This window comes from Kribbella sp. CA-247076 (assembly GCF_050942445.1).
Lineage (GTDB): Bacteria > Actinomycetota > Actinomycetes > Propionibacteriales > Kribbellaceae > Kribbella.
Map to the genome: position 1 here is coordinate 7,076,686 of NZ_CP192051.1, position 54,717 is coordinate 7,131,402.

At 70.1% G+C, this 54,717-nt stretch carries 56 protein-coding genes and 1 pseudogene (2 of these 57 cut by a window edge); 22 read left to right on the forward strand and 35 right to left on the reverse strand.

The window, feature by feature from the left end; genetic code table 11:
* A protein-coding gene (locus tag ACQPYZ_RS33750) for a hypothetical protein (protein WP_433163155.1) crosses the window boundary here: on the forward strand, window positions 1-140 show its 3' end. Its footprint begins 508 nt before the window's first position; the window shows 140 of its 648 coding nt (coding positions 509-648); the start codon falls outside the window, past its left edge; it ends in the stop codon at window positions 138-140.
* A 122-nt stretch (window positions 141-262) separates the two neighbouring features.
* Here the strand turns inward: ACQPYZ_RS33750 and ACQPYZ_RS33755 are convergent, their stop codons facing one another.
* Complete coding sequence (locus ACQPYZ_RS33755) at window positions 263-607, reverse strand: VOC family protein (RefSeq protein WP_433163157.1); 345 nt, start codon at window positions 605-607, stop codon at window positions 263-265.
* A gap of 90 nt (window positions 608-697) precedes the next feature.
* Between ACQPYZ_RS33755 and htpX the strand changes: the two genes are divergently transcribed.
* A complete protein-coding gene (gene htpX, locus ACQPYZ_RS33760; protein WP_433163159.1) occupies window positions 698-1,576 on the forward strand; it encodes a zinc metalloprotease HtpX in 879 nt (292 codons plus the stop codon).
* A gap of 164 nt (window positions 1,577-1,740) precedes the next feature.
* On the opposite strand, the gene ACQPYZ_RS33765 is transcribed toward htpX, so the two are convergent.
* The 10 genes from ACQPYZ_RS33765 to ACQPYZ_RS33810 all read right to left on the reverse strand — a co-directional run bounded on the left by ACQPYZ_RS33765 (window position 1,741) and on the right by ACQPYZ_RS33810 (window position 13,218).
* Window positions 1,741-2,937 carry a Gfo/Idh/MocA family protein gene (locus tag ACQPYZ_RS33765; protein WP_433163161.1) on the reverse strand — a complete coding sequence of 399 codons (1,197 nt, stop codon included), beginning with the start codon at window positions 2,935-2,937 and terminating at the stop codon, window positions 1,741-1,743.
* Between the two features lie 199 nt (window positions 2,938-3,136).
* On the reverse strand, window positions 3,137-3,814 hold the full coding sequence (locus ACQPYZ_RS33770; RefSeq protein ID WP_433163163.1) for a glycerophosphodiester phosphodiesterase: 678 nt from the start codon (window positions 3,812-3,814) through the stop codon (window positions 3,137-3,139).
* Between the two features lie 22 nt (window positions 3,815-3,836).
* A complete protein-coding gene (locus ACQPYZ_RS33775; RefSeq protein WP_433163165.1) occupies window positions 3,837-4,856 on the reverse strand; it encodes a 2-hydroxyacid dehydrogenase in 1,020 nt (339 codons plus the stop codon).
* Window positions 4,853-6,316 carry an FGGY family carbohydrate kinase gene (locus ACQPYZ_RS33780; protein ID WP_433163166.1) on the reverse strand — a complete coding sequence of 488 codons (1,464 nt, stop codon included), beginning with the start codon at window positions 6,314-6,316 and terminating at the stop codon, window positions 4,853-4,855. Before ACQPYZ_RS33780 ends, ACQPYZ_RS33775 begins: the two co-directional genes overlap by 4 nt.
* A gap of 10 nt (window positions 6,317-6,326) precedes the next feature.
* The gene (locus ACQPYZ_RS33785) at window positions 6,327-7,127 is read right to left on the reverse strand and encodes a DeoR/GlpR family DNA-binding transcription regulator (protein WP_433163168.1); all 801 of its coding nucleotides are present in this window, start codon (window positions 7,125-7,127) and stop codon (window positions 6,327-6,329) included.
* Complete coding sequence (locus tag ACQPYZ_RS33790) at window positions 7,124-7,741, reverse strand: histidine phosphatase family protein (RefSeq protein ID WP_433163170.1); 618 nt, start codon at window positions 7,739-7,741, stop codon at window positions 7,124-7,126. Before ACQPYZ_RS33790 ends, ACQPYZ_RS33785 begins: the two co-directional genes overlap by 4 nt.
* On the reverse strand, window positions 7,738-9,087 hold the full coding sequence (locus ACQPYZ_RS33795) for an FGGY-family carbohydrate kinase (RefSeq protein WP_433163172.1): 1,350 nt from the start codon (window positions 9,085-9,087) through the stop codon (window positions 7,738-7,740). Before ACQPYZ_RS33795 ends, ACQPYZ_RS33790 begins: the two co-directional genes overlap by 4 nt.
* A 244-nt stretch (window positions 9,088-9,331) precedes the next feature.
* Window positions 9,332-9,565 carry a hypothetical protein gene (locus ACQPYZ_RS33800; RefSeq protein ID WP_433163174.1) on the reverse strand — a complete coding sequence of 78 codons (234 nt, stop codon included), beginning with the start codon at window positions 9,563-9,565 and terminating at the stop codon, window positions 9,332-9,334.
* A 321-nt stretch (window positions 9,566-9,886) separates the two neighbouring features.
* On the reverse strand, window positions 9,887-10,339 hold the full coding sequence (locus ACQPYZ_RS33805) for an excalibur calcium-binding domain-containing protein (RefSeq protein WP_433163175.1): 453 nt from the start codon (window positions 10,337-10,339) through the stop codon (window positions 9,887-9,889).
* Between the two features lie 227 nt (window positions 10,340-10,566).
* A complete protein-coding gene (locus ACQPYZ_RS33810; RefSeq protein WP_433163177.1) occupies window positions 10,567-13,218 on the reverse strand; it encodes a hypothetical protein in 2,652 nt (883 codons plus the stop codon).
* Between the two features lie 116 nt (window positions 13,219-13,334).
* On the opposite strand from ACQPYZ_RS33810, the gene ACQPYZ_RS33815 reads away from it, so the two are divergent.
* Window positions 13,335-14,147 carry a hypothetical protein gene (locus ACQPYZ_RS33815; protein ID WP_433163178.1) on the forward strand — a complete coding sequence of 271 codons (813 nt, stop codon included), beginning with the start codon at window positions 13,335-13,337 and terminating at the stop codon, window positions 14,145-14,147.
* Here ACQPYZ_RS33815 and ACQPYZ_RS33820 read toward each other — a convergent pair.
* Entirely contained in the window at window positions 14,085-14,405 is a 321-nt protein-coding gene (locus ACQPYZ_RS33820; protein WP_433163180.1) for a hypothetical protein, read from the reverse strand. The two genes, ACQPYZ_RS33815 and ACQPYZ_RS33820, sit on opposite strands and share 63 nt — an antisense overlap.
* A 130-nt stretch (window positions 14,406-14,535) precedes the next feature.
* Here ACQPYZ_RS33820 and ACQPYZ_RS33825 point away from each other — a divergent pair, with 130 nt between their 5' ends.
* Entirely contained in the window at window positions 14,536-15,948 is a 1,413-nt protein-coding gene (locus tag ACQPYZ_RS33825; protein WP_433163181.1) for a family 43 glycosylhydrolase, read from the forward strand.
* A 5-nt stretch (window positions 15,949-15,953) separates the two neighbouring features.
* Here the strand turns inward: ACQPYZ_RS33825 and ACQPYZ_RS33830 are convergent, their stop codons facing one another.
* The 5 genes from ACQPYZ_RS33830 to ACQPYZ_RS33850 all read right to left on the reverse strand — a co-directional run bounded on the left by ACQPYZ_RS33830 (window position 15,954) and on the right by ACQPYZ_RS33850 (window position 22,041).
* Complete coding sequence (locus ACQPYZ_RS33830) at window positions 15,954-16,625, reverse strand: hypothetical protein (RefSeq protein ID WP_433163183.1); 672 nt, start codon at window positions 16,623-16,625, stop codon at window positions 15,954-15,956.
* Between the two features lie 177 nt (window positions 16,626-16,802).
* Entirely contained in the window at window positions 16,803-18,911 is a 2,109-nt protein-coding gene (locus ACQPYZ_RS33835) for a hypothetical protein (protein ID WP_433163184.1), read from the reverse strand.
* 96 nt (window positions 18,912-19,007) lie between these two features.
* Window positions 19,008-19,835, reverse strand: a complete 828-nt coding sequence (locus tag ACQPYZ_RS33840; RefSeq protein ID WP_433163186.1) for a carbohydrate ABC transporter permease — start codon at window positions 19,833-19,835, stop codon at window positions 19,008-19,010.
* A complete protein-coding gene (locus ACQPYZ_RS33845; protein ID WP_433163188.1) occupies window positions 19,832-20,764 on the reverse strand; it encodes a carbohydrate ABC transporter permease in 933 nt (310 codons plus the stop codon). The genes ACQPYZ_RS33840 and ACQPYZ_RS33845 overlap by 4 nt, the downstream gene beginning before the upstream one ends.
* Window positions 20,761-22,041, reverse strand: coding sequence for an ABC transporter substrate-binding protein (locus tag ACQPYZ_RS33850; protein WP_433163190.1), 1,281 nt, complete (start codon window positions 22,039-22,041; stop codon window positions 20,761-20,763). The genes ACQPYZ_RS33845 and ACQPYZ_RS33850 overlap by 4 nt, the downstream gene beginning before the upstream one ends.
* 301 nt (window positions 22,042-22,342) lie before the next feature.
* Here ACQPYZ_RS33850 and ACQPYZ_RS33855 point away from each other — a divergent pair, with 301 nt between their 5' ends.
* The 3 genes from ACQPYZ_RS33855 (at window position 22,343) to ACQPYZ_RS33865 (ending at window position 24,706) form a co-directional block, all read left to right on the forward strand.
* Window positions 22,343-23,035, forward strand: a complete 693-nt coding sequence (locus ACQPYZ_RS33855) for a hypothetical protein (RefSeq protein ID WP_433163191.1) — start codon at window positions 22,343-22,345, stop codon at window positions 23,033-23,035.
* A gap of 94 nt (window positions 23,036-23,129) precedes the next feature.
* Window positions 23,130-23,870 (forward strand): hypothetical protein, encoded by a 741-nt coding sequence (locus ACQPYZ_RS33860; RefSeq protein WP_433163193.1) that lies wholly within the window; start codon window positions 23,130-23,132, stop codon window positions 23,868-23,870.
* A gap of 62 nt (window positions 23,871-23,932) precedes the next feature.
* The gene (locus ACQPYZ_RS33865; RefSeq protein ID WP_433163194.1) at window positions 23,933-24,706 is read left to right on the forward strand and encodes an endonuclease/exonuclease/phosphatase family protein; all 774 of its coding nucleotides are present in this window, start codon (window positions 23,933-23,935) and stop codon (window positions 24,704-24,706) included.
* A gap of 183 nt (window positions 24,707-24,889) precedes the next feature.
* On the opposite strand, the gene ACQPYZ_RS33870 is transcribed toward ACQPYZ_RS33865, so the two are convergent.
* Window positions 24,890-26,503 (reverse strand): protein kinase domain-containing protein, encoded by a 1,614-nt coding sequence (locus ACQPYZ_RS33870; protein WP_433163196.1) that lies wholly within the window; start codon window positions 26,501-26,503, stop codon window positions 24,890-24,892.
* 93 nt (window positions 26,504-26,596) lie between these two features.
* On the opposite strand from ACQPYZ_RS33870, the gene ACQPYZ_RS33875 reads away from it, so the two are divergent.
* The 5 genes and pseudogenes from ACQPYZ_RS33875 (at window position 26,597) to ACQPYZ_RS33895 (ending at window position 31,207) form a co-directional block, all read left to right on the forward strand.
* Window positions 26,597-27,157 (forward strand): RNA polymerase sigma factor, encoded by a 561-nt coding sequence (locus ACQPYZ_RS33875; protein ID WP_433163198.1) that lies wholly within the window; start codon window positions 26,597-26,599, stop codon window positions 27,155-27,157.
* Window positions 27,158-27,203: 46 nt separating this feature from the next.
* A complete protein-coding gene (gene dhaK / locus ACQPYZ_RS33880; RefSeq protein WP_433163199.1) occupies window positions 27,204-28,208 on the forward strand; it encodes a dihydroxyacetone kinase subunit DhaK in 1,005 nt (334 codons plus the stop codon).
* Window positions 28,209-28,210: 2 nt separating this feature from the next.
* Window positions 28,211-28,834 (forward strand): dihydroxyacetone kinase subunit DhaL, encoded by a 624-nt coding sequence (gene dhaL / locus ACQPYZ_RS33885; protein ID WP_433169822.1) that lies wholly within the window; start codon window positions 28,211-28,213, stop codon window positions 28,832-28,834.
* 57 nt (window positions 28,835-28,891) lie between these two features.
* Window positions 28,892-29,302: pseudogene (dhaM, locus tag ACQPYZ_RS33890) on the forward strand (dihydroxyacetone kinase phosphoryl donor subunit DhaM); the annotation flags it as partial.
* Window positions 29,303-29,401: 99 nt separating this feature from the next.
* On the forward strand, window positions 29,402-31,207 hold the full coding sequence (locus ACQPYZ_RS33895; protein WP_433169824.1) for a putative PEP-binding protein: 1,806 nt from the start codon (window positions 29,402-29,404) through the stop codon (window positions 31,205-31,207).
* Here ACQPYZ_RS33895 and ACQPYZ_RS33900 read toward each other — a convergent pair.
* A complete protein-coding gene (locus tag ACQPYZ_RS33900) occupies window positions 31,189-31,842 on the reverse strand; it encodes a hypothetical protein (protein WP_433163200.1) in 654 nt (217 codons plus the stop codon). The two genes, ACQPYZ_RS33895 and ACQPYZ_RS33900, sit on opposite strands and share 19 nt — an antisense overlap.
* Window positions 31,839-32,396, reverse strand: coding sequence for a GNAT family N-acetyltransferase (locus ACQPYZ_RS33905; protein ID WP_433163201.1), 558 nt, complete (start codon window positions 32,394-32,396; stop codon window positions 31,839-31,841). The genes ACQPYZ_RS33900 and ACQPYZ_RS33905 overlap by 4 nt, the downstream gene beginning before the upstream one ends.
* Window positions 32,397-32,455: 59 nt before the next feature.
* Between ACQPYZ_RS33905 and ACQPYZ_RS33910 the strand changes: the two genes are divergently transcribed.
* Together ACQPYZ_RS33910 and ACQPYZ_RS33915 are read left to right on the forward strand one after the other, a co-directional pair.
* A complete protein-coding gene (locus ACQPYZ_RS33910) occupies window positions 32,456-33,067 on the forward strand; it encodes an RNA polymerase sigma factor (protein ID WP_433163203.1) in 612 nt (203 codons plus the stop codon).
* Window positions 33,054-33,905 carry a hypothetical protein gene (locus ACQPYZ_RS33915; RefSeq protein WP_433163204.1) on the forward strand — a complete coding sequence of 284 codons (852 nt, stop codon included), beginning with the start codon at window positions 33,054-33,056 and terminating at the stop codon, window positions 33,903-33,905. The genes ACQPYZ_RS33910 and ACQPYZ_RS33915 overlap by 14 nt, the downstream gene beginning before the upstream one ends.
* A 25-nt stretch (window positions 33,906-33,930) precedes the next feature.
* Here the strand turns inward: ACQPYZ_RS33915 and ACQPYZ_RS33920 are convergent, their stop codons facing one another.
* Genes ACQPYZ_RS33920 through purS form a run of 5 tightly spaced genes read right to left on the reverse strand, consistent with a single transcriptional unit; the run spans window position 33,931 to window position 39,731 of the window.
* Window positions 33,931-34,416 (reverse strand): DUF1707 SHOCT-like domain-containing protein, encoded by a 486-nt coding sequence (locus tag ACQPYZ_RS33920; protein ID WP_433163205.1) that lies wholly within the window; start codon window positions 34,414-34,416, stop codon window positions 33,931-33,933.
* 57 nt (window positions 34,417-34,473) lie between these two features.
* Window positions 34,474-36,735 carry a phosphoribosylformylglycinamidine synthase subunit PurL gene (purL, locus tag ACQPYZ_RS33925; protein ID WP_433163207.1) on the reverse strand — a complete coding sequence of 754 codons (2,262 nt, stop codon included), beginning with the start codon at window positions 36,733-36,735 and terminating at the stop codon, window positions 34,474-34,476.
* A gap of 1 nt (window position 36,736) precedes the next feature.
* A complete protein-coding gene (locus ACQPYZ_RS33930) occupies window positions 36,737-38,794 on the reverse strand; it encodes a hypothetical protein (protein ID WP_433163209.1) in 2,058 nt (685 codons plus the stop codon).
* Window positions 38,794-39,465, reverse strand: coding sequence for a phosphoribosylformylglycinamidine synthase subunit PurQ (gene purQ, locus ACQPYZ_RS33935; RefSeq protein ID WP_433163211.1), 672 nt, complete (start codon window positions 39,463-39,465; stop codon window positions 38,794-38,796). The genes ACQPYZ_RS33930 and purQ overlap by 1 nt, the downstream gene beginning before the upstream one ends.
* Window positions 39,462-39,731 carry a phosphoribosylformylglycinamidine synthase subunit PurS gene (purS, locus tag ACQPYZ_RS33940; RefSeq protein ID WP_433163213.1) on the reverse strand — a complete coding sequence of 90 codons (270 nt, stop codon included), beginning with the start codon at window positions 39,729-39,731 and terminating at the stop codon, window positions 39,462-39,464. Before purS ends, purQ begins: the two co-directional genes overlap by 4 nt.
* A 113-nt stretch (window positions 39,732-39,844) precedes the next feature.
* Between purS and ACQPYZ_RS33945 the strand changes: the two genes are divergently transcribed.
* From ACQPYZ_RS33945 to ACQPYZ_RS33965, 5 genes are all read left to right on the forward strand, one after another.
* Window positions 39,845-40,363, forward strand: coding sequence for a helix-turn-helix transcriptional regulator (locus tag ACQPYZ_RS33945; RefSeq protein ID WP_433163214.1), 519 nt, complete (start codon window positions 39,845-39,847; stop codon window positions 40,361-40,363).
* The gene (locus ACQPYZ_RS33950) at window positions 40,360-41,031 is read left to right on the forward strand and encodes an ABC transporter ATP-binding protein (protein WP_433163216.1); all 672 of its coding nucleotides are present in this window, start codon (window positions 40,360-40,362) and stop codon (window positions 41,029-41,031) included. The genes ACQPYZ_RS33945 and ACQPYZ_RS33950 overlap by 4 nt, the downstream gene beginning before the upstream one ends.
* Window positions 41,031-42,356, forward strand: coding sequence for an FtsX-like permease family protein (locus tag ACQPYZ_RS33955; RefSeq protein WP_433163217.1), 1,326 nt, complete (start codon window positions 41,031-41,033; stop codon window positions 42,354-42,356). Before ACQPYZ_RS33950 ends, ACQPYZ_RS33955 begins: the two co-directional genes overlap by 1 nt.
* Window positions 42,353-42,964 carry a CDP-alcohol phosphatidyltransferase family protein gene (locus ACQPYZ_RS33960; protein ID WP_433163219.1) on the forward strand — a complete coding sequence of 204 codons (612 nt, stop codon included), beginning with the start codon at window positions 42,353-42,355 and terminating at the stop codon, window positions 42,962-42,964. Before ACQPYZ_RS33955 ends, ACQPYZ_RS33960 begins: the two co-directional genes overlap by 4 nt.
* Before the next feature lie 109 nt (window positions 42,965-43,073).
* A complete protein-coding gene (locus ACQPYZ_RS33965; RefSeq protein WP_433163221.1) occupies window positions 43,074-43,562 on the forward strand; it encodes a hypothetical protein in 489 nt (162 codons plus the stop codon).
* Here ACQPYZ_RS33965 and ACQPYZ_RS33970 read toward each other — a convergent pair.
* A complete protein-coding gene (locus ACQPYZ_RS33970; RefSeq protein WP_433163222.1) occupies window positions 43,559-44,425 on the reverse strand; it encodes a phosphoribosylaminoimidazolesuccinocarboxamide synthase in 867 nt (288 codons plus the stop codon). The genes ACQPYZ_RS33965 and ACQPYZ_RS33970 overlap by 4 nt on opposite strands.
* Window positions 44,426-44,444: 19 nt before the next feature.
* Complete coding sequence (locus ACQPYZ_RS33975) at window positions 44,445-45,524, reverse strand: FAD-dependent monooxygenase (RefSeq protein ID WP_433163224.1); 1,080 nt, start codon at window positions 45,522-45,524, stop codon at window positions 44,445-44,447.
* Between the two features lie 53 nt (window positions 45,525-45,577).
* Here ACQPYZ_RS33975 and ACQPYZ_RS33980 point away from each other — a divergent pair, with 53 nt between their 5' ends.
* Complete coding sequence (locus tag ACQPYZ_RS33980; protein ID WP_433163226.1) at window positions 45,578-46,162, forward strand: TetR/AcrR family transcriptional regulator; 585 nt, start codon at window positions 45,578-45,580, stop codon at window positions 46,160-46,162.
* Here ACQPYZ_RS33980 and ACQPYZ_RS33985 read toward each other — a convergent pair.
* The 7 genes from ACQPYZ_RS33985 to ACQPYZ_RS34015 all read right to left on the reverse strand — a co-directional run bounded on the left by ACQPYZ_RS33985 (window position 46,146) and on the right by ACQPYZ_RS34015 (window position 52,060).
* Window positions 46,146-46,568 (reverse strand): hypothetical protein, encoded by a 423-nt coding sequence (locus tag ACQPYZ_RS33985; protein ID WP_433163228.1) that lies wholly within the window; start codon window positions 46,566-46,568, stop codon window positions 46,146-46,148. The genes ACQPYZ_RS33980 and ACQPYZ_RS33985 overlap by 17 nt on opposite strands.
* Before the next feature lie 74 nt (window positions 46,569-46,642).
* Window positions 46,643-47,029 carry a hypothetical protein gene (locus ACQPYZ_RS33990; RefSeq protein ID WP_433163230.1) on the reverse strand — a complete coding sequence of 129 codons (387 nt, stop codon included), beginning with the start codon at window positions 47,027-47,029 and terminating at the stop codon, window positions 46,643-46,645.
* 21 nt (window positions 47,030-47,050) lie between these two features.
* Window positions 47,051-49,108, reverse strand: coding sequence for an ArnT family glycosyltransferase (locus ACQPYZ_RS33995; protein WP_433163232.1), 2,058 nt, complete (start codon window positions 49,106-49,108; stop codon window positions 47,051-47,053).
* A 1-nt stretch (window position 49,109) separates the two neighbouring features.
* A complete protein-coding gene (locus tag ACQPYZ_RS34000; RefSeq protein ID WP_433163233.1) occupies window positions 49,110-50,342 on the reverse strand; it encodes a glycosyltransferase in 1,233 nt (410 codons plus the stop codon).
* A gap of 82 nt (window positions 50,343-50,424) precedes the next feature.
* Window positions 50,425-50,817, reverse strand: a complete 393-nt coding sequence (locus ACQPYZ_RS34005; protein WP_433163234.1) for a hypothetical protein — start codon at window positions 50,815-50,817, stop codon at window positions 50,425-50,427.
* Between the two features lies 1 nt (window position 50,818).
* Window positions 50,819-51,175, reverse strand: coding sequence for a hypothetical protein (locus ACQPYZ_RS34010; RefSeq protein WP_433163236.1), 357 nt, complete (start codon window positions 51,173-51,175; stop codon window positions 50,819-50,821).
* Window positions 51,176-51,178: 3 nt separating this feature from the next.
* On the reverse strand, window positions 51,179-52,060 hold the full coding sequence (locus ACQPYZ_RS34015; RefSeq protein WP_433163238.1) for an AraC family transcriptional regulator: 882 nt from the start codon (window positions 52,058-52,060) through the stop codon (window positions 51,179-51,181).
* Window positions 52,061-52,142: 82 nt separating this feature from the next.
* Here ACQPYZ_RS34015 and ACQPYZ_RS34020 point away from each other — a divergent pair, with 82 nt between their 5' ends.
* Together ACQPYZ_RS34020 and ACQPYZ_RS34025 are read left to right on the forward strand one after the other, a co-directional pair.
* On the forward strand, window positions 52,143-52,991 hold the full coding sequence (locus tag ACQPYZ_RS34020; protein WP_433163240.1) for an NAD(P)-binding domain-containing protein: 849 nt from the start codon (window positions 52,143-52,145) through the stop codon (window positions 52,989-52,991).
* The gene (locus tag ACQPYZ_RS34025) at window positions 52,988-53,515 is read left to right on the forward strand and encodes a pyridoxamine 5'-phosphate oxidase family protein (protein WP_433163242.1); all 528 of its coding nucleotides are present in this window, start codon (window positions 52,988-52,990) and stop codon (window positions 53,513-53,515) included. Before ACQPYZ_RS34020 ends, ACQPYZ_RS34025 begins: the two co-directional genes overlap by 4 nt.
* Here ACQPYZ_RS34025 and purB read toward each other — a convergent pair.
* Window positions 53,491-54,717: the 3' portion of an adenylosuccinate lyase gene (purB, locus tag ACQPYZ_RS34030; RefSeq protein ID WP_433163244.1), read on the reverse strand. Its footprint extends 210 nt past the window's final position; the window shows 1,227 of its 1,437 coding nt (coding positions 211-1,437); its start codon lies beyond the right edge, outside the window — the gene reads right to left on this strand; the stop codon is at window positions 53,491-53,493. The two genes, ACQPYZ_RS34025 and purB, sit on opposite strands and share 25 nt — an antisense overlap.

Genomic DNA, 54,717 nt, shown 5'->3' on the forward strand with positions numbered 1-54,717 from the left:
TCCTCAACCGCCTCGCCCACACGAAGGCCTTCCCACCGGCCAAGCTGACCGCCTGGATCCGCCACCACATAGAAGAAGTCGGCAACCTGGAGAACTTCCTCCCCGACCTCTTCCGCTACCGCGCCGACCACGAACCGTAAGCGCACGGAGGAAGAGTCGGCCCACGCGCGCTGACGCCCGCGGGTGGGGCCGGTGGACTTGGGTTGGAGTGAGGGGACCGACGTGGTGGTGGACGCCTTAGAGGTTGGGTCCCCGGCAAGCGCTACTCCGCGGGGGCGCCGCCGAAGCCTATTTCGTTGCCGTCGGGGTCTCGGTAGATGACCTTGCGTACGCCGTTGTCGTACGTCTCGCGCTCCGACGCCTCGACCCCGCGTCCGGTGATCGCTTCGATGCGTTCGTCGAAGTCCTCGGCGAAGATCGTCACCTGCCCGTGGCCGGCGTGGTCGGGGCGGTGCTCGACGACCAGGTACCGGTGTTCGGCCAGCTCGAAGACGGCTTCGATGTCGTTCGGGTACATCACCGGCGGCCCGCCGAGCAGCCGCTCGTACCAGGCCAGCACTCCCGGGTAGTCACTGACGGACAGTTCCGCAAACAGATCAAGCGCCATACCGCATCCTAAGAACCCACGCCCAGGAATACCGCCCTCCCGAACGATGTTGTCGCGAACAAAAGCTTTCTCGATGGAGAGTGATGAACGATGACCGGTCTTCGGCGCGCGGGTAACGCGGTCAGGACCGCTGCACTACTGGGTCTGCTGACCGCTCTGATCATCGTCGTCGGCGGCTACCTCGCCGGTACGACGGGTGTCCTGATCGCGGCCGCGCTGTCCCTGGGCCTCAACGCCTACCTGTACTTCAACTCCGACAAGCTCGCCCTGCGCTCCATGGCCGCGCGTCAGGTGACGCCGCAGCAGGCGCCCGAGCTGTACGCCGTGGTGGCCGAGCTCGCGCAGCGTGCGGGCCAGCCGATGCCACGGATCTACGTCAGCCCGGTCGCCCAGCCGAACGCGTTCGCCACCGGCCGCAACCCGGAGCACGCGGCGGTCGCGGTGACCGAAGGGATCCTGCGGATCCTCAGTCGTCGTGAGCTCCGCGCCGTACTCGGTCATGAGCTCGCGCACGTCTACAACCGCGACATCCTGACGTCCAGCATCGCGGCCGGCCTGGCTGGGATCGTGACCACGCTCGCCAACCTGGCGATCTTCCTCCCGCTCGGCTCGTCCGACGACGAGGACGCCCCGAACCCGCTGGTGACCCTGCTGACCGTGCTGCTCGCCCCGTTCGCGGCCGGCGTGATCCAGCTGGCGATCAGCCGTCGCCGGGAGTACGCCGCCGACGATGACGGAGCCGAACTGACGGGCGACCCGCTGGCCCTGGCGAGCGCGCTGTCCAAGATCAGCCGCGGCGCGGAAGCCATGCCGCTCCCCGCGGAGTCCGGCGTGGCCACCAAGAGCCACCTGATGATCGCCAACCCGCTGAGCGGCCGCGGCGTCTCCGCCCTGTTCTCCACCCATCCCCCGATGGAGGCCCGCATCAACCGCCTCCACCAGAAGGCCCGCGAACTCACCGCCGCCTGACCAGCGGCGCTCGTCACCGTCGGCCAAGTCTCGGGGCCTGACACCCCACGGTGGGCTTGCACAGGAAATAACCTGTGCAAGCCCACCATTTGTTGTGCAATCCCCCGGCATCTGGCCGGCTTCCGCTGCCCGGGATAGCTGGCCGCAGCCGTCGGCCGGGAGACTCAGGCGGGGGCGTCTCCGTGGTCGGGGATTTCCAGTTGTACGCCGCCCTGCAGAGCGGACTGGTGTGCGTAAATGCCGGGCAGCGTGTAGCGCGCGGCGACCCAGGCGTTGATCGGCGGGAGGGTCTTGTCGGCGACCGCGCGGACGAAGTCGTCGGCGAGGAAGTGGTGCGAGCCCTCGTGCCCGTTGTGCAGTCCGGCGAACTCGGCCGGCAGCCGGTCGCGGTCGTGCACCGGGGACAGGCCCGACATGAACGCGTCCCGCAGCGCCGGGTCGACGTTCGCCAGGTCCTCGTCCTCGAGCGAGCCGCTCGGCTTGGTCTCCATCAGCTGACTGATGTCCTGCACGCCTTCCTTGGTCTGCCAGACCGTGGTCGTCGCGAGCTGCTCGAAGCTGCCCTCGGTGCCGAACACGCGCAGCCGGGACTCGCGGATGTGCGACGGGTACCCGACCCGGCGCATCTCGTTGGTCCGCATCGCGCCGCCGTCGGCCAGCTTGAACAGCGCGGTCGCGTTGCTGAAGTCGTTGTCGAACTGGCTGATCTCCTTGTCGAAGACGCCGTCGCCGCGGTCGTCCTGGACGCCGATGCAGGACACGTGGGTGGCGTGCTGCCCGGTCACCGAGAGCACGTTGCCGACGGCATGCGTCGGGTACAGCATGGGCGGGAACGAGGCGGTCTTCTTCCAGTCGTCGCCACCGCTGTACTGGTACGCCGCGTAGAACCCGAGGTCCATGTCGTGGACGTAGTCGCCCTCGGCGTAGAACACCCGGCCGAACTCGCCGTCGGCCAGCTTCTGCCGGCAGTACACCGAGGACGGGTAGTAGTAGCTGGTCTCGCCCATCATGTACGTCAGGCCGGTCTCCTTGACCAGCTCGATGATCCGGGCGATCTGGTCGGCCTCGATCGCCATCGGCACGGTCGAGTACACGTGCTTGCCGGCCTCCAGCGCGCGGATCGCCATCTCGCCGTGCAGCCACCGCTGGGTGAAGATCGCGACCGCGTCCACGTCGGACGCGAGCATCTCCTCGAACGACGAGTGCGTGACCGTGATGCCCTGCTTCTCGGCCATCGCGGCCGCCCGCTCGGGCAGCACGTCCGTGAGCCGGACTTGCGAGACGTCAGGATGCGCGGACCACAACCGCAGGAACGACGGGGCGAACTGTCCCGCGCCGACTACACCGATGCTGATTCCCATGCGGACAAGGCAATCACACATTTTTCTTCCGCGAAAGAACAAATTCGCACGTCGGATCGTGTGACCTAAGCCACTGCGACCGCGGACCCGGCGCACCTTGTGCACCACGTGTGCATCCAGGCGCCGCCGTACTCAAACGCAGCACAAAGTCGCTCTCCAGGACACCGGGACCGGGCCGCGGGGAGGGGCGTGGGTGGGGCTAGGGGCGGGGGTGGAGGAGGTGGGGGTTGTCGGTGGTTATGCCGTCTACGTTGAGGGTGGTGGCGTGGTGGAGGGTGGGGGCGTCGGGGACGGGCCAGGCGGTGACGTCGAGGCCGGCGGCTTGGAGTTCTTTCACGCCGTCCGGGTCCAGGCCGGCGATGCCGCAGAGCGCCGTACCTGCCTCGGCGGCTCGGGTCAGGGACAGTACGTCGGCGATCGCCGGCGTACGGCCGAAGATCAGGCCGGTGGTGGCGGACGGCATCGCGCGGCGTACGGCGAGCAGGACGGAAGCGTCGGACGACGTGACCATCGTGCGGGCGGCCAGCGACGGATCCGCCTGCAGCGACTCCACCAGCAGGGGTACGGCGCGCGCCGCCTTCACCTCGGCCTGAATTCGTACGTCGATCGCCACCACCGTCTCCGCCCACGTCGGCACGAACTCACCCAGCCCCGCGTCCAGCGACCGCAGCTCGTCGTAGGACAGCGACGCGACCGCCCCCGTCCCGGACGTGGTCCGGTCGACGGTCGCGTCGTGCATCACCACCAGGACGTCGTCGGCGGTGACCCGGAGATCGAGCTCGATCTCGTCGCAGCCGTCGGCGACGGCACGGCGGAAGGAGCGCAACGTGTTCTCCGGTTCGGTCCCGAGCGCACCGCGGTGCCCGGTGATGATCACAGGACGTCTCCTCGCAGAGACGTCACGCGGAGACCAGCCCGACCGGGTCGCGTCCGGCCAGGTAGGCGGCGACCGCCTCTGCGGCTAGTAAGCCGGCGCGCAGTGCGGTCTGCTTGGTCGCGCCGGCCAGGTGTGGCGTCATCACCACATTAGGGGCCGTCAGCAACCGTGATCCCTCCGGCAGCGGCTCGGACGGGAACACGTCGAAGGCGGCCGCACCGAGCTGACCGGACTCGAGCGCGTCCACGGTCGCGTCGTAGTCGAGCAGCCCCCCGCGAGCCGTGTTCACGAGTACGGCGCCTCGTGGCATCAGCGCGAGCTGGTCGGTGCCGATCATGCCGCGGGTCTGATCGGTCAGGCGGGCGTGCAGGCTGACCACATCCGACCGCCGCAGCAGGTCGTCCAGCTCGACCAGCTCGATCCCGTCAGAAGCCTTGTCGACAAAGGGATCCGCGACGAGTACGTGAGCACCGAAGGCGAGCAGGACGCGGGCGACCCGTTGCCCGATCGCGCCGTACCCGACGAGTCCGACCGTCGACCCGTCCAGCTCCAGGCCGCACTCGTCGTACGCGTAGAGGTCGCTGCGCCACTCCCCCTGCTCGAGCGTGCGTTGCAGCCGCGGAAGGTTGCGCAGGGCCCCCATCATCAGAGCGACCGCATGCTCGGCGGCAGCGACCGCGTTGCGTCCCGGGGTCGAGGCGACGACAACTCCGCGCTTGACGGCGGCGGGCACGTTGACGTTCACCGGGCCGCCGCGGCAGACGACCAGGAGCTTCAGGTCGGGCGCGGCGTCCAGCACGCGCTCGGTGAACGGACCCATCTGGGTCACCGCGATCTCGATCCCGGACAGCGCCTCGATCAGCTGACCCTCAGCGTCACTCGCCTCGTCCACTTCCGCCACCCGGCCGTACGGTGTCAGCGGCCACGGCAAGGTGACTTCGCGGAAGTCGAAGCTGACGTCGTCGACGGCGGACAAAGCCGCGGCGAGCAGTTCGTTGCGCACGAAGTGGTCACCAGCGAGCAATGTCTTGACGGTTCTCATCGAACTCCTGAGCTAGGAAGCGGTGCTGGGTCGGCCCAGCGCGGGCGGGCTGCCTCGATCCGGCGCAGGTAGTGGTCGTAGCCCTCGGCGTAGAAGGCGGCGCGATCCGGATCGGGGTCGACCTGGCGGGTTTCCGCGATCCACTCCGGACCGGCGCTCTCCGGGTCGGCGGCCCGCCGCGCGCAGATGACCGCACCGCGGGCAGCCACCTGTTCGGCCTCGGCCGTGTGCAGCGGTGCGTTGAGCACGTCCGCGAGGATCTGGGTCCACTCGGTACTGCGGGCTCCACCGCCGCAGACCGTGACGCGTCCGGACCAGCCGGCCGCCTCCAGGCAGTGGCGCGCGGCGTACGCGATCCCTTCACACGTCGCCTTGACGAGGTCGGCGGTCGTGGTCGACAGCGAGATCCCGTCGATCGTCCCGCGGGCTCGGGTGTCCACGAACGGCGCGCGCTCACCGGCCTCGGACAGATAAGGAAGGACAGTCACGCCCTGCGCACCTGGTGGGCTCTCCGCAAGCAACGACGGCAGTTGATCCGTGCCGACGCCGACCAGTGCCAGCACCCGGTCGAGCGCGGCCGTGCCGACCATCGCGGGCATCGCCCGGAGCCAGACACCCGGAGTCCACGTGCCGAGGAACAACCCGGCCGGCTCGCCGTCGACCGGCAGTTCCCGGGTGACGACTTGGCAGGCGAGCGTCGTACCGACAGTAAGTAAGGCATCGCCGACGTCTTCCACGCCGGCTCCGGCGGCTGCGGCCGGGAGGTCGTACGGCCCGGAGGAGACCCTGGTCCCGCGGGCCATCCCGGTCGAGTCGTCGCGGAGCTCACCCACCGGACCGGTCGGCTCCACCGGAGCCAGCAGGTGCTCGAGCTCCGCGAGACCGGTCGCCTTCAGCGCCTCGTCGTCGTACTGGTTCGTCCGCGGATCGAGGAACGGCGCGGACGCGTCCGACACGTCCGTCGCCCGGACCCCGGTGAGCGCCTGCATCACCACGTCCTTGCAGTACGCCGCCGTCCCCGCCCGAGCGATCACGTCCGGCTCCACCGCGAGTACGGCGGCCAGCAACGGACCGGAGGCGCCGGGGAACATGCGGTTGCCGGATCGGCGGAAGACACGGTCGGCGACACCGTCGGTCGTCCAGCGCTCCAGGATCGCGCTGCTGCGGGCGTCCAGCCAGGAGATCGCCGGGCGTACCGCCGTACCGTCGGCATCGAGGAGCCACAGACCGTCGCCCTGTGCGGTGATCGCCAGCACGCCGGGGCGGTCACCCACCGTCCCGGCCAGCTCGCCGACCACCTCGTTGACCGAAGCAACGATCTCGGCGGTGTCGTGCTCGAACCGCCCGGGTCCGGGCCGGACCAGTCTGGTCGGCCGGGACGCCTCGGCCACCGGCCGGCCGCCGTCGTCGAACGCGACCGCCTTGGTCACAGTGGTGCCGACGTCAACCCCGACGTCCATGCAGTCCCCCTCAGAGTGTGGCGACCTCCACGGTCGCGCCGTGGTCGCGAAGCGGTTGGATCAGGTCCTTCGGGGTCTTCTCGTCGACCACCACGACGTCGAAGTCGGTCAGCGGCGCGAGCCGGTGCAGGGCGGTGCGCTGCAGCTTGGCGTGGTCGACCAGCAGCACCTTGGTCTTCGCCGCCCGCAGCATCGCCCGCTTCACCAGCACGATCTCCTCCTCCTGGTGGAAGGCGTGCGTCGGCGACACCGCGGACACCGAACAGAACAACAGGTCGGTGTGCAGCGCCTCGACCGCCTCCGCGCACGGCATCCCGCCGAACGAGTCGTGGGTCGGGGAGTAGATCCCGCCGAGCGCGAGCAGGGTGACCCCGCGCAGCGACGTCAGCCGGGTGATCGCGGGCAGGAAGTTGGTTGCCACCGTCAACGGCGTGATGTCCTCGAACAGGTCGACCAGGGCGAGCGCGCTGGTCGAGTCGTCGAGCATCACCGACATCCCCGGCTCGATCATCGCGCGGGCGTGCCGGGCGAGCGCGGCCTTCTCGATCTGCGCGGTGTTCAGCCGGTACGCCACGTTGCTCTCGAACACGCTGGTCGGCTGCGCACTGACCCCGCCGCGGTACTTGCGCACCACGCCCTGCCGCTCGAGCTCGTCCAGGTCGCGGTGCACCGTCATCACGCTCACGCCGAACGCCTCGACCAGTTCGTTGGCCGAGACCGAGCCGTGCTCGACGACGTACGCCGCGATCTCGGCCTGCCGGCGGGCGGGACGACTCAGTTCGGTGGTGTCACCGTCGACGTCGGATGTCATGCCAGGGTCTCCATTCGGACTGCGGGAACGTTGTACGCCTCGAGACCAACTGTGCCGTCCTGCAGGCGGAAACGCACCAACGCCGCGGGGCCGAGCGCAGGGAGCAGTCTGCGGTAGTCGTTCAGAGGCAGTCCGAGCACCCGGCAGGTGAGCAGCCGGATGAGCGTGTTGTGGGCGACCACGAGCACCTTCTGCCCGGCGTGCGCCCGGCCGATCTCGTCGAAGACCTCGTGCACGCGATCCGCTGCCGCGGCCGGATCCTCACCCCCTGGGAAGTGGTCGCGAACGGGGTCCAACTGGAAGGCCTTCGCCACGGCCGGCGGGAGCTCGCCGAGCATCTTGCCCTCCGCCGACCCGAAGTCGAGCTCGCGCAGCCGGGCGTCGAGCGTCGGCTCCAGCCCGAGCGCGGCCGCGGCCGGCTCGATCGTCTGCCGAGCCCGCAGCATCGGCGAGCACCACAACGCGTCGGGCGCGTATCCGGCCGCCCACTCCGCGAGCCGCTGCGCCTGCTGTACACCGACCTCGTCGATCGGCAGGTCCGTCGAGCCGGTGTAGCGGTTGCCGTGGTGCCACTCGGTCCGGCCGTGGCGGGCGAGCACGATCGTCGTCCTCATCCGCGGTACCCCCGGCGATCCAGCTCGGCCACGAACTCGCCGTACAACTCCTCCAGGTCGTGCGGGCGCGGCTCGATCACGCGGTCCGTCCGGACCATCCGACCGGCCGTCTCGGTCAACGAGCCGCCGGACGACGCCGCCAGCACGGCCATCCCGTACGCCGGGTCCGGCGAAGCCGGCAGCTCGACGGGTACGCCGAGGACGTCGGCACGCAACTGGTTCCAGTAGCCGCTGCGGACCGCGCCACCGGTGAGCGAGACGGATCGGACCGGGTCGGCGCCCAGGCCGACCAGGTGCTCGAAGGCGAGTCGCTCGATGAAGGCCACACCTTGTAGTACCGCGACGTACGTCGCCACGTCATCGCCCGCGTTGCCGAGGGTGAAACGCTCTGCCTGCGGCGCGACGAACGGGAACCGCTCACCGGTTTTCGTCAGCGGGTAGACCACGGCGTCGACCGGCGCGGCCGCCTTGTCCAGCGCGTCCAGGTCGGCGTTGGGCAGCAACTCGGTGAGTACGCCGGCACCGGTGCTCGACGCGCCGCCGGGAAGCCAGCCGCCGTCCGGGTGCCGATGGCTGTAGACCGCGCCGGTCGGATCGTGCAGGAGGTCCTCGCTCACGCCCTTGAGCACAAGCGTCGTACCGAGGACCGAGTTCCAGGAGCCTGGCGTGAGTGCGCCGGCGGCGATCTGGGCGGCGCAGCCGTCGGTCATGCCGGCGTGGACCGGGACGCCGTCCGGAGTCCGGCCTAGCTGGGTGCCGGGAAGGACGACGTCCGGGAAGATGCTTGCGGGCAGGCCGAGCTTGTCGAATGCGGCCTGCGGCCAACTGTCGGCGACCAGGTCGTAGCCGGTCTTGAGGGCGTGGCTGGTGTCGGTCGCGACCGGATGGCCGACGAGGTGGGCGGCGACGAAGTCGGCGCTGTGGACGAGCCGGTGCCGGGCCGTCGGTTGCAGCCAGTGAAGTTTGGGCAGTGCCCAGGTGGGTTGCATCGCGGTCGCCCAGCGCTCAGGGTCCGCGTCCACGATGTGGTCACGCCGGTCGGCTGCACGGGCGTCGTCGTACATCAGGGCCGGGGTGACCGGGCGTCCGTGCTCGTCGGTCAGCAGGAAGGTGCCGGACGTGGAGCAGATCGCGAGGCCCTCGACGTCTGGGCCTTCGCCAGGGCCGGCGACTTCCGCGAGGACGGCGTCGACCGCGTCGAGCCAGCTCTGCGGGTCCTGCTCGTGGCGGGGGCCGTCGCGGTGGCTGACGAGCGGCCGGGACGCGCGAGCCAGCACGTGGCCGTCGGCGTCGACGAGGACGGCACGGACGCTCTGCGTGCCGAGGTCTACGCCGATCCAGCCCACGCCCCGCCTCCCGACGCTGGTGTTATCTATCTATGGTGAGAACATAACACCTCAGGACGGTAAGAGGACGTGACACGGCTCCCGCAGCTCGGAAGCATGCGGGAGCCGGGCAGTCCGGCCGGTTGCGCCTGTACCGGCGGGACGGTCAAAGTCGGCTGGTCAGCAGTCGGCCGGTCAAAGCCGACCGACCAGGAGTCGGCTGGTCAGTCGGCCGGTCGGAGCCGGCTAACCAGGAGTCGGGTGGTCAGGAGTGCATGAGCACGAGCGCCGGGTCGACGGTGGCGAACTCCACCCGGCCGGCGTCGACGGCTCCGTAGGCGCCGATAGGCCCACTGGCGCGACGACCGTTGCGGTTGACCCAGAAACCCCAGCCCTCCGGCGGGGCCGGCCACTCGGGGTCGGGCTCCCAGCCCGGCGGCGGACGCCAGCTGTCACTCGGCGGCTCGGGCCACTCAGGTGGTGGGTTGAATCGATGCACGGGCGGTCCTTTCGCCAGATTCCCCAGCAATCTCTGCCTCATCGATCCGCTGATCGAGAACTGTCTGACAGATCAACGATCTGGTGCACCGAAGGTCACGGCTAAGTTTTCGTAAAGTTTTCCCGGCACACGGCCACCAATCACACCACCGCCCCGGGAAGCAGGCAACCATCCGCTCACCCACCGGACTGCACGTGCATCCGCATGCCCAGTTGACGGGTCGCAGTTGCTCCCGCCACCTTTCCGAAGTACTTCTCCACCCTCGGCGATCGTTGCTCTCGGCCCGGTCACGGTGACGGATCGTCACGATCGACGTTCGGCCTACTCACAAGCGACTCCGTCGTCATCCCGGTCGAGATGTGACGCATAGCCGGGTTGCCCGCGGTACAACGGCGCCTTTCCCGCCGCCCGGACCGCGGCACAGTTCGCGTAGTACACGGCTGTCCGTGGAGCCGTCGTCTTCTTCGCCGTGCTGCTGGGGCTCGATCGCGTCAGCGGCGCCCGCTCGGTCACGGTCACTGTTGCCGCACCCGGCCGGATCGTCACGGTCCGGGCCGGTAGCGGTGGCGGAGTCACAGTCTCCGTCGGCCCGGGAACAGTCACCAGGGTCGTCGCCGTCGGCCCGGGCACCGTCACGGTCGCGGACGACGTAGCGGTCGCCGTCGCAGTGGCGCCGGGGACAGGCGACGAGGACGCGCTTCCGCTGCCACCGATCGCGGCCAGGACCGTCACGAACGCGATCCCGCCGGCCACCCATCCGGCGACCAGCTTCACCGGCGGTTCGGCGCCGTACCGTCCATTCGGCCCGCGGGCACGTAACCCACGGGAGTTGAGCCAGAAGGCCCACCCCGGAGGCGCCGACGGCCAGGCAGGGTCTGGACGCCATCCGGGCGGCGGCCGCCAGTCCGGAGTCGGCGGATCCGGCCAGCCCGGCGGTGTGTTGAATGTCTGCATGTCGATGTCCCCCTCCGGGGGCTACATCGAGCCATGGTGACGCAGTGTTACAGGTCGTCGAGGCGGGCTTTGACGCGGTGGTGTTCGGTGAGGGACTCGGCGAGGGTGTAGCCGAGGGAGCGGTAGGCCTCGAAGTCCCACTCGTCGTAGAACTGGTCGCCGGTGGTGCGGCGCGGGAAGTCCTGGTTGCCGACGGCGTACTGCTCGAGGTCCCAGCCGAGGTGGCCGGCCAGCACGGCCTTGAGGAAGAAGATCTCGGTCTTGTACGGCTTCTCCTCGCCCTCCTTCAGCGGGTGGGTGGCGATGCCGTACGCCCAGGCCCGGTCGGCCCGCGGCTTGGACCCGCGGATCATCGGCGACGGGTCGATGTCGACCTGGATGCCGTGGTCCATCCGGGCGGTCGCGATCGCCTCGGCCAGCGCGGTGAACCGGTCCTCGGCGTCGTTCGACGCGTCGATCACGATCACCTGGGCGGGCTCACGGCGGAGCGCCTCGACCAGGCCGAGGTTGTCGTAGTGGCCGCCGTCGGTGACGTAGATCCGGCGGTCGTACATCGACGGCTGACCGATCCCCTCCAGCAGCAGCCGGTACGGTCCGGGTTTGTCGATCACGCTGCCGACGTACCGGCGTACCTTCGCGAAAGCGCCGGTCACCTCGGGGAACGACGGCTCGGACCGGTTGTTCCAGTACGGGTTCGGCAGCCAGACGCCCAGCCGCGCGTTCAGTACGGCGAGCAGCAGCCGGACCGGCCTGGTCCGGGCGTTCACCCTCCCGGTGAGCGGGCTGAACGCGGCCCCGCTGATCGCCATCGCGGCCGGCACGGTCACCTCGCGCTTCAGCATGTCGGCCTCGCGTTCGTAGTCGTCGGTGACCCGGCGGCCGCCGTCGGGCAGCGAACGGTCGCCGACGATCCCGATCTGCTGGGCGTCGAACACGAACGGCACGCAGTCGCGCTGGATCGGCACGAAGTCGGCGTCGGACACGTTCGCGACGCCGGCGATCACCAGCTGCGGGCCGCCGGCGACCGGCTTGGCCCAGTCCGAGTACCGCAGCCGCAGGTGGTAGTCGAGCGCGACCGCGGCGCCGTTGTCCTTCCGCGTCACCAGGAACGCGCGCGACAGCCGCTCCCGATAGAAGGAGTGCAGCGACGTCCGGTTCGCGTCGGTGAGCACCTTGATCGCCACCGCGATCGCGGCCAGGATCAGCGCGACCGTCCAGTTCTCCCGGTACTCCGGGTCCGTCGCATAACCGCCCGTCCAGCGCAGCAGCACGACCACCGCCGCGATCACGATCAGCGCGGTCGCGAGCCAGGGCGCCAGCTTGGTCCGGGCGAACGAGAGCAGCCGGGTCCTGAACCCACCGGCGTCCTTGCCCTCGACCGCGAGCCCGTTCCACACCGACTTGCCGAGCCCGATCAGTACGACGACCAGCGCACTGAACGACGCGAATCCCTGCTTGGTCGGATCGACCAGGGCCTGCAGTGCGGACGGCAGGCTCGGCTGGTCGGTCGCCTCCCCCGGCAGTTGGTTCAGCAGATACAGGCCGCCGGGTACGCCGAGCAGCAGGACGGCAACCGGTACGCCGAAGCGGAGCGAGAAGTTGCCGGTCGTCGTCAGCACCATCCGGACCACGTCGGGCATCCGCGCCCACCGGTCCCACACCTTCTCCAGCACGAACATCGCCGCACTCAACGCCACCAGGAACAGCGACAGCACGAGGAACGACCACGAGTCGTTCGGTCGCCAGTCCACCCGGAGGTCGGTGAACCCGGCGACGATGACGCCTTGGTCGGCGAGGAACCAGCCGAGCACCCACGCGATCGCGCGCAAGGTGATCCCGATCAGCAGCAGGTTGACGACCAGGCCGAACAGGACCGACAACGCGGCCCGGAACATCGCCCGGCCACCCTGCAACAGGTAGCGGGTCTGCCGTCGCAACCGCGCGAGCTCGGGGGATCCCGGCGAGAACGGGTCCGCGCACGTCCGCCGGAGTACGTGGAAGGCCGCGGCCATGTAGCCACCGCCGCTGACCCCGATCACGGTCGAGGCTTTGTCGTACAAGCCCTTCTCCCGCAGGAGTTGCAGGGCACCGAGACAGAACGACGCCGACCGGATGCCACCACCCGAGCAGGTGATCACGAGCCGGCCGTCGTCGGTGTCGTCGTCCTTGATCCGGCGGAAGGTGGCCGGCGGCGCGAGCCGGACGCCGTACAGCAGCCGCTGCCCGTACCGGCTGGACGCGAAGTAGGCGGTCGCGACGACGATCGCGCCGACGGCGCCGGTGGCACGCATCACCCAGGTGAGCCAGCCGGTCGACAGATCGGCGCAGGGAGCCGCGCCGAAGTCGTTCCACAGCCGGACGTCCTCGACGACATCGAGGACAGCGGCAACGAACACCACCCACGACCCGATCGCGGCGACCCGCTTCCACGACTGGCGGTCCAGGAACTTGACGTACTTGTACGCCCGGTACGCCGCGTAGACGTACGCCATCACGAACATCGCGTCGACCAGCAGCGACAACCGGCCGGGCACCTCGCAGCCGAGCGGCGAGCCGGCCGCGTCGTGGACGGCGTCGCGCATCGGCCACTGGACCACGGCGAGGACGACGGCGAGTTGGAGTGTCCTGGTGAACGTCCGGCGACGGCCGATCTGCTCGATCGTGGCGTCGCCCTTGGTGCCGTCCGATTCCCCGAGCATCGCCCCATGATGCCGGTCCGGCGGTCCAGGCAGCGAGTCGGACCGGCGAGTGCCTTGACATCCGCGGCCGGCGGGCGGACCTTGAGAGCGGACGATCGGGGTCGGTGGGGGGAACCATGGAGACTGATCCGGACACTGTGGTGCTGCGACGCCTCAGCGAGGGCTTGCACGGCGCCACTCTGCTCACGCTGCAGTGCGACCCCGGCCGACCGGGCCGGCCGTTCGGCGCGAACGTGGTCGCCCGGCTCGGCGAGGAGGGTCTGCTCGGCCACGTCCTGTGGAGTACGGCGTGTACGCCGCGAAACGTCGACGCGGCCGCGTTCCGGGACCTGCGGGAGAGCGGGCTGTACCTCGTCCGGCTGGAGCTGGACGGCATCGCGGGCGACGCGGCCCGACTGCGTGAACTGGTGGTCGTCGTGCACACGTTGCGGCAGCTCGGGCTGCTGGTGACGTACGACCTCGACCTCTTCGACGGCAGTCCGCGGGAGAACCTCGTCGTACTGCGCACGATCGTGGCCGACGGCACCATTCCGGCGGTCTTCCGGTGTGGTCCGGTGGACGGACCGCCTTGGTTGCGACAGTTCCGGGACGAGCTCGACGGCGCGGTCTCCGGCTTCTTACGGCTGTCCGGTCAGCTCGCGGACGCGTGGGCGGATGTGATCGTCGGGGAGCGGCTGCTGCTCGAGTTGAAGGGGGTCGCCGCGCACCGGATCGCACTCCAACGGCTGACGCTGCGGGCGAACCTGGAACTCCTCGACCTGATCGGCGACAGTCTGCGCGACTACGAGCTCAACGGCCGGACGTCGCTGCTGACGGCTGAGCTGATCGGACCGCGGGTGGACTGTCTCACCGACTCGATGCTTGCCCTACGCAACCGCTTTGCCGGCGCCAACGCGGCGTCGCTGCTGGGCAGCGGGATCCGGCGCTGACCCGCCGCGGCGGGCGGCGGTGTTCCAGTCGGTCTCGCTGAGGCGGCCGGCGGTGGTCCGGTCGGTCTCGCTGAGGCGGGCGGCGGCGGTTTCGTCCAGCGCAGCCAGTTGGGCGCAGGCGAGGGCGAGCGCCTCCGCGTGTGAGCGGCAGCCGTCGACGTACCAGAACGGGTCGTCCGGCTGGCGGTCGTCGGCGTCGTCGATGTCGGCGTACCAGCAGTCGTGCCGGTAGTGCACGACGCGAACCTTGAGCTTCATGCGCGCTAGGACGCCGGTCGCCGAACCCCGGTTCCGGCCTTCGATCCTGGTGTGAAGGGTTTACAACGTTGGCAAAGTCGCAGTACAAACGATGGGACCGGTCCGCCCCTCCGGCTCGAGAGGTCCTGCCATGAGGTACTTCCGCCCCGCCCTCTGCGCCCTGCTCGCCCTGTTGCTGACCGGCGTCCTCGCCGGCCCCGCGCCCGCCGTCGAACCACAGGAGAACGTGGTGGCGTCCCAGACGTTCCGGAACCCGGTGAACCCGTCGGCCGACCCGTCGCTGATGTTCCACAACGGCCGGTACTACGTCGCGACCACCCGCGGTGACCGGATCGGGATCTGGTCGTCGGCGAGCCTGGCGACCCTGCTGGTCCAGCCGGAGCAGGTGGTCTGGCGGGATCCGGACCCGAGCCGGAACAAGCAGATGTGGGCGCCGGCGTTCCGGCAGGTCGGCGGGCGTTGGTACATCTACTACACCGCGTCCGACGGGGTGGACGCGAACCACCGGATGTACGTGATCGAGTCCGAGGGCTCCGACCCGCTCGGGCCGTACCACTTCAAGGCGAAGATCGCCGACTTCGGCGAGTACGGCATCGACGGTGAGCCGATCACGGTGAACGGGCAGCAGTACTTCGTCTGGTCGGGACCGGGCCGTGGTCAGGGCGGTCCGGCGCAGCTCTACATCGTCCGGATGAGCAACCCGTGGACCGTCACCGGCGGCCGGGTCGCGATCCCGGCCGACGGCGGGTGCAGCGAAGTACGCGAGGGACCGACACCGATCTACCGCGGCAACCGGGTGTTCCTCACGTACTCCTCATGTGACACCGGGAAGCCGGACTACCAGCTGTGGATGAAGAGCATCACGAACGGCGCCGACCCGATGGTCGCGTCGAACTGGGTGCAGCACCCGGGCCCGATCTTCTCCCGCAACGACGCGACCGGCGTCTGGGGACCGGGGCACCACTCGTTCTTCAAGTCGCCCGACGGCACCGAGGACTGGATCGCGTACCACGGCAAGAACACCAGCACCTACACGTATTCCTTCCGCACCAGCCGCGCGCAGAAGATCACCTGGAATGCCGACGGCACCCCGAACCTCGGCCGTCCTTTGGCCGCCGGCGCCACCCAGACGCTGCCGTCCGGCGACCCCGGATCGTCGAACTATTGGATCAACGACTTCGACGCCGCGGTCACGTACAGCGGCACCTGGAACTCCGGATCGGGCTGCGGCAATCAGTGCTTCTGGGGCAACGACCACTGGAGCGGCCAACGCGACGCCTCCGCCACCATCCGGTTCACCGGCACCAAGGTCGCCCTGCTCAGCGTCGCGGACGTCGGCAACGGCATCGCCGCGATCTCGATCGACGGCGGTCCCGAACAGCGGATCGACTACTACAGCTCGATCCGTGTCGGCGAACAGCTGATGTACGTCAGCCCGACCCTGCCCGCCGGCGCGCACACCCTCAAGGTCCGCGTCACCGGCGACAAGAACCCGGCGTCGTCAAGCACCGTCATCAGCCTCGACCGGATCGAGGTCTACTGATCCGCTCAGTAGAACGTCTTGACGACGGTGCGGCCGTTGATCATCACCAGGTGGCCGTCGTCACGCAGTTGCAGGACGCTGCCCGGACGACGGGTCTCGTAGAAGAAGGTGAGGTCGCCGTCCCGGTTCGCCGTGGCGAACGCGCCGGTCGGGTTGACCCAGCCGGACGACTCCGGCCAGTTGTCCTTCACCCCGGTGCTCCACAGTGCGGTCGTGCCTCTGAACAGCACCAGGTTGCCGTTCGTCTGGAACTTCAACGTGTAGGCCCGGTTGACGGCGTACATGATCACCTCGCGCCCGGCCGGATCGGGTGCGTGCAGCTTGCTCTGCGGCATCAGCGTGCCGATCACCATGTGGCGGTTCCACACCGCCTTACCGCGGGTGTTGTAGATCGCCAGGTTGCCGTTGTCCGGCAGCACGAGTTTGGCGCCGGCGCTCTTGATCCCCATCGACCAGACCTTCGTCCGCCCGTAGATGATCTGCAGCGTCCCGTCGATGCCCATCACCAGAACGTTGTTGGCATGCCAGGTCCCCGAGCTCCACAGCGGCAGCGAGACACCACGCTGAAACAGCTTCGCGTCCCCGCCCGGCTGCATGATCAACGTGTAGACGCCGTTCTTCGACCGGATGTACTGCCCGGCCTTGAGCTTCTGCCCCGGCAGCAACGTGTCCGACACCGCAACCGCCCGCGTGTCCGCGCTCGGAGCGGCCTCAGCCGGGCCCCCGACAAGCGCGAATCCCGCCACCACAAGCCCCGCCACGACGGCAGCCCACTTCCCCTTAACCATCAACGGTCCCCCTCAGACCTCACCGGCCCCCGAATCTAACCTCCGCCAGGCTCACCGGCGACTCTCTCAAGTACGACGGACGGCGAGACCGTCGATCTGGTAGACCTTGCCGGCCACCCTGGTGGTCAGGAGGACGGACCCGGTCAGGAAGGTCGCCGGTACGGGGAGCGGCACGATGGCCTGGTACTCGGTCGTCGCCTTGTAGAGGTTCACCGCGCCGACGTACTTGCCGTTGTAGTAGACGTTCAAGCCACCGCAGGTCACGCACTTCGTCGCGATCAGGAACAGCCGCTTCGCCTGCACGCTGCGCGAGACCGAGATTCCCTTCGCCGACGTCGCGGTCGCGGTTCCGAGGTAGTAGGCGCGATGAGCGGCTCTGACCCAGCCCTTGGCGGCGCCCATCGCACGGTCGTCCGACGGACGGGAGAAGCACTTGTCGACGGTCCAGGGCGAGAGGTTGCCCGCGAGGTCACGCGCCCGGACCGACACGCAGTACTCGTACCCCGCCACGACGCCGATCGCCACCGAGGTGGACGTCGTACCAGACTTGACCGGAGCGTATGCGCCGAACGCCCCCGCCGTGGGCGCGATCCGCCAGCGAACGTCGTACGAACCGATGCCGGTGTTGTCCGTCCCGGCGTAGTTGAACGTCGCCGTGGCGGCCTTCGTCACGTCGAACGTCGGTCCCGTGACCCGGACAGTCGGCGCGGCGGAGTCGACGTTCAGCCAACGAACAGCCGTGGTGCCGCGTCCGCCGTCCTCGACGGCCCAGATTCGCAGGACGTGAACTCCGGCGGTGACACCGGCTTTCTGGAAGGGTGAGGCCGGACACGGCGCCGTCGTCACTCCGTCGAACTCGCAGCTGACATAGGGGTTGACCAGACCGGCGGTGTCGAACGGCACCGACACGTTCGGTCCCACGACTGCCGCTGTCGGCTTGATCGTGATCCGCGGGCCCTGCCACACCGCCGACTCGACCAGTTCCCCGGCCGGCGGGTCGAAGAGCTTCGCGTTCACGTACGGACGTCCGTCGTTGACGGGCACCTGCTGGAGAGTGCTCCCGTTCTCTGTCCGCCGAGTGACGAGCAAGAGGCCGGAACTGGCCCAGCTGATCGACTCCCCACTCGTACCGAGCGGGGAACCCGGGACGGGAGTACCTCCGGCGACCGGGATGACGTTCACCGAGGTGTTCTTGAAGTAGGCGACCCATCGACCGTCCGGTGACGCGACCGGGTGCTGCGCCAGCTCGGTCCCGGCGTACGCCGTCAGCAGGCCACCACCCGCCTTCGCCTGGACGCGCTGCAGCTTGCCGGTGACCTGATCCTTCACGATCAGCGTCTGGTTGTCGGGCAGCCAGGACGGCGCGGCCACGTTGCAGCCGAGCCGGACGGGTGTACCGCCGGTCGCTCCGATGATCTCGACACAGGAGGTGCCGGCCTGCTCCCGCGCGAACGCGATGCGGGTGCCGTCCGGGGACCAGGACTTCGTGGTGATCCCGGTCGCCCCGTCGAGGATCTTCACCGGCTGTGCGTGCGGGACGACCGCCGAGACCGTCCACAGGCTCGACCCGCCCTGCGAGAACACGACCTGGCGCCCGTCGGCCGACGCCGCGATGGCCTTGTCGACCTGCTGGGTGGGTCCGGAGGTGGCGAGGGGGATGACCTGCGTCGCCCCCTGCACCGCGAGCTGGCCGAGGAAGGTGCGGCTGACTCCATCGGTCGTGACGGTGTGAGCCACGGTGACAGCGTCCGTCGGTGCGGCGACCGGAGCGCCAGGCACGGTGTCCGCCGGGCCTGGAGTGCTGGCAGGTCCCTCACCGTCGGCGTTGACCGCGGCAACGGAGTACGTCGCGCCGGGCAGCCGCTCGGTGTCCTGCCAGTTGAACGTGGTGACCGCCGTACGCGGCACGGTGTAGGCGGTCTCGGTCCCGTTGACTGCGCGACGTACGACGAAGCCGGTCACTCCGTCTGTGGTTCCTTCGTCCGCCGGAAGGCTCCAGGCGAGGTCTATCCCGGTGAACGTACCCTTCACCCGCACACCGACTGGCACCGATGGAACCGAGGTCGTCTGCTCGGTGGACGTCGTGGAACCGGGCGCCGCGGTTGCGGGGACGGCCGCGGTCAGCACGACGGCCGACAGGACGATCGGCGCAGCGAAGCGCAGGAAGGCGCGCATGGAGAGCTCCCAGGAGTCAGAGCGGCGGAAGGTTGCCGCGCTCTCCTATCGGGTCCGGCGGCCGAACGTTACAACGCCTGCCGAAAGGCTCCGAGGTCAGCCCTTGAGGCCGCTGGTGAAGCCGCGGATGACGTAGCGCTGGAGGACGAGGAAGACGACCAGGATGGGCAGGGCGGCGAGGACCAGGCCGGCGGCGACGAGGCCGTAGTCGGAGGTGTACTCGTTGACGAAGGCGAAGACGCGAACCGGGACGGTTTCGCGATCGGAGCCGCCGAGGTAGAGGAGCGGGGTGAAGAAGTCGTTCCAGATGTGGACGGCGTTGAGGATCAGCACGGTGCCGGTGATCGGGCGCAGGAGCGGGAAGATCACGTGGCCGAAGGCCTGCAAGTGGGAGGCGCCGTCGATCAGGGCCGCGTTGGTGTAGTCGGCCGGCAGCGAGCGGATGAACCCGGTGTAGAGGAACACCGTGAACGGCAACTGGATCCCGGTGTAGAACAGGATCATCCCCTGGTATGTGCCGAGCAGGCCCAGGTCGTTGACCAGCCCGTACAGCGGGATCATCCCGAGCTGGAACGGCAGGATGATGCCGACCAGGAAGAGGATGTAGAGGCTGTAGCTCAGCCGGGACGCGGTCCGGGCGAGGAAGTACGCCGCCAGCGACCCGAGCACGATCAGGACGACGACGCTGGTCACTGTGATCAGCGTGCTGTTCAGCAGGGCCGATCCGAGCGACGCCGACTCCCACGCCTCGCCGAAGCTTCCGACGGACGGCGGATCGGGCAGCGACAGTGGATTGTTGACAATCTGCGCAGGGTCCTTGAACGCCAACGTCACCAGCGCGTACACGGGAAACAGGAACGCGATCGCGACCGCGATCATGACGACCTCACGGACGAGGGTGCGGGGACGGTAGCCGGTCCTCATGCGGTCGTCTCCCTCGATCGCAGGTAGCCGAGTTGGAGGAACGACACCGCCGCCACGAAGATCGCCAGCACCAGCGCGACCGCGGTGCTGTAGCCGAACTTCCCGTACACGAAGGCCTGCTTGTACAGCACGGTCGACAACGTGTCCGTCGCGTACCCCGGCCCGCCGTTCGTCATCGCGATGATCTGCGTGAACAGCGTCAGCCCACCGACCGTCGACAGCATCACGTTGATCGTGGTCGCCGGCGCGAGCAGCGGCCAGGTGATGTGCCGGAACCGGGCGAACGTCCCGGCACCGTCGACCATGGCGGACTCGCGCAACTCCTGCGGTACGCCTTCCAGCCCGGCCAGGAAGATCACCATCGAGTACCCGGCGCACTGCCAGATCACCGTGAACGCGACCGACCAGATCGCCAGCGACGGATCACCGAGCCAGTCCTGCCGGAGCGCGCCGAGGCCGATCGCGCCCAGCGCCGCGTTGAGCCCCGCGTCCGGCGCGGGGTTGTAGACGTACTTCCACAGGAACGACACCATCACCGGACTCACCACAACCGGCGCGAAGAAGATCACCCGCAACGCCATCCGGCTCTTGATCCCGGTGTGTACGCCGAGCGCGAGCAGCAACCCGAGTCCGTTCTGGACGACGACGATCGCGATCGTCAGCAGCAGCGTGTTCCGCAATGCGCCCAGCGCCTGGTCGTCGTTCACCAACTGCCTGAAGTTCTCCACCCCGACGAACGACCGCTGGTCGCCGACGCCCGACCAGTCGGTGAAGGCCGAGCCCGCGCCGGCGATGCTGGGGTAGAGCATCACCAGCGCGTAGACGATCAGCGCCGGTGCCGCGAAGAACCACGGCGGCGAGATCCCGCCGCCGCGACGCCGCGGCGCCTTCGCAGCCTCCCGGCCGACGGCCGTGGTGATCGCCGTCATGCGGTCTTCCGGTAGGCCTCGTCCATCTTCTTCAACGCGCCTTGCACGGTCGTCTTGCCGCCGAGGAGTTCCTGGACGACGGCGAAGTGGGTGGGTTGTACTTCGGCGTTCGGCCAGCGCTGATCCATGAACGGAACGGCCTTGTCCTCCTCCAGGTAGGGCAGGAACGGCTTCAGCACCGGGTCAACCTTCGCCTCGCCGTCGGAGTACAGCGGGACGCACGCGACCGCCTCGGCCCACGCGTTCACGATCGCCGGTTGGCCGCAGTACTCGATGAACTTCTTCACCTGATCGGCCTTCTTGCTCTTCGCGTTGAGCGCGATGCCGACCACGACGCCGCCGGGGATCCAGTTGTCCGCCGCGACGTCGGTGGCCGGGAACGGGAACATGCCCAGGTCGTCAGGCGCCGGCGCGGCCTCGCGGAACGCCTGCAGGACCGCGGAGACCTGCACGGCCATGGCGGCCTTGCCGGTGCCGACCATCGAGGTGGCCTGCTCGTACGTCGTCCCGTTCGGGTTGTCGTTGAAGAAGCCCTTCTTCTGCAACTCGAGGTACTTTGTCATCGCGTCGGCCCAGCCGGAGTCGGCGAACGACGTCTTGCCCGCCATCAACTGGTCGTCGAAATCCGGTGTCTTCGCATAGACAGTGGCGGGGACCAGCGCGTAGTTGATCAGCTGGGTCACCCACGGGGTCTGCGCGCCGAGCGCGATCGGCACGATGCCTTTCTTCTTCAGCTTGTCGCAGACGGTCAGCAGCTCCGTCCAGGTCGCCGGCGGCTCGACGCCCGTGGCCGCGAACGCCTTCTTGTTGTAGATCGCGCCGAGCACGCTGGTGCCGGGCGAGAAGATGAACGTCTTCCCGTCGTTCTGGAAGGCGCCCTTGAACCCGGTCGGGATCTTCTGCGTCCAGGGCTGGTCGCTGAGGTCGGCGAGCAGGTTCGCCTTGCTCAGCTGGACCATCGACATCGCGCTGCCGTTGCCCGGGTAGACCGCGTGCAGGTCGGGTGCGTTCCCGGCCGCGAGCTGGGCGCGGAGCGCGGTCTGCAACTGGTCGGCGGGCGAGAACGACAGGTTGAAGTCGAAGTCGGCGTTCGCCTTCTTGAAGTCGTCCAGCGCCTTGCGCAGGCCGGCCTCCTGGCTGCCGGCGCCGATCACCTTGACCTGTCCACCGGACGACGAGCCGCCGTTGCCACCGCAGGCCGCCAGCGTGCCGGCGGCGGCCACGCCGCCCATCACCTGCAGGAGTCGCCGTCGGCTGACGGACCGATCGAGTGCCATGTCTTTCCTCCTGAGTGGGCGGCGCTGCGCGGGATATCGCGGTGCGTGATGTGAAGTAATCGCGAATCGGTGTTACTTTCCTCACGCGGGACGCTACGGACGGCCTCAGAGGGTGTCAAGGCTTCGTTGAAAGGATTCAGTCGCGGGCGGGACGCAGGCGGTGTCTGGGTGCCCGGCTCGCCTGACAAAATGACGCCGTGCCCGCGACCGCCTGCGCCCCGGACAGCACGTCGTCCACCGTGCTGCGCCCCACCACGCCGTACGGCGGGATCGGGCTTGTGAGGCCGGGGCCGGTGCTGGGGTGAAACGTCCGATTCTGGTCAGCGCCGTGCTCGTGGTCACGCTTCTCGGCGGCGCCGCCGGCTACTACGCCGGCGACCGGACCGAGCCCACACCTACCACCGCGGGTGAGGCCGTCCCGCTCGGCGAGGTCGCGCGGTCCGAGCCGTCCGTGCTGGTCAAGACGCCGGTGCCGAACAATCTCGCCCCGCTCGAGACCGGCCTGTCCTACCAGGACCACGCCTTCACGGTCAGGCCCGCCGGACAGCAGCCCGTGCAGGTGTCGATCGAGACGCCGGACGACTGGCGGCTGACCAAGAACCCGAAGGCTCCGGCCGAAGTGAAGTTCCTCGACCCACGCAACGAGCGCGGCGTCCGCGTCGAGGCGGTCGAGCCGGCCAAGTCCACCGCGGACGCCCGCCAGGAGCTCGTCGTCGGCCTCCGCCAGAGCCAGGCCCCGGAGAACGACCTCCGCATCCTCAGCGAAACCGACGAACAAGTCGAAGACGACGAGGGCCGCCCCCGCTCCGTCTCCACACTCATCTACACCTTCATCCCCAACCAGACCCGCCGCTACGTCATAGTCCGCTGGGTGGTGACCGGCGACGACGACCTGGCCTCGATCGAGATGAGCATCACCGGCCTTCCCCAGGACGCGAAGGGCCTGGACGAAGTACTCCGCAGAGCCACCCGGACAGTCCGCGAGACCAGCTGACCGGCGGTTTCACGGAATTGTTACTCGGGGGGTGCAACCTGGAGGCGGGCTACGGTGTCATTCGGAGTAGGGAATCTGGGGAGGTGAGGCAGGCGTGGCTCGTCGGGGGACTGTTGGCGCTCTGCTGGGGTCGGGGCTGGTGGCGATCGCGGCGCTCGGTGGGGCGGGCGGCTATGGGGTCGGCCTGCTGACGGCGGTCGACGGGTCGGCCGCGGCCGTGGGTACGGCGGCCCCGTTGGGGACCGTGCGGCCGTCGACACCGTCACCGGCGGCGACGCCGACCGAGAAGCCGCGCAAGGTCGTGCCCGACAAGTCCGCACCGCTCGACGCGGACGAGCTGCGGTACAAGACCCGCCGGTTCACCGTGCAGGACGTCTACAGGTCGGAGGTCTCGGCCCGCGTCCCCGCCAACTGGAACGAGACGCAGCCGGACCCGCCACGGACGTCCCGGTTCACCGATCCGACCGGCAAACGCTGGCTCCGGATCGAGGCCGGCTTCACCATCCAGCGGGCGCCCGCGGCGTCGATGGCCGCGCGGATCGCGGAGCTGAACCGGCTGCCGAAGGACCAGATGATCAAGTACCTCGCCAACACCGTGGAGGGCAAGTACGCCACGCTGGCCTACACCTACGTACCGCCCAAGGCGCTGGCGCCGGTGGCGACGCTCCGCTACGTGATCGTCCGCTGGGTCGCCGACGACAGCGGCCTGTGCGCCGTCGAGATGAGCTCGACCGGCCTTCCGCAGGACAAGGAGGCGCTGCTGGCCGTCCTCGACAAGGCCAGCGAGACCGTCGTACGGCGCGACAGCCCGCTCGAGTCGGAGCAGCCCAGCTGAGCCTCGGTCAGCCGGACGTGGGTACCGGGATCGCTCAGCACTCGGCCGACCCGGGGAGAAGCATGCGACTGGTGACGCTCAACGTCTGGGGGACGCGTGGTGACTGGGAGGCCCGGTTGCCCGTGTTCCAGCAGGGATTCCGGGAACTGGACGCCGACGTACTGACGCTGCAGGAGACGATCCTCACCGACGACGTCGACCAGGTGACCGCGATGCTCGGCGACGGGTACCACCTGGCGCACTCGTCCGAACGCGAGTCCGACGGCCAGGGCATCACGACGGCGAGCCGGTGGCCGATCGGTGAGGTGCGGGAGCTCGATCTCAACGTGACCGGCCGGACGGGCGACTTCGCCTGTACGGCGCTCGTCACCGAGGTGCTGGCGCCGTTCGGGACTGTGTGGGTGGCGAACCACTTCCCCGACTACCAGGTCGACCACGAGCGCGAGCGGTGTCTGCAGACCGCGCTGGTCGCGCGAGAGCTCGAGAAGCTGCCCGGGCACGTCATCGTCGCGGGCGACCTGGACGCGGAGGACTCGGCGGACAGCCTCCGGTTCTGGACCGGACGGCACGTGATCGACGAGCTGAGCGTCTGCTACCGCAGCGCCTGGGAGGCGATCCATCCGGACGAGCGGCTGGAGACGTACGTCGAGGAGAACCCGCACTTCGTCGACGAGGAGTGGCCGTTCCGCGGCATCGACCACGTCCTGGTCCGCTGCGGCCCGCGCGGCCGGCCGACTCTGCCCATCGTCGACTGCCGGCGCGTCTTCGACCAGCCCGGCGGCACCCCGAGCGACCACTACGGCCTGGCCGTCGACCTCGCGGAAGAAGCTCGGTAGCCGCGGCTCGTTGCCGTCGGCATCGGACTCAGTCGACCGGCCAGATGGTGCGGAAGATGCTGGAGCGGAGGCGGTAGAAGCGCCGCCGGGCGGCCTGGACGAAGGCAGGCGACGGCCGGAGCCGTTCGCTGGGAAAACGCATGAGGGACTTCCTCGGAGCAGGCTGTTCTGGCTGGGTGCTCGTCAGCCGCCGACGGAAACCGATCGGGCGATCTCCAGGGCGCGGTCGCGGGACTCCCCCGCCGGCACCAGCACCTGGACGAGCATCGAGCCGGTGGTCCCCGTGTCCACGACTCGCTGGAGGAGCATACTGCGGCTCCCGCCACAGTCGGTGGAGAACTGGTCCGTGGTGGGGTGACCGTTGTCCTGGTTGACCGTGGCCTTCTCGGTCCGCGCGCAGCCGAACTTGGCCGCGTCCGCGGCCGTGACCTTGACGTCCGCCGCGTCGGTGGCCCCGACGAAGACGCCGACGCTGTCCAGCGTCCAGTCGTTGTCGCGGCTCACCCGCAGCGCCGGGTAGGCCTTGCTGCTGCCCGGCGGCTGCCACTCGGACTCCGCCACGGACTTCGCCCAGCCGCGCTGGATCTTGACCGTGATGTCGCCCTTCGAGATGGACACCACCTCCCGCTCGGCGAGATATCGCTGCCCGAGGAATCCGGCCCCGCCACCGACGATCAGGGCGAGTACGGCGGCGACCACCCAGCGGCCTCGTCGGCGCTTTCGCGGCGCGGCCGCTGCTGCGGTTGCCTCAGCAGGTACTGCGGCCGACTCGGCGGACGGTGGACCGACCGGCGGCTCGGTGGACGGCTCGGTGGACGCCTCGGCGGAAGGCGCGGTGGACGGCGCGGTGGACTGCGCGGTGGACGGCGCGGTGGGCGCGGCGACGGTCTCGGCCGGGGTCTTGACGACGGTCGGCTTGTTCTCGTCGCTGAGCGCGGTGTTCTCGTCGAGACCGGCGGATTTCGCGACCGTGACGGTCTCCCGGATCGCGAACGTCGAGGGAACGAAGCCGCGGGTGGTCTCGTCCAGGGCGCCGACCAGTTCCTTGGTGAACGACTGGACGTCCGGCCAGCGCTTCTCCCGGTCCGGCTCGAGGGCACGGACGATCGCCAGGTCCACCTGCTCCGGCAGCAGGTACCCGAGCGTGCTCGGCGGCGACGGCGCGGTGACCCGCGAGGCCGCGCCCAGCCCGTCGATCTGATGCGGTGACCGCCCGGTCAGCGCGGCGTACGCGACCGCGCCGAGGGAGTACTGGTCGGCGCGCTGGTCCAGGCGCTCGCCCATCGCCTGTTCGGGAGCGACGTACGACGGGGTGCCGCCGGGCATGGTGATCCGGGACACCTCGTCGAGCGACTTTCCCAGGCCGAGGTCCGACAGGACGGCCCGCTCGCCGTCGTCCGTGCTGCGGAACAGGACGTTCGCCGGTTTCACGTCCCGGTGCAGCAGGCCGCGCCGGTGCAGAGCCTGCAGGCCGCGGCCGATCTGGACGACGACGTCGACGGCCTCGGCCAGCGGGAGGGGCTCCTTCTTCAGCCGGTCGGCGAGCGTGCCGCGATCGGCGTACGTGAGCACGAGGAACGGCCGACCGTCCTCGAGCTCGCCGACGTCGTGGACCTGGACGACGTGCTCGGACTCGACCCGGCGCAGGAACCGGCCCTCCTCGAGGAACCGGCGGCGGACGGAGTCGTCGTGCCCCCAGTTGTCCGCGAGGACCTTGACCGCCACCTCGGCGTCCAGTTGCTCGTCGTGAGCGAGCCATACCGTGGCGAAACCGCCCGCGCCCAGGCGTCGTCGCACGACGTACCGGCCTAGTCTGCTTGGGACCCCCATACAGGGCATTATGGATCACTGGGAGTCCCCTGCCCGGGGCCGATGACAGCAAAGGTACAGATGAGCGAGAGCAGCAGCCCGACCGACGACCTCGGAGTCCTGGCAGAGCGCGCCAAGGGCGGGGACAAGCACGCGATGGACGACCTGCTCCGGCTGGTCCATCCGCGGGTCCTGCGGATCTGCCGCAGCGTGCTGCCGTACTCCGCGGACGCCGAGGACGCGGCCCAGGAGGCGCTGCTGAACATCGCCACCAAGATCCACACGTACTCCGGTCGCAGCAGCTTCTCCACCTGGGTCCACTCGGTGGCGGCCAACTCGGCGCGGTCGACGTACCGGAAGCTGAAGCGGAGCGCGCAGGCGGCGCACAACCCGGAGACGATGGAGCGGCCGGACCCGCGGACCACCAGCGTGATCGCCGGCACCCGCCTGGACCTCCTCGAAGCCCTCGAGACCCTCGAGCGCGACCGTCCGCAGATGGTCACCCCGCTGGTCCTGCGCGACGTCTACGGCCTCTCCTACGAGGAGATCGCCGCCGAAGTCGGCGCCCCGCTCGGCACGGTCAAGTCCCGCATCCACGACGCCCGCGAGGTCGTCCGCCCGCTCCTGCGGCCGAAGGACTGACCGGACGCCTCTCCCGCGAGTCGCCGGGTTGTGCTCAGATGGGGGCATGAAGAAGCTCATCAACGAACCTGGTGATGTTGTGAGTGAGGCGCTGCGGGGGATGGCGGCGGCGCATCCGGATCGGTTGCGGGTGGATCACGAGAACCGGATCGTGTACCGCAAGGACGCACCGAGGCCGGGGAAGGTGGGGCTGATCTCCGGGGGCGGCTCGGGGCACGAGCCGATGCACGGCGGGTTCGTCGGGCTCGGGATGCTCGACGCCGCGTGTGCCGGTGAGGTGTTCACCTCGCCGGTGCCGGACCAGATGATGGCGGCGACCAAGGAGGTCGACGCCGGGGCCGGTGTACTGCACATCGTGAAGAACTACACCGGCGACGTGATGAACTTCGAGATGGCCGCCGAACTGGCCGCCGCCGACGCCGGCACCGAGGTGCTGTCGGTGGTGACGAACGACGACGTCGCCGTCCAGGACAGCCTGTACACGGCCGGCCGCCGCGGCGTCGGCGTGACCGTGCTGCTGGAGAAGATCGTCGGCGCGGCCGCGGAGGAGGGCCGGTCGCTGCAGGAGGTCGGCGACCTGGCCAAGAAGGTCAACGACAACGGCCGCAGCATGGGGATGGCCCTCACGTCGTGCACCGTCCCGGCGGCGGGCAAGCCGACGTTCGAGCTGGCCGAGAACGAGATGGAGGTCGGCATCGGCATCCACGGCGAGCCCGGCCGGCAACGGTTGCCGCTGGCACCGGCCAAGGAGATCGCCGCGATGCTGGTCGACCCGGTGGTCGGCGACCTGCCGTACCGGCAGGGCGACTCGGTGATCGCGTTCGTCAACGGCATGGGCGGTACGCCGCTGATCGAGCTGTACCTGATGTACAACGAGGTCGCCCAACTGCTCGACCGGGCCGGCATCACCGTCGCCCGCTCCCTGGTCGGCAACTACATCACCTCGCTCGAGATGGCCGGCTGCTCGGTCACCCTCCTCAAGGCGGACGACGAACTGGTCCGTCTCTGGGACGCCCCGGTCAACACCCCCGGCCTCCGCTGGGGCGCGTGAGCATGGACGTCGGCACCTTCGAGAGCTGGCTGCGTGACGCTGCGGGGGTCCTGCACGACAACGCGGCGTACCTGACCGAATTGGACTCGGCGATCGGGGACGCGGATCACGGGGCCAACATGGACCGCGGGTTCCAGGCAGTCGTAGCGTTGCTGGACGAGAGCTCGTTCGAGTCGGTCGACGAGCTGATGAAGAAGGCCGGGATGACGCTGGTCAGCAAGGTCGGCGGGGCGAGCGGGCCGCTGTACGGCACGTTCTTCCTGCGGTTCGGGACCGCGCTGGCCGGGGTCTCGCCGATCACCGCGGCGGCGGTCGGCGAGGCATTCCGGGCTGGGGTCGGCGGGATCCTGCAGCGCGGCAAGGCCGAGCTCGGCGACAAGACCATGTACGACGCTTGGGCGCCGGGCCTGGACGCGTACGACGCCGCGGTCGCGGGCGGATCCGAGGTCGGCGGGGCGCTGACCGCGGCCGCGGAGGCGGCGGCGAAGGGCCGGGACGCGACCGTCCCGCTGGTCGCGAAGAAGGGTCGCGCGAGCTACCTGGGCGAGCGCAGCGCCGGACACCAGGATCCTGGTGCCACCAGTACGACGCTGCTGCTCGAATCGGCCGCCCGCACGCTGGCATGACGGTGCTCGCCCGCTGCGACACGACCCCCACGTCTCGGGCTTCGCGGTGGTGACACCGTGATCGGGATCGTGGTCGTGTCCCACAGCCACGCGCTGGCGACGGCGGCTGTCGGGCTCGCGTCCGAGATGGTTGCCGAGGACAAGCGGCCGGTGATCGCGGTGGCGGCCGGGCTGGACGAGACGACGTTCGGTACGGACGCCGCCGCCGTCGCCGAGGCGATCACGGCGGCCGACAGCCCGGACGGCGTACTCGTGCTGCTCGACCTGGGCAGTGCGATCCTGAGTGCCGAGCTGGCGCTGGAGTTCGTCGATCCCGAGGTCGCCGAACGAGTGAAGCTGTCCAGCGCACCCCTGGTGGAGGGCCTGGTCGCGGCCGTCGTCACCGCGTCGACCGGCGCTCCGCTCGAGGCGGTCATCGCAGAGGCCAACCGCGGCCTGGTCGGCAAGCAGGACCACCTCGGTGACACCGAACCAACACCGACGACCACCGCGGCCGCAGCCGAGCAGACCGCTGAAGTTGTGGTGAGCAACGAACACGGCCTGCACGCCCGCCCGGCCGCGCGGCTCGTGGCAGTGGTCAACTCCTTCGACGCGACCGTCACGCTGACCGACCTGGACACCGGCCGGGGCCCGGTCGACGCCGGCAGCCTCAGCATGGTTGCCACACTCAACGCCCAGCAAGGCCACCGGCTGAGCGTCGGCGCGAGCGGTCCACAAGCCGGCGAGGCGTTGGCCGCGATCGCCGACCTGGCCGCGCAGAACTTCGGTGACACACCCGCTGCCGAGGAAAAGCCCACCGCCGGAGGGTCAGGGCTCGACGTCGCGATCGGGCCGGCGATCGTCGTGGACGCCGAGGTCGACCTGAGCGGCTACACGCCCGGGGACGACGAGCGCGGCCGCCTCGACGAGGCCGTCACCGCAGCCGCCGGCGAGCTCGAGCAACTGCGGGACCGCAGCCCGGACCACGGCGGCATCTTCGCTGCGCAGGTGGCGATGGTGCGGGACCGGAAGCCGCTGGGCGCCGTCCGGGACGCGATCTCCGCCGGAGAGTCGGCCGCGGTCGCGTGGAAGCAGACGTACGACAGGCTGGCGAGGACGTTCGAAGGACTGGACGACGCCTACCAGCGCGAACGCGCCCAGGACGTGCGATCCGTCCGCGACCGCGTCCTGCGGATCCTCACCGGGCGCACGACCACGGAAGCGGCCGACGGCATCCTCGTCGTACCGGAGCTGGACGCCGCCACCGCGGCCACGGTCGACGCCGAACGGATCGCCGGCATCGCCGTCCGCGCGGCCGGGACCACCGGCCACGGGGTGATCGTGGCCCGGTCCCGCGGGATCCCGTTGACCACCGGGATCGGCGATGTCGACGTGCCGCCGGGTGCGGTGGTGGCGTTCGACGCGCGGACCGGAACCTTCGAGCTCGCGCCGGACGAGGCGACCGTCCGGGCGACGATCACCGAGCGGCGGACCGAGCGCGAGCAGGCCGCCGCGGAGGCGGATCGGCCGGCGACCACGCTCGACGGCCGGACGATCGACGTACTCGTCAACGTCGGCTCGGTGCAGGACGCGGCCGATGCGCGCGGAGCGGACGGCGCGGGTCTGGTGCGGACCGAGGTGCTCTTCGGCGACCGGCGTACGGCGCCGACCGTGGCCGAGCAGGTGGAGCGCTTCCGGGCGGTCGCGGACGCGCTGCACGGGAAGCCGATGACGATCCGGACGTGGGACATCGGCGGGGACAAGCCGCTGCCGTTCCTGCCGCAGGACCACGAGGCCAACCCGTTCCTGGGCGAGCGTGGCCTCCGGGTCTTCCGGCGGCGGCCGCAGCTGCTCCGCGACCAACTCGAGGCGATCCGGCAGGTCGCGGCGGAGACGCCCGTGCACGTGATGTTCCCGATGGTGACGACCGCCGACGAGGTCGCGTGGGCCCTGGACGAGCTCGGCCCACGGCCGGACGGGCTGCAGGTCGGCATCATGGTCGAGGTGCCGGCCGCCGCGCTCCGGGTCGAGACGCTGGCCGACGGCCTCGACTTCGTCAGCATCGGCACCAACGACCTCACGCAGTACACGACCGCCGCCGACCGGACGAACTCTGCGGTCGCGGCGCTCGCCGACGGCCTCGATCCCGCCGTACTGCGACTGATCGATCACGTCGTCCGCACCGCCGGTGTGCGGGTCGCGGTCTGTGGCGACCTGGCCAGCGACCCGCAGAGCGCCGTACTGCTCGCGGCCCTCGGTGTGCACGAGCTGAGCGCTGTCGGCCCGCAGATCCCCCTGGTCAAGGCGCTACTGCGTCGGACGGACCTCACGAAGGTGCCGGACGTGCTCAACGCCCGCGATGCGGCCGAAGTGCGTCAGCTGGTACGCCGGTAGTACAGCAACTCGACCAGGTTGAAGCCGGACGTGCGCGTGGTCTTGGCAGGCAGCGTGTAGCTCTCCCCTGGCTCCAGATACGTCACGTCGGGGCTGTCCAGGTCGAGGTCGACCACCAGCGCCGGATACGCCCCGGTGTGCCAGGTGTAGGACTCCCCCGCGTCCGGAGTGACGTGCTGCACGCGTACGTCGTCCTCGTCGACGACCACCTTGGCCGGGATCTCACCGACCTGCTCGAACCCCGCGTCGGCCGGCACGCCGGAGATCCCGAAGTACGGGTCGCCGGACGCCTCCTCACCGAGGTCGAGCACCTCGATCAACCGGTTGAGATAGAGCGAGTCGCCGTCGTTCGTGAGCATGTGCACGGGTGACACCGGCCGGTAGACCGAGCCGCCCACGGTCTCGTTGAGGTGCCGGGCCGGGCTGCCGTCGAGCCAGTCCATGTGACACGGGGACGTCGACAGACACAGCACGACGTACGGGTTGTGGTGCAGGTGCCAGGCCTGTGCCTCACCGGGCGCCAGTCTGACCTCCCAGACGCGGACGCGGGAGTTCTTCAGCAGGACGCGGGTCCCGATCTCCCCGAGGACGACCTCGGTCCCGTCCGGCGCGACGACGGTGGTGCCTGCGGTCATGGGTGCTGCTCCTTGTCCGGGAGGTCGATGGGCCGTTCCATTGCTACACCACCGAGCACTACACCGTCCGGCATGGTCAGGTCGACGGTCTCGACCTCGGTGAAGCCGAAGGCCTTGTACAGCGGTACGCCGGGCAGTGTCGCCATCAGCGCGAGCCGGGTGAAGCCCTCGGCCCGGGCCGCGTCCACACAGGCGGTCAGGATCGCCCGGCCGAGCCCACGCCGGGTCCAGTCACCGCGGACGAACATCGCCCGGATCCGGGCCGGCTCGGTCGCCGGGTCCAGGAGCCGTCCGTCAGCGCCCGCCGTACTGGCGTTGAAGAGCTTGTTCCGCCGGCTCCAGCCGCCGCACGCGACCACCTCGCCACCGGCCTCGTGCACGTAGTAGGTGCCGTCGTCGATCAGCGCCTGGTCCAGAGTGGTGATGTGCTCGGCGGCACTGGCCGTCTGCGCGGCGTCGTAGTACGCCGGGAACAGCTCCCGCACCGAAGCCCGCCCCAACGCCGCCACCGCGGGCCCATCCGCCCGCACCGCACGCCGCAACTCAGCCTCCACGCCCCATAGGCTAGCCATGCGGTGAAATGGATCGGCCGGGTGGCGGACATCTCCCGGGTATGACGCAGACACCGATCGAGGCCCGGCCCGGGCTGGTGAGTGAGGTAGTCGTGCACGACCCACCACCAGACCGACGGCGTGAGCGGTTCGAGAACCTGTTCGGCGCGCACCGGGAGGCCGTGCTCGGCTACCTCCGCCGCCGGACCGACAGCGGTCACGACGCCGCCGACCTGCTCGCGGACACGTTCCTGGTGGCGTGGCGACGGCTGGACGACGTACCGCCGGGCACTCTGACCAGACCCTGGCTGTACGGCGTGGCGCGCCGAGTGCTCGCCAACCACCGGCGGGGCGAGGGCCGCCGGCACGCACTGGCCACGAAGCTGCGCCAGGAGCTCACCGACCTGGACGCGACGGCCACCGCGCTGCCGGCCGACACTCCGGCGGCCAGGGCGTTCCGGGCACTGTCGGAGCAGGACCGCGAGCTGCTCTCACTGGTGGCCTGGGAGGAGCTCGACACCGCCCAGATCGCGACCGTGCTCGGCATCTCGACGAACGCCGTCCGGATCAGGCTGCACCGCGCCCGGAAGCGGTTCGCCACGTTGCTCACCGCCCCGCTGGCGAACCGGAACCTGGTCGCCCTCAGAGAGGAGACCTCCCATGAAGACGCCTGACCTCGACGCCGCCGTCCGCGGCCTCGCCTCCACCCGCACCGACGACCGGATCACCGACGCGGCCTGGTCCGAGCTCGCCGAGAACGTCACCAGTGAGCACGCACCGCCCCTCACCCTCGCCCCACCGCGCCGGCGCCGCCCCCGCCTGGTGCTCGCCGCCGCCGCAAGTCTGCTGGTCGTCGGCGTGGTCGCGGCAGCCGTGGTCAACCGGCCCGGACAGGACCTGCCGCAGGCGATGTCCGTCACGGACCAGGGCGACTGGCTGACCGTCCGGGTGATCGACCAGAACGCCGATCCGCGGGCCTACAACCAGCAGTTCAAGAAGCTCGGGCTGAACATCAAGGTGAAGATGGTCCCGGTCGCACCGTCGGCCGTCGGCAAGTATGCGACCTTCATGTACAACGAGGGCAGCGACGGGTCGAAGCTCGGGCTGCTCAGGCCGGGTGAGAACTGCCCGGCAACCCTGAACGCGAGCGACCCCGGCTGCCAGTACGGCGTGGAGGTGGGCAAGACGTTCAAGGGCAAGGCCGAGATCCACTTCGGCCGGGCCGCCCGGCCCGGGGAGAGGTACCAGTACATCCCGAGCGACGCCGCCGCTCCTGGGGAGGAACTGGCGGGCCTGTCGTACAAGAACAAGCGCGTGTCCGAGGTGCAGAAGCTGATCGCGGCCCGCGGCGTCAGCATCGGCGGCTATCTGAACTCGAAGACCGAGATCATCGACGGCGTCAACACCGCCAAGGAAGTCGACCCGGCGCCGGCCGACTGGTATGTCCACGAGGCTCAGCCGGAGTCGCCGGGAGTCGTCGTGCTCTGGATCGGCACCGAGCCGGAGAAGTAGTCCGGTCCGAACGCTCCCGTCGGCTTCAGGGCCGGCGGGGGCGTTTGCCCTTTCCGGACGCCCAACGGTAGGTGACGAAGGTCCAGAGGAGGGCGGGGAGGGCGAAGATCGCGGCCGCCGCCTCGCGGCCGAAGAGGAGCAGCACCAGGCCGGTCAGGACGAACGGCAGCGCGAGCCAGACCGCACCGGCGAATGCGGCCCAGCGCCAGCGGCTCGGCCTGCGGTCTGCGGGCCGGTACAGCGAGGGGGCGGGCAGGCCGGCGAAGATCGGCTGCAGGTCCCGGTGGGTGACGGCGTCGTTGAGCCGGTCGACGCGGGCGTGCAACTCGTCCTGGTCGAGCCGCCCGACGGCGAACTGCTCGGCCAGGTCGTCCGTGCAGATCCGGCGCTCCTCGTCGGTCAGCCGGATGTTCGCCAGCCGGCGCCGCGCGGCCACCTGCCGGGCCTCCTGCCCGGCCGCTGCCGCCAGGCCCATCAGCTCGCCCGGCTTGACCGGCCGCCGCTCCGCCATCGTCTCACCTCACTCGTCCTCTTCGAGTGTGCCAGACGAAGCGGCAGGCCCAAGGGGTCAGCTGAGCGCGGCCGGGAGGGTCTGCGTCCAGGCCGTCCGCAGCTCGGACAACGGCAGCTCGAACTGGTCCTGCACGTCCAGCGAGTCCCCGGTGACGACCCCGATCTTCACGTGCGGGAAGCGCCGCGCCGTACACATGTCGGTGAACCGGACCTCCTCGGTCCGCGGTACGGCGACCACCGCGCGGCCGGCCGACTCCGCGAACAGGAACAGGAACGGGTCCAGCCCGTCCGGCGCCCACACGCGCGCGCCGACCCCTCCCCGCAGCGTCGACTCGACCAGGGTCTGCGCGACACCGCCGTCGCTGACGTCGTGCGCCGCGTCGATCAGGCCGTCGCGCGAGGCGTTGATCAGGATGTCGGCCAACTGCTGCTCCATGGCCAGGTCGACCGCCGGCGGACGGCCACCCAGGTGACCGTGGACGACGTGCGCCCACTCCGACCCGGACAGCTCCTCGTCGGTCTCCCCGAGCAGGTAGAGCTGGTGGCCCTCCATCTCGGCGGTGAAGCCGATCGGCGTACGGCGGGTGACGTCGTCGATCACGCCGAGCACGCCGACCACCGGCGTCGGCAGGATCGGGGTGTCACCGGTCTGGTTGTAGAACGAGACGTTGCCGCCCGTGACCGGAATGCCCAGCTCGATGCAACCGTCGACCAGGCCACGGATCGCCTCGGCGAACTGCCACATCACCGCCGGGTCCTCGGGCGAGCCGAAGTTCAGGCAGTCGGTCACCGCGGCCGGGCGGGCGCCCGTGGTCGCGACGTTCCGGTAGGACTCGGCCAGCGCCAGCTTGGCGCCGGTGTACGGGTCCAGCTTGGTGAACCGGCCGTTGCAGTCGGTCGACACCGCGACGCCGAGGCCGCTGGTCTCGTCGACCCGGATCATCCCGCTGTCCTCGGGCTGCGCGAGCACCGAGTTGCCGAGCACGTAGCGGTCGTACTGGTCCGTCACCCACGACTTGTCACAAAGGTTCGGCGACGCGACCAGCGTCAGCAGCGTGTCCCGCAGCTCCTCGCCAGTGGTTGCTCGCGGCAACTTCTCCGCACCGTCGGCCTGCAGGTCGTCCTGCCAGGACGGGCGCTCGTACGGGCGCTCGTACACCGGCCCCTCGTGCGCGACCGTCCGCGGCGGTACGTCGACCACCCGCTCACCGTGCCAGTCGATCTGCAGCCGGCCGGTGCCGGTGACCTCGCCGATCACGTCCGCCTGGACGTCCCACTTCGCGCAGATCTTCAGGAACGCCTCGACGTTGTCCGGCGTGACGACCGCCATCATCCGTTCCTGCGACTCGCTCATCAGGATCTCTTCCGGCGCGAGCGACGCGTCCCGCAGCGGCACCTTGTCGAGCGAGACGTACATCCCGCCCTCCCCCGCACTCGCGAGCTCCGAGGTCGCGCAGGACAGCCCGGCCCCGCCGAGGTCCTGGATGCCCTCGACGACGTTCGCCGCGAACAGCTCGAGCGTGCACTCGATCAGCAGCTTCTCCATGAACGGGTCGCCGACCTGGACCGCGGGCCGCTTGGTCGGACCGCCCTCGGCGAAGGTCTCCGACGCCAGCACCGAGACGCCACCGATCCCGTCGCCCCCGGTCTTGGCGCCGTACAGGATGATCTGGTTGCCGACACCGGTCGCGTTCGCGAGGTGCAGGTCCTCGTGCCGCATCACGCCGACGCAGAGCGCGTTCACCAGCGGGTTGCCCAGGTACGTCGGGTCGAAGACGACCTCACCGCCGACGTTGGGCAGGCCGAGGCTGTTGCCGTACCCGCCGATCCCGGAGACCACGCCGGGCAGCACGCGCTTGGTGTCACCGGCGTCCAGCGGGCCGAACCGCAGCGGGTCCATCACCGCGACCGGGCGCGCGCCCATCGCGAGGATGTCGCGGACGATGCCGCCGACCCCGGTCGCCGCACCCTGGTACGGCTCGATGTACGACGGGTGGTTGTGCGACTCCACCTTGAACGTGACCGCGTAACCCTCGCCGATGTCGATCACGCCGGCGTTCTCACCGATGCCGGCGAGCATCTTCCCGGCCGGTGTCTCCTGCGGGATCTCACCGAACCGGCGCAGGTGCACCTTCGACGACTTGTACGAGCAGTGCTCGCTCCACATCACCGAGTACATCGCCAGCTCGCAGCTGGTCGGCCGGCGGTCCAGGATGTCGCGGATCCGCTGGTACTCGTCCGGCTTCAGCCCGAGCTCGGCCCAGGGCTGCTCGACGTCAGGGGTGCGGCCGGCATTGCTAACTGTGTCTGCGGACACTTCAGGACTCCTGCACTAGGTGGGACTCAGGTGAAACGGTAGCGGGCTGCTCGGAGGCCACCAGGTGGGCCACCAGCAGTGGGAGGGTGAAACCGGTGATGATGGCAGGCAGAGCCACCCCGGAGTCGTTGATCAGCATGCCGACCAGACCACAGGCCGACAGCGCGAGCAGTGTGGGCCGGACCATCGGAAGGCTCGTGTAGAAGCGCCGGTACGACGCCGACGGCACCCGGTCCGGCAGAACCGTGGCCAGCATCGCCAGCACGACGGCGAGCAGCATGGCCCAGCCGGCCGGACCGCTGAAGAACTGCACGGCCATCTGCAGCTTGCGGATCAGGACGTCGTTCACGTCACCGTCGAGCAGCCGGGCCACGAACGTCCCGAAGTGGCTGCGCTGATCCTCGGGCCGCAGATAGTCGAGGTAGGCCACCACAGCCACGGCCAGCACGCCCGCGGCGCCCACACCGATCAGCGCACGCCAGGAGATGCTGCCTCGCCAGGTCAGCCAGGCCATCAGCAACACCGCGGGCGTCAGCGCCAGGATGCCGCCGAAGTCGGTGCCCCACCCGGGCTTGCCGTCCACGACAATCGCCGCGCCGCCGATCGCGAGTACGGCGAGGGCGGCCCGCACCCTGCTCCGGTCGATGAGCCGCTGGGCCGCCCAGCCGGCCGTCACGAGAGCGGCCGCGGCCAGCGTGGCGAAGGTCGAGTTGCCGAACCCGTAGAACCGGCCGCCGATCAACGGCCCGTCGGTGAACATGCTCCCGAACTGCAACGGCGTCCCGAGCACACCGTCCACGAGCAGGACGACGTACGCCGTCGCGAAGATCCCCAGGGCCGCCCAGCGTTTCAGCACGGCTTGCGCCACGGCCGCGAGGACCGCGCTGATGCCGAGAACCACGCAGTACAAGGAGAAGCCGGGTGACGGCCAGCGCCACCACATCGTCACCGTGGACAGGAAGACCGCGACGAAGAACCCGCCCTGCGTGAGCGTGGTGAACACGAAGGTACGCCGCGATCGGGCACTCCTGGTCTTCACGAACCACCCGAGTGCGAGCAACTGCGCCGCGAGAATCGTCAGCGCGGTCGCGAACAGCGTCGGCCGCGGCTGCTCGAACCGCTCGTTGGTGTCCAGCCGGTCCTCGATCACCGCTGCCGCGTCTGTATGGCGATCGCCGGTGACGCGGATCTCGTTGCCGTCCAGCGGACCCGCCTTCTCCTCACCGGCCGGGTCTAGCTCGGCAGCGGTCCGGCCACGCAGGATGGTCGCAGTCACGTCGGTCAGCTGGACGAGACCGGGCCGGCGGGTGCTGTCGCTGGTCAGCCAGCGCGGACCGTCATCCGGCGGGAGCTGCATCGCGACCAGCGGCTCCTTGTGCTCGTTGGCCATGGTCTGGCTGATCCCGACCAGCAGGACCCAGCCGTCGGCCGCGCGGGCCTGCGCGACCAGGTCGGCGACCTTCCGCCGTGCCTCGTCCCGGCCCTCGCGCGGCGGCATCGGCCCGGCGTCGACGATCGCGTCACCGCAGTCGTTGCTCGCCAGTCTGGCCGGGTCGAAGTCTGGCTGCCAGTTCGTCACCGAGCCGTCGGCGCGGGCCAGTGCGATCGCCGCACCCGGACCGAAGCCGCACATCGGGTAGCCGGCCTGGCCGAGGCGGCCGATGGGTGCGCCGGTGTGGTGCTCGGCCTGGCGGTCGACGTACGTCTGCCAGCTCGCGACCTGACCGCCGGTCACCGCGGGCAGGTCGCCACACGGCTGGTCGGCCACGCTGCCCCATGCACGGGTGCCCGCGCTGATCGTCAGCCAGCCGTCGACCGGGCAGGTGTGCGGCCCGGCCGTCTTCACCGTGATCGAGCCGACGTGGGACTGGTTCACCAGGGCGGTCAGCTCGGGCGAGGCTTGCACATCGTTCCAGGTCAGGCCGGGGACGCCGATCACCACGACCTTGGCCAGCAGGCTGCTCGGCTGGGCGGCCGCCGTACCGGTGGTGACCGACACGACCGCCAGGGTGAGGAGGAGGGTACGGACCAGGAGGCGCCGCAACCCGGTGAAGCTCATCAGGAGGCGACGACGGCCTTCAGCACCGAGGTGAAGAAGCCCAGGCCGTCGGTGGTCGGGCCGGTGAGGGTCTCGACGCAGTGCTCCGGGTGCGGCATCAGGCCGACCACGTTGCCGCGCTCGTTGGTGATGCCGGCGATGTCCCGGTAGGAGCCGTTCGGGTTCTCGCCGAGGTAGCGGGCGACGACCAGACCCTCGCCCTCCAGCCGGTCCAGGGTGGCCTCGTCGGCGACGTACGAACCGTCCTGGTTCTTCAGCACGATGGTGATCTCGTGGTTGGCGTCGTAGTCCGACGTCCAGGCGGTGCGGTTGTTCTCGATCCGCAGCGGCTGGTCCTTGCAGAGGAACTTGCGGTGGTGGTTCTTGATCAGGGCGCCGGGCAGCAGGTGCGACTCGCACAGCACCTGGAAGCCGTTGCAGATCCCGAGCACCGGCAGGCCCTGGCCGGCCTTCGCGACGATCGTCTCCATCACCGGCGCGAACCGGGAGATCGCGCCGGCGCGCAGGTAGTCGCCGTACGAGAACCCGCCCGGCAGGACGACCGCGTCCACGCCGCGCAGGTCGGCGTCGGCGTGCCAGAGGGCGACCGCCTCGGCGCCGGCCACCGCGGCGGCCCGGCGGGCGTCGACGTCGTCCAGCGACCCCGGGAAGGTGACGACCCCGATCTTCACCGGGCGCCCTCTCCGGCGGCGTCGGCCTCGACGTGCAGGGTGTAGTCCTCGATCACCGGGTTCGCCAGCAGGGTGTCGGCGGCCTTGCGGATCTCGGCGACCCGCTCCTCGGTCGCCTCGCCGTCCAGGGTGATCTCGAACCGCTTGCCCTGGCGGACGTCGGCCACGCCGTCGAAGCCGAGCCGGCCGAACGCGCCGTGCACCGCCTTGCCCTGCGGGTCGAGGATCTCGGGCTTGAGCATGACGTCGACGACAACGCGAGCCACTGACTTACTCCAGGTCTGGTTCCGGGGTGACGGCTGAATCCTACCGACCGGGGCCCAGAACCCCCGCATCCAACTATTCACTCAGTACATACACGCGGTGTATAGTCGTCGCCATGGCCACCGCGGAGCTCGTGCTGGGACTGCTGTCACGCGGCCCTGCCCACGGGTACGACGTGAAGCGGGGCCACGACTCCTGGTTCCCGGACGGGCGGCCGCTGGCGTTCGGCCAGGTGTACACGACGCTCGGGCGGCTCGAGCGGGACGGCCTGGTCGAGGTGGTCGAGAAGACCTCCGGTGGCGGTCCGGACCGGACGGTCTACGCCCTGACCGACAAGGGCCGCAAACACCTCGCGGACTGGCTGAGCGACCCGGTCCCACCGGCGTGGGGCAGTGCGGACGAGGTGCTGCGGAAGCTGGTCGCGGCCATCCGGACCGGCGGCGACGCGGCCGGCTTCCTGGCCCGCCAGCGCGCGAGCCACCTCCGTCGTATCCGCGAGCTGCGGGAGACCCCGGCCGAGGACGACCCGACCTCACCCCTGGTCCGCGAGTACATCGTGGCCCACCTGGACGCCGACCTCCGCTGGCTCGACAGCGCCCTGGAACACATCTCCCAAGAGAAGGAGCGCCCATGACCGTCCTGGAGCTGAGCGACGTCGAGTACTCCTACCGGCGGAACGCGGCACTCAAGGGCGTGACGCTTGAGGTCAACGCCGGCGAAGTGGTCGCGATCACCGGTGTGAGCGGCTGCGGGAAGTCGACGCTGCTGCACTGCGCGGCCGGCATCCTCACCCCGGACGCCGGCACGGTGCGAGTGGCCGGGCAGGACCTGGCGGCCCTGCCGGAGGCGGACCGCGCCCGCTTGCGTCGTACGCAGGTCGGCATCGTGCTGCAGTTCGGTCAGCTCGTCCCGGACCTGCCACTGATCGACAACGTCGCACTGCCACTGCTCCTGGACGGTCATGAACGCGGAGCGGCGCACGAGACCGCGATGCACTGGCTCGGGCAGGTGGGCGTCGCCGACGAGGCGGACGCCGTACCGGCCGAGCTGTCCGGCGGTCAGACGCAACGGGCGGCCGTGGCCCGGGCGCTCGTCACCGGACCGGCCGTCGTACTGGCGGACGAGCCCACCGGCAGCCTGGACAGCAGGGCGGGGCAGGAGCTGCTCGAGGTCTTGCTGCGAGCGTCGCGGCACCGGGGAGCGGCGCTCGTCGTGGTGACGCACGACAACCTCGTCGCGGCGTCGGCGGACCGGGAGATCAGGCTGCGCGACGGCGTGATCCAGCACGAGGTCGCGCTCTGATGAGGCTCGAGACTCTGGTCCAACTGGCCCGGTCCCGGACACCGGCCGACCGCAGCCGCGTCCGGCTGGCCACTGCGGCGCTCGGGCTCAGCGGGATGTTCCTGCTGGGCTCCCTGCGCATCGCGCGACTCGGCAACGGCGACCTGGACAAGGCCGTCTACAGCAACTACGTCGCCGAGAGCGGATTGCGCTCCGGTCTGATCGCGATCCTCGTCATCCTCGCCGCACTGACCGCAGGCCTCGCCGTACAGGCCGTGAGACTCGGTACGGCGGCCCGCGAACGACGGCTCGCCGCACTACGGCTCGCGGGTGCGTCCGACAAGCAGGTCGGCCGGCTCGCGGTGACCGACGCAGCACTCGCGGGTCTGGCCGGCGGACTGCTCGCCGGGCCGATCTATCTGGTGCTCAGCCTGCTGCTCGGAGCCCTGCCGCGGATGGTCCGGGTCCTCCCCGGTGCCGAGCTGATCGACGTACTGGTCTGGATCCCGGTGGTCGTGGTGATGACCGCCGCCGGCGCACTCATCGGCAGCATGATGCACCGGGACCACCTGATACCTCGCGCGGAGCGTCCGGCCGAGCAGCGCCGCACCGGGCTCATCGCCGGGCCGGTCATGGTCGTGCTCGGCCTGGTCGGCGCTCGCTGGGTCGGGTACATCGCCTCGACGGTGCTCGTCGTCGGTACCGGCCTGATGTTCTTCGCGCTCTCGTCCGTCTGGCTCCGCGCCATCGGGCGCCGGCTCAGCCGGTCCGGCGATCCGGCCAACCTGCTCACCGGCGTCCGCCTGGTCGCCGACTCGCGCCCGACGAGCCGGATGGCGACCCTGCTCGGGTGCTGTGGCGTCCTCGTCGGCACGCTGGTCAGCGGCATCGCCGGAGTGACAGCGGACTTCGCCCGGGCCGCCGACCGGGTGTTCTACGTGACCGGCTTCGCGCTCGCGGTCGTCGGGCTGCTGCTGGTCGTGGCGACCGGTCTGGCCGCCCTCATCGTCGGTGTCGCGGACCAGTTGGTGGACCACCGCCGCCAACTCGCCTGCCTGACCGCACTGGGCGTGGACGCGCGGTTCCTCCGGCGCGTCATCCGCCGCCAGTTGACGGCGGTCGCCGGACCGGCGCTCGCGATCGGCCTGCTCCTCGGACCACTACTCGGTCTGGGCCGCATGATCGGTGGCCGACCGGACCCGCTCCACCTGAGCACTCTGCTCCTCGCAGCCGGCCTGGCGATCGCGGGCTGGTTCCTCGGTCAGCTCGGCGGCATCGCCGCCGGCTACCTCCTCCGCAACCAACTCCGGGACGCACTCGACCCCGAGAATCTGAGGGCAGCATGAGCACAGTGCTTTCGGCCGGGCCGCCGGCGTTGCTGCTGGGCGTGCCGAACCGGATCACCCTGGTGCGGACGGTGGTCGCGATGGTGATCGCCGCGATCGCGTTCCGGACCGGTGCGCTGAGCTGGCTGGTGGTCGGGTACGCCGCCTACTGGATCGGCGACATGGCCGACGGTGCGGTCGCCCGCTACCGGGACGAGGAGTCGGTCGCCGGTGCGGTCTTCGACATCGTCTGCGACCGGGCCTGTTCGTTCCTGCTGGCGGCCGCGTTCATGGCGACGTTCCCGGCGACGATCGGCCCGCTGGCGATCTTCCTGGTCCAGTTCGGCGTACTGGACACGATGCTGTCGCTGGCCTTCCTGCTCTGGCCGGGCACGCTCAGCCCGAACTACTTCTACAGGGTCGACCGGCCGATCTGGCGGTGGAACTGGTCCAAGCCGGCCAAGGCGGTGAACACCGCGGCCGTGGTGATCTCGCTGATCGTCGCCCACCACACCGGCGCGCACTGGCTCCCGTACGGCGTCGCGATCGCCGCCCTGGTCGTGAAGGTCGGGTCCACCTACCGGCTGCTGACCATCCTGCGCGGCCGGCGGCCCGCCGTACCGGCGTAGGGGTTGGCGTCAAGGGTGCCAGGGAGTGGATCGGGCGGGACCCTGGTTCTGCCCGGGAGTGGGGGTGGGCTGCGTGGCAGCGATGCTGACGGCGCATAGCCTCGAGGTCATGTGGGTGTGGCAACTGGCGCTGGCGGTGGGCTTCGGGATCGGGTCAGCCGTCGTCCCGGTGATGAACGCCGAGGCGTACGTCCTCGGCGTCGGCGTCTCCGGCGCGCTGGACCCGGTGGTCGCGGCGATCGGGGTGTCGGTCGGGCAGACGATCGGCAAGGTGGCGATGTTCCTGGCGGTCCGCTACCGGCCCGGGTACGCCGCCCGCAAGACCAAGGAGCCGAAGGCGGTCGACCTGGAGACCCGCCGGGGCCGTTTCGTGCAGTGGAACCGCGACGTCAGCAAACGCCTGCTGGACGCGATGAGCGACCGCCGCTGGGGCATCCCGGTGACGCTGCTGAGCGCGTCGGTCGGCATCCCACCGCTGTACGGCGTCGCCCTCATCGGCGGCGCCTCCCGGATGGGCGTGCTCACCTTCAGCCTGTCCGTCCTGGCCGGCCGCACCGCCCGCTTCGTCCTCCTGGCCCTCGGCGTCAGCCTGTTCTAGGCGGAGAACCGCCTACCGGTGAGCTGCTCGTAGGCGTTGATGTAGGCCGCGCGGGTGCGCTCGACCACCTCGTCCGACAACGGGGGCGGGGCCTCGCCGGACGCCCGGTCCCAGCCGGACTCGAACTGCAGCCAGTCGCGGATGATCTGCTTGTCCAGCGACGGCTGTGGCTTCCCCGGCTCCCACTGGTCGGCCGGCCAGAACCGGCTCGAGTCCGGGGTCAGCACCTCGTCGGCCAGCACGATCGTCCCGTCCGCCCGCGCCCCGAACTCGAACTTCGTGTCGGCCAGGATGATCCCGCGGTCCGCCGCCATCCCGTGTGCCCGGTGGTAGATGTCCAGCGTGGTGTCGCGCAGAGCGGCCGCCGTCTCCGCGCCGACGGTCGCGACCACCGCGTCGTACGACACGTTCTCGTCGTGCTCGCCGAGCTCGGCCTTGGTCGCGGGCGTGAAGATCGCCTCGTCCAGCCTCGACCCCTCCACCAGCCCCGGCTTCAGCGGGATGCCGCAGACCCCGCCGGTGGCGTTGTAGTCGAGCAGGCCGGTGCCGCTCAGGTAGCCGCGGGCGACGCACTCGACCGGGAACATCGCGAGCTTCTCGCAGATCACCGCGCGACCGGCCACCTCGGCCGGCACGTCGGTGGACAGGATGTGGTTCGGCACGTCGAGCACCTCGAACCACCACAGGCTCATCGCGGTGAGCACCTTCCCCTTGTCCGGGATCGGTGTCTCCAGCACCCAGTCGAACGCACTCTGCCGGTCACTCGCGACCATCAGCAGCTCGCCGGACTCCAACTCGTACAGGTCCCGGACCTTGCCGGAGTGGAGGTGCTTGGCGCCAGGGATCTCAGGAGGGGTGCTCACACGGCGATTGTTCCATCCGCTACTTCCGCCGCCGCAGGGACATCAGTTTGCCACCGACGCCGAGCAGGCCGTCGCGGATCGCGCCCCCGACCCGGCCCTCCACCTGACCGAGCCGGCCGACCCGCCGGGACAGCTTGACCAGCTTGGTGGTCGCGGGCCGGCGTTCCGCGTCGTACGCCGCCAGCGCCGTACTCAACGGACCGGAGCCGGTCAGGTGCCGGGCGAGCGCCCCGGCGTCCTCGATGGCCGAGCAGGCGCCGCGGCCGAGGTTCGGCGTCATCGCGTGCGCGGCGTCGCCAACGAGGACCACGCGGCCCCGGACGAACGGCACCAGCGGCACCGGCAAGTCGTGGATGTCGTTCTGCAGAACGGCTTCCGGCGGCGTGCCCGCGAGGATCGCCGGGATCGGGTCGTGCCAGTCGCCGAACGCCCGGCTCACGGACGCGTGGTCGCCGCCCTGTCCGGCGGGCTGGTTGCCAGTCGCGTACCAGTAGATCCGCCCGTCGATCAGCCGCGCGAACCCGAACCGTTGCCCCCGGCCCCAGGTCTCGCCGCCGCCGTCGTCCACCGGTACGTCGGCGATCCCGCGGTACGCCGTATAGCCGGCGTACTGCGGTCCCGCGTACTCCGGGTACAGCGACTGCCGGACGAGACTGCGGATCCCGTCGGCCGCGACCACGAGATCGGCGGACAGCTCGTCATTGATCGTCACCCCGGCGTCGTCCTGGGTGATCGTCTCGACGGCGTACCCGGTGCGGACCGTGATCCCCGGGCCGAACTCGCCGGTGATCAGGTCGTGCAACCGCGCCCGGTGGATCATCACCGGGATCTCGACCCCGAAATCCGCCGCGCGCACGACCCAGCGACCGTCGGGCCGGCGCATCCCGGCCGGCCTGGACGCCACCGCCGCCTTCTCGACGCCCTTCACCCCGAGCTCCTCCATAACGGCGACCGCCGACGGCCAGACCGAGATCCCGGCCCCCACCTCGCCCAGCTCCGGAGCCCGCTCCAGCACCGTGACCTGCCAGCCGCACCGCTGCAGTGCGACGGCCGCCGTGACCCCGCCGATTCCCGCTCCCACCACGATCGCCGTACTCATGCCGGTGACTCTACACTTGTAGAGGATTGTTGGGAAGTGCGAGACTGACCGCCGTGACGAAGCAGGTTCCGCTCGGCGCGGATCGCCGGGACGCCATCGCCGACGCCGCGATCCACCTGGTCGCCACCCGCGGGCTGCGCGGGCTCACCCACCGCGCGGTCGACGCCGAGGCCGGGCTGCCACCGGGCTCGACGTCGTACTACCTGCGCACCCGGAACGCGCTGCTGACCGCGTGCGTGAACCGGATGCTCGCCCGGGACGTGAACCTGATGCCGGCCCTCGAGGCGACCGCCGCACCGCTGGAGCTGGTGATCGCGATGACGGTCGGCCTCGCGCGGGACCGGCCGGACGACCTGCTCGCCCGGTACGAGCTGTCGCTCGAGGCGAGCAGGCAGCCGGAGCTCCGGGTCGCGATCGACGAGGGGGCGCGGCAGTTGCGTGGACTGCTGGCTCAGGTGCTGGCCGGGCTCGGCGTCCCGGATCCGTCCGCGGCGGCCTGGCCGGTCGCCGCGATGCTGGACGGGCTGATGCGCGACCGCGTCGCCGGAATCGCCGCCACGCAGTCGCCGGAGGACTTCGAGGCCGGCGTACGGCGGTCGGTGACGGCGCTCGTGGAGGGGCTCAAAGCCGGTCGGTGACCGTGACGAAGGTGAAGTAGCAGACGCCGACCAGCATGCCGACGTGCCCGAGGACGGACAGGCCGGCGCCGGAGCCCCAGGCGTCGGTCTTCGTGTCCTCGGAGTGTTTCGCGTGGCTGGGCAACCAACGGGACAGGAGCAACAGTCCGAGGATCGTCAGCAACCACCATCCGGCCAGCACGACCAGCGCGATCTCACGACGACCGGTGACCAGGGCAACGACCCAGCCGATCAGCGTGAGCACGCCGACGAGTGTGTGCAGGCGGAGCAGGACGGCGGAGTACCCGTGCCGGCCGGCACCGTGACCGGTGCCGTCGACAACTGTTCCACCGAGCCGGACGCGCGTCAGCAGGACGACGACGGCTCCGAGGGCGGTCAGGAACCAGGTGACGTTCGACCATTCCACGCCCCGTTCCTACCCCACCCACCCCCACCCCCAATCACCCATCACCCCCACAACCCTCAGTAACCACGTCGCGGTCAGCCGGATCGCATCTGCCCGTCCCCGCTCTGCACGTCCCCGTTCTGCCCGCCGCCGTTCTGTCCCGAGCCGCTCTGGCCGCTGCCGTCCTGGCCCTGCCCTGGCTGCCCCTGCTGGCCTGGCGCCTGACCCTGCTGACCCGGGACCTGGCCTTGTTGGCCTTGCTGGCCGGGGAACTGACGCCCGCCGCCGGGTCCGCCGAACTGGTTCTGCTGCGTGGTCGAGCCGTCCCAGGCATGTCCCACCGCCGTCCCACCCAGGAAAGCCAGCACCGCCAGCAATGAGCCCGCCCCGGCCAGCGCCAGATTGCTCGGACGCCTGTCGCCCGTCGGCTCCGCGTCCTGCGCCGGCCCCTCGGGAATCGGAGAGTTGAGGTTCTGCGTCATGATTCCTGTTCTCGTTTCTGCTCAGTTGTCGGTCGTGAGGTCGTAGACGGTCGTACCGCCGACGGTCTGCGCCTGGAAGTTCTCGGCGACCCAGGTGGCGATCTCGTTCGACGTACCGCCGCGCCCGCCGCCCATGCCCCCGCCGCCACCGACGAAGTAGTGGATCTTGCCCTGGGCAACCAGCTCCTTGAACTCCGCCAGCGACGGCGCCGGATCGGTCCCGTTGAAGCCGCCGATCGCCAGCACCGGCTCGCCGGACGCGATCTGCAGTGGCGCGGCCCCGTTCGCGGTGACGGCCGCGGCCGCCCAGGTGTAGCCCTCGGACCCGTTCTGCAGCAGCGTGATCAGCTCGGACGACACCCCGCTGATCCCACCCCCGCCAAGGAACCCGCCGCCCCCACCGGTCCTCCGGCCCGCAGAGCCGTTCCCGGTCGCGCCGTCCCCGGTCGCGCCCGGCCCCGTCCCGTTCTGCCCGGTCCCGTTCTGTCCGGTCCCGTTCTGTCCGGTCCCGTTCTGTCCGGTCCCGTTCTGTCCGGGCGGCGTACCCATCCGCATCCCACCGGGACCGCCACCCATGCCACCGCTCGACGGTCTGGCCGACGGCAACGCACCCGCGTGCGCGGAGCTGATCGTGTCCACCGAGTACGCCGCCGGCCCGGCCAACGCACTCACCGCCAGCAACACACCGGCGAACACACCGGCCCGCCGAGCCGTCGTACGACCCAGCTTCAACTCCGGCAGCATCATCACCGCCCCAGCCCCGAGTACGCCGGTCAGCAGCACGACCCACCGCAACCACGGCTGCCAGGTCGGAGTCTGATTCAGCAGCGCGAAGCCCCACCCACCGGTCAGCAGCACCCCACCGGCCAGAGTGGCCCGTGGCAACCACTCGGTCCGTCGCCGCCACAGCACCGACATCGCCGCACCGACCAGCGCACCGATCGCCGGCGCCAGCGCGATCATGTAGTAGCTGTGGATGATGCCCTGCATGTAGCTGAACGTCAGCCCGGTGACGACCAGCCAGCCGCCCCACAACACCGCGAACGCCCGCGTCCGGTCCGTCCGCGAGGCCTTGCCCGCGGCAACGACCAGCACGATGGTCGCCAGGATCGCGGCAGGCAACAGCCAGGCGATCTGCGAGCCGAACTCACCGCCGAACAGCCGCTGCAACCCGGTCGCGCCACCCCAGCCCGCGCGCCCGGTCCCTCCGCCGACCGAGCCGGTCTCGTTACCGTTCAACCTGCCGAGACCGTTGTAGCCCAGTGTCAGCTCGAGAATGCTGTTGTTCTGCGAGCCACCGATGTACGGTCGCGCCGACGCCGGCATCAACTCGACGATCGCGATCCACCACCCGGCGCCGACGATCAGCGAGATCAGCGCCAGCACACTGTGGACGATCCGCTTCCCCAGGGCCGGCTTGCCCGCGATCAGGTACGCCAGGCCGAACGCCGGCAGGATCAGGAACGCCTGCATCATCTTGGTCAGGAACCCGAAGCCGACGAGCGCCCCGGCCAGCATCATCCACCTGACCGCGTACTTGTCCGAGTCGATGGCCCGCGTAATCGCCCACGCACCCGCGCACAGCAGCAGGATCAGCAGGGCATCCGGGTTGTTGAAGCGGAACATCAGGACGGCGACCGGCGTGAGCGCGAGGATCGCACCGGCCAGCAGACCGGCGTTCGCCGAGAACCACCGGCGGACGGACACGTAGACGAAACCGACACTCGCGACGCCCATCAGCGCCTCGGGAACGAGCATGCTCCAGGTGCTGAACCCGAAGATCCGCCCGGACAGTCCCATCACCCACAACGCCGCCGGCGTCTTGTCCACCGTGATGAAGCTCGACGCGTCGAGCGATCCGAAGAACCAGGCCTTCCAGCTCGTCGACCCGGCTTGCACCGCGGCCGCGTAGTACTCGTTGGCGTAGCCGTTCCGGGACAGGCCCCACAGGTACGCGATCGCGGTCAGCAGCAGCAGGCCGCCGTACAGCAGCTTGTCGCGGCCGATCGAGTACGACGCGACGAGGGCGCGGGGTCCGGACCGGGGGCTCGCCTCGACGGGATCGAGAAGCGTGGTCATGTCAGTTGCTCCGGGTCTGGTCGAGAACCGCCGGGGGTTCGAAGGTGGGCAGGGTGGGTGCGTCGTCGTTGAAGACCCACGTCTGGAAGAGGCTGAACCGGACCACGGTCGCGGCCAGGTTCGCGAGGGTGAGGACTGTGATCTCCACGGCCTGGTGCGGCGCGGAGACCGCGGTGTGCAGGAGCCAGAGCGACGAGGCGGTCAGACTCCAGCCGATGCCGAACGTGGCGAGTCCGCGCAACTGATGCCGCCAACGGTTCTCCACCCCGCGCACGCCGAACGTCACCCGCCGATTGAGCGCGGTATTACCGACCGCAGTGATGAGCAGCGCCAGCACGTTCGCCACCTGAGCCGGCATGCCCTGCCGCAGCACGAGATAGAGGAGTGCGTACGCCGCCGTGCTGAGCACCCCGACCGCGCAGAATCGGAGGACACGCGCGGCCAGCGCTGTCCGGGGATCGAGGATCCGCGGCCGGCCGAACGCCTGCCGCACCGATTCCAGCTCGACCTGACCGCGGCCGAGGGTCCGCATCAGCCGCACGATCCCCCGCAGGTCCTCGCCGACCGTCTTCGCGATCGCGACCCGGGAGTCCAGGTCGTCGACCCAGTCCACCGGTACTTCGTGGATCCGCAGCCCGGCCTTCTCGGCCAGCACGAGCATCTCGGTGTCGAAGAACCAGCTGGTGTCCTCGACCAGCGGCAGCAACTGGTGCGCGACGTCCGCCCGGATCGCCTTGAACCCGCATTGCGCGTCGGAGAAGTGCGCACTCAAGGTTGCCCGGAGCAACAGGTTGTACGAGCGCGAGAGGAACTCCCGCTTCGGCCGCCGGACCACCCGCGACCCGTTCGACAACCGGGTGCCGATGGCGACGTCGCTGTGGCCGGCGAAGAGCGGTGCGACCAGTGGCAGCAACGCATTCAGGTTGGTCGACAGGTCGACGTCCATGTAGGCGAGCACGTCGGCGGTGCTCTCCGACCAGACCTGCTTCAGGGCCCGGCCGCGCCCGGACTGCTCGAGCCGGACGACCCGTACTCCGGGGAGCTCGAGTGCCAGCAGCACACCGATCTCGTAGGTGGCATCGATGCTGCCGTTGTCGGCGATGCAGACCTCGGCCGGGAACGGGAAGGCGGTGTCCAGGAACTCCCGCAGCCGCCTGATGTTCGGACCGAGGTCGTGTTCCTCGTTCTTGACGGGTACGACGATCTCGACCCGAGGATGACCTGGAATCTGCATGGCACCGATGCTGTCCGGCGAACCTGAGCCGGTCCCTGCGCCGGCCTGGCAGTTCCCTGGGAATCAGCCAGGGTGGCTGCCGCTACCGGGTACGCCGGAGCCAGAGCAACCCGAGCACCGGCAGCACCAGCGGGACGAATCCGTACCCCTGGCCGAAGTGCGACCACACCGTCGCGTCCGGGAACTGCTCCGGTACGGCGTAGCTGAGCGCACCGATCGTGATCACGCCGATCAGCTCGACCAGGATCGCGATCGTGGCCACCCGGCGCGAGACCTTGGTTGCCTTGGCCAACGCGAACGTGGCCGCACAGTAGATGACCGCGGCAACGGCCGACAGCACGTACGCGAGCGGTGCCTGGTCGAACTGGGTGGCGATCTGGACGCCGGCCCGGGCGGTCGCGGCCAGCGCGAAGACGCCGTACACCAGGATCAGGATGCGGCCCGGGCCGTGCCTGGTCTCGGCAGCGTCCGTCATGTCAGGTGGTCCAGATGACGTGCAGGCGCTGCTCGACCACCGGGATGACCAGGCAGGCGAACGCGAGCGCGCCCGCACCCCAGCGGCTGCTCTCCGCGAGTGCCCAGAGCGCACCGAGCGGCAGCACGATCAGCCCGCCGACCAGGTACCCGACGAAGAACGGGCCGGAGACGTCCCGGTCGGTGCCGGTCAGCTGGACGATGCCGACGACCAACTGCACCAGCAGCCCGACCTCGATCACGCCGAGGATCGCCAGCAGGGTCCAGTTGATCCGCTTGTCGCGCGCGGCCAGCACGACGGCGAACACCATCGCGACCAGCGAGAGGGCGACCAGCGCCCAGGTGAGCGGTTCGAACACGGACTAGAGGATGTCACCCACCGCACGCGGTACGTCGTCCGGGTCCGGCCGCGTCGGCGCCTCGGCGGCCGGGCCGGCGCGGTACTCGCCCGGGCGGACGCCGTAGAAGCGGGTGAACGCAGCGCTCAGCGCGAACGCGTTCGCGTAGCCGACCTTGCGGGCGACGGTCGCGAGCGTGTCGTCGGTCTGCCGGAGGAGGTCGGACGCGAGGCAGAGCCGCCAGCAGGTGAGGTACGACATCGGCGGCTCACCGACCAGGTCGCGGAACCGCCGGGAGAACGCCGCCCGGGACATCGCCGCGGCGCGGGCCAGCTCCTCGACGGTCCAGCGTCGCGCCGGCTCCGCGTGGATGAGCGCGAGCGCCGCACCGACGGCCGGATCGTTCTGCGCCGTGTACCAAGGCGGTGCACCGGAATCGGGACGGTCGAGCCACTCGCGCAGCGCGGTCAGCAACACGAGGTCGACGAGCCGGTCGAGCAAGGCCTTCCGCCCGGCCCGATCGCCGTCGAGCTCGTGGCCCAGCATGGAGACCGCACGACCGACCTCGGCCCCGGACTCGACGTACAGCACGGACGGCAGGCCGCCGAGCACTCGGTCGCACACCCCGCTGTGGACGTCGTACGCACCCGTCACGAGTACGGCGCTCTCGCCGTCGGACAGCGCGTACGGCGTCGGGCCGACGATGATCGCGACCGCGCCTTCCGCCAGCCGAAGCGGCGACTGCCCCTCGACCGTGAGCACCGCCGCGCCCTGGACCATCGCCACGACCGTGAGGGCGGCGCCGTTCGGGCACTGCACCTGCCACGGCGACGACAGGCGCGCGTTCTCGACCACCACGCCGATCGGCCGGACGTCGTCGAGGAATCGGGACAGCGTGTCGTTCACATCGGTCACTGTAGACGATGACGTATTTGATGTGGAGTTTTAGATATTTCTCTGTGCCGTTCGGCTCGGTTGAATCGAGGACATGACAGCTCACTCCCGTGTCGCCGTACTGGGCGCCGGCTCGCTCGGCGCGGTCATCGCCAGGGCCTTCGCCGCCGCCGGGCACCCCACCACGGTCTGGAATCGAACACCCACCCGCGTCGACCGCCTGGTCGCGGAGATCCCCGAACTGCGGGCCGCGACCTCCGTGCCGGACGCCCTCGCGGACGTCGACCTGGTCGTCCTCGCAGTCGCCGACGCGACCGCCGTCGCCGCCGTCCTAGACGCCGCCGGCCCCCTCGGCTCCCGCGTCGTCGTCAACTTCACGTCCACCACCCCGGAGCAGACCCGCGCGCTCGCGGACCGCGTCGGTCCCCGCTACCTCGACGGCGCCGCCATGAGCGGCACCCGACTGGTCGGCGATCCCACCGGCCTGTTCCTCTACGCCGGCGCCGCGGACACCTTCGCCGAGGCCGAGCCGGCGCTGCGTGCGCTCGGCATCGCCCGGGCGGTCGGCACCGACCCCGGTGCGGCGTCCCTGTGGGATACCGCCTTGCTCGGGCTGAACCTCGGCGTACTCGGCGCGTTCTACCAGGCCGTCGCGATCATCGGTGGCTCGGCGCTCGACGTCGCCGAGGTCGCGACGCAGTACCTCCCGTTCGCCACCGGGCTGCTGGTGGATCACGGGCGGCAGATCGACGCCGGGGAGTATCCCGACGATGACGGTTCGCTCGCCGTGTACGCCGCCGCGGTGGACCACCTGATCGCGACCGCGACCGATCGCGGCGTGGCATCGGACCTCACCGTCGCGGTCCGCACCCTCATCACCCGGGCCGTCGACGCCGGTCACGCCGACGACGGGCTCAGCAGCCTCACCGAGGTCCTGCGATGACAACCACGGTGTCCTATCCCGAACTCCGCGACGACCTTGCCGCGGTGCTGTCCAAGGTCCGCTACGCCACGATGACGACCGTCGACCCGAAAGGCAGACCGAGGACGCGGGTCCTGATCGCGGTCTGGGAGCTGGACCGGGAGTCGCCGATCGGCTGGCTCGCGACGTTCCGGACCCCGGTCAAGGAGCGGCACCTGGCCGCCAACCCGCACACGACGTTCTCGTACTGGGACCAGAGCCAGGAGACGGCCGCGATCGACGCGATCGCTTCCTGGACGGACGATCCCGGCGAGCGGCAGCACGTGTGGGACCTGTACGAGAAGGGCTCACCGCGAGCCGTCGGCTACCCGCCGGCGCCGTACTGGCCCGGTGGTCCGGACAGTTCGGCGTTCCAGGTCCTGAAGCTGGAGCCCTATCGGATCCAGGTGCTGCGCCGGACGGACCTGTTGACCGGTGGGCCGGACGCGTCCCGGCTGTGGACGCCGGACCGTGAGCAGCGTCAGAGAATGTCGCCCGGCGAGTAGGCGGCGGCCTCCGGGTGGCGCTTGGCGAGCTCGTCGACCTTCGCAACCACCGCGTTCACCTGGTCGACGGCCGCGCCGGTGAACGACAGCGGCTCGCCGACGATGCCGACGATCTGCTCCTCGGTCAGGCCGAGCCGGCCGTCCGCGCCGAGGCGGTGGAACAGGTCGTTCGCCGCGAGTCCCTGGCGCAGCTCGAGGGCGGTCGCGACCGCGTGCTCCTTGATCACCTCGTGCGCGGTCTCCCGGCCGACGCCGTTCTTCACCGCGGCGATCAGCACCTTGGTGGTGGTCAGGAACGGCAGGTATCGCTCCAGCTCCCGGCCGACCACGGCCGGGTACACGCCGAACTCGTCCAGCACGGTGAGGAAGGTCTCGAACAGCCCGTCGAGCGCGAAGAACGCGTCCGGCAGCGCGACCCGGCGGACCACGGAGCAGAAGACGTCGCCCTCGTTCCACTGGTTGCCGGCCAGCTCACCCGCCATCGACGCGTACCCGCGGAGGACGACGGCCAGCCCGTTCACGCGTTCACACGAGCGGGTGTTCATCTTGTGCGGCATCGCCGAGGAGCCGACCTGGCCCTCCTTGAAGCCCTCGGTGACCAGCTCGTGCCCGGCCATCAGCCGGATCGTGGTCGCCAGGCTCGACGGCCCCGCGGCCAGTTGCACCAACGCCGAGACGACCTCGTAGTCGAGCGACCGCGGGTACACCTGGCCGACGCTCGTCAGCGTCCGGCTGAATCCCAGGTGCTCGGCGATCCCGCTCTCCAGCCGGTCCAGCTTGGCCGGATCGCCACCGAACAGGTCCAGCATGTCCTGCGACGTACCGACCGGGCCCTTGATGCCGCGCAGCGGGTAGCGCTCGATCAGCTCCTCGATCCGGGCGATCGCGACCAGCAGCTCGTCCGCAGCCGACGCGAACCGCTTGCCCAGCGTGGTCGCCTGGGCGGCGACGTTGTGCGATCGCCCGGTCATCACCAGCGCCGCGTGGTCGGCGGCCTTCTGTCCCAGACGTACGGCGGTGGCCACCGCGCGATCGCGGACGAGCTCGAGGCCGGCCCGGATCTGCAGCTGCTCGACGTTCTCGGTCAAGTCCCGGCTCGTCATGCCCTTGTGGATGTGCTCGTGGCCGGCGAGCGCGCTGAACTCCTCGATCCGCGCCTTCACGTCGTGCCGGGTGACCCGCTCGCGGGCCGCGATCGACTC

What these genes read in the sequence shown, in the direction of transcription:
- ACQPYZ_RS33815 (WP_433163178.1), top strand. Translation starts at nt 13,335, where the DNA reads ATGGAGACTGATCCGGACACTGTGGTGCTGCGACGCCTCAGCGAGGGC.
- ACQPYZ_RS33850 (WP_433163190.1), bottom strand. Translation starts at nt 22,041, where the DNA reads ATGGCACTCGATCGGTCCGTCAGCCGACGGCGACTCCTGCAGGTGATG.
- dhaK (WP_433163199.1), top strand. Translation starts at nt 27,204, where the DNA reads ATGAAGAAGCTCATCAACGAACCTGGTGATGTTGTGAGTGAGGCGCTG.
- ACQPYZ_RS33755 (WP_433163157.1), bottom strand. Translation starts at nt 607, where the DNA reads ATGGCGCTTGATCTGTTTGCGGAACTGTCCGTCAGTGACTACCCGGGA.
- ACQPYZ_RS33780 (WP_433163166.1), bottom strand. Translation starts at nt 6,316, where the DNA reads ATGGACGTCGGGGTTGACGTCGGCACCACTGTGACCAAGGCGGTCGCG.
- ACQPYZ_RS33995 (WP_433163232.1), bottom strand. Translation starts at nt 49,108, where the DNA reads ATGACCACGCTTCTCGATCCCGTCGAGGCGAGCCCCCGGTCCGGACCC.
- ACQPYZ_RS33965 (WP_433163221.1), top strand. Translation starts at nt 43,074, where the DNA reads ATGTGGGTGTGGCAACTGGCGCTGGCGGTGGGCTTCGGGATCGGGTCA.
- ACQPYZ_RS33975 (WP_433163224.1), bottom strand. Translation starts at nt 45,524, where the DNA reads ATGAGTACGGCGATCGTGGTGGGAGCGGGAATCGGCGGGGTCACGGCG.
- ACQPYZ_RS33835 (WP_433163184.1), bottom strand. Translation starts at nt 18,911, where the DNA reads ATGCGCGCCTTCCTGCGCTTCGCTGCGCCGATCGTCCTGTCGGCCGTC.
- ACQPYZ_RS33845 (WP_433163188.1), bottom strand. Translation starts at nt 20,764, where the DNA reads ATGACGGCGATCACCACGGCCGTCGGCCGGGAGGCTGCGAAGGCGCCG.
- ACQPYZ_RS33765 (WP_433163161.1), bottom strand. Translation starts at nt 2,937, where the DNA reads ATGGGAATCAGCATCGGTGTAGTCGGCGCGGGACAGTTCGCCCCGTCG.
- ACQPYZ_RS33950 (WP_433163216.1), top strand. Translation starts at nt 40,360, where the DNA reads ATGACCGTCCTGGAGCTGAGCGACGTCGAGTACTCCTACCGGCGGAAC.
- ACQPYZ_RS33865 (WP_433163194.1), top strand. Translation starts at nt 23,933, where the DNA reads ATGCGACTGGTGACGCTCAACGTCTGGGGGACGCGTGGTGACTGGGAG.
- ACQPYZ_RS34025 (WP_433163242.1), top strand. Translation starts at nt 52,988, where the DNA reads ATGACAACCACGGTGTCCTATCCCGAACTCCGCGACGACCTTGCCGCG.
- dhaL (WP_433169822.1), top strand. Translation starts at nt 28,211, where the DNA reads ATGGACGTCGGCACCTTCGAGAGCTGGCTGCGTGACGCTGCGGGGGTC.
- ACQPYZ_RS34000 (WP_433163233.1), bottom strand. Translation starts at nt 50,342, where the DNA reads ATGCAGATTCCAGGTCATCCTCGGGTCGAGATCGTCGTACCCGTCAAG.
- ACQPYZ_RS33910 (WP_433163203.1), top strand. Translation starts at nt 32,456, where the DNA reads ATGACGCAGACACCGATCGAGGCCCGGCCCGGGCTGGTGAGTGAGGTA.
- ACQPYZ_RS33915 (WP_433163204.1), top strand. Translation starts at nt 33,054, where the DNA reads ATGAAGACGCCTGACCTCGACGCCGCCGTCCGCGGCCTCGCCTCCACC.
- ACQPYZ_RS33960 (WP_433163219.1), top strand. Translation starts at nt 42,353, where the DNA reads ATGAGCACAGTGCTTTCGGCCGGGCCGCCGGCGTTGCTGCTGGGCGTG.
- ACQPYZ_RS34020 (WP_433163240.1), top strand. Translation starts at nt 52,143, where the DNA reads ATGACAGCTCACTCCCGTGTCGCCGTACTGGGCGCCGGCTCGCTCGGC.
- ACQPYZ_RS33945 (WP_433163214.1), top strand. Translation starts at nt 39,845, where the DNA reads ATGGCCACCGCGGAGCTCGTGCTGGGACTGCTGTCACGCGGCCCTGCC.
- ACQPYZ_RS33840 (WP_433163186.1), bottom strand. Translation starts at nt 19,835, where the DNA reads ATGAGGACCGGCTACCGTCCCCGCACCCTCGTCCGTGAGGTCGTCATG.
- ACQPYZ_RS33920 (WP_433163205.1), bottom strand. Translation starts at nt 34,416, where the DNA reads ATGGCGGAGCGGCGGCCGGTCAAGCCGGGCGAGCTGATGGGCCTGGCG.
- ACQPYZ_RS33875 (WP_433163198.1), top strand. Translation starts at nt 26,597, where the DNA reads ATGAGCGAGAGCAGCAGCCCGACCGACGACCTCGGAGTCCTGGCAGAG.
- ACQPYZ_RS33775 (WP_433163165.1), bottom strand. Translation starts at nt 4,856, where the DNA reads ATGAGAACCGTCAAGACATTGCTCGCTGGTGACCACTTCGTGCGCAAC.
- ACQPYZ_RS33955 (WP_433163217.1), top strand. Translation starts at nt 41,031, where the DNA reads ATGAGGCTCGAGACTCTGGTCCAACTGGCCCGGTCCCGGACACCGGCC.
- ACQPYZ_RS33900 (WP_433163200.1), bottom strand. Translation starts at nt 31,842, where the DNA reads ATGACCGCAGGCACCACCGTCGTCGCGCCGGACGGGACCGAGGTCGTC.
- ACQPYZ_RS33930 (WP_433163209.1), bottom strand. Translation starts at nt 38,794, where the DNA reads ATGAGCTTCACCGGGTTGCGGCGCCTCCTGGTCCGTACCCTCCTCCTC.
- ACQPYZ_RS33785 (WP_433163168.1), bottom strand. Translation starts at nt 7,127, where the DNA reads ATGACATCCGACGTCGACGGTGACACCACCGAACTGAGTCGTCCCGCC.
- ACQPYZ_RS33990 (WP_433163230.1), bottom strand. Translation starts at nt 47,029, where the DNA reads ATGACGCAGAACCTCAACTCTCCGATTCCCGAGGGGCCGGCGCAGGAC.
- ACQPYZ_RS34005 (WP_433163234.1), bottom strand. Translation starts at nt 50,817, where the DNA reads ATGACGGACGCTGCCGAGACCAGGCACGGCCCGGGCCGCATCCTGATC.
- ACQPYZ_RS33790 (WP_433163170.1), bottom strand. Translation starts at nt 7,741, where the DNA reads ATGAGGACGACGATCGTGCTCGCCCGCCACGGCCGGACCGAGTGGCAC.
- ACQPYZ_RS33820 (WP_433163180.1), bottom strand. Translation starts at nt 14,405, where the DNA reads ATGAAGCTCAAGGTTCGCGTCGTGCACTACCGGCACGACTGCTGGTAC.
- ACQPYZ_RS33810 (WP_433163177.1), bottom strand. Translation starts at nt 13,218, where the DNA reads ATGCTCGGGGAATCGGACGGCACCAAGGGCGACGCCACGATCGAGCAG.
- ACQPYZ_RS33825 (WP_433163181.1), top strand. Translation starts at nt 14,536, where the DNA reads ATGAGGTACTTCCGCCCCGCCCTCTGCGCCCTGCTCGCCCTGTTGCTG.
- htpX (WP_433163159.1), top strand. Translation starts at nt 698, where the DNA reads ATGACCGGTCTTCGGCGCGCGGGTAACGCGGTCAGGACCGCTGCACTA.